The 57,671-nt window shown below is 31.2% G+C and carries 62 protein-coding genes (1 of these 62 running past the window's edge); 43 read left to right on the forward strand and 19 right to left on the reverse strand.

Going from position 1 to position 57,671, the window contains the following annotated elements:
• Positions 1–143: 143 nt before the first annotated feature.
• Complete coding sequence (locus IDG63_RS10150) at positions 144–650, reverse strand: GNAT family N-acetyltransferase (protein WP_000940129.1); 507 nt, start codon at positions 648–650, stop codon at positions 144–146.
• Between the two features lie 112 nt (positions 651–762).
• Here IDG63_RS10150 and graX point away from each other — a divergent pair, with 112 nt between their 5' ends.
• The 7 genes from graX to IDG63_RS10185 all read left to right on the forward strand — a co-directional run bounded on the left by graX (position 763) and on the right by IDG63_RS10185 (position 8,558).
• Positions 763–1,686, forward strand: a complete 924-nt coding sequence (gene graX, locus IDG63_RS10155; RefSeq protein WP_000802955.1) for an auxiliary protein GraX/ApsX — start codon at positions 763–765, stop codon at positions 1,684–1,686.
• Between the two features lie 15 nt (positions 1,687–1,701).
• Positions 1,702–2,376 (forward strand): response regulator transcription factor GraR/ApsR, encoded by a 675-nt coding sequence (gene graR, locus IDG63_RS10160; RefSeq protein ID WP_001166500.1) that lies wholly within the window; start codon positions 1,702–1,704, stop codon positions 2,374–2,376.
• On the forward strand, positions 2,369–3,409 hold the full coding sequence (gene graS / locus IDG63_RS10165) for a histidine kinase GraS/ApsS (protein ID WP_001061262.1): 1,041 nt from the start codon (positions 2,369–2,371) through the stop codon (positions 3,407–3,409). Before graR ends, graS begins: the two co-directional genes overlap by 8 nt.
• 143 nt (positions 3,410–3,552) lie before the next feature.
• A complete protein-coding gene (gene vraF / locus IDG63_RS10170) occupies positions 3,553–4,314 on the forward strand; it encodes an ABC transporter ATP-binding protein VraF (protein ID WP_000985996.1) in 762 nt (253 codons plus the stop codon).
• On the forward strand, positions 4,304–6,193 hold the full coding sequence (gene vraG / locus IDG63_RS10175; RefSeq protein ID WP_000143623.1) for an ABC transporter permease VraG: 1,890 nt from the start codon (positions 4,304–4,306) through the stop codon (positions 6,191–6,193). Before vraF ends, vraG begins: the two co-directional genes overlap by 11 nt.
• Positions 6,194–6,917: 724 nt before the next feature.
• On the forward strand, positions 6,918–7,535 hold the full coding sequence (locus IDG63_RS10180) for a DUF47 domain-containing protein (protein WP_000491755.1): 618 nt from the start codon (positions 6,918–6,920) through the stop codon (positions 7,533–7,535).
• A 15-nt stretch (positions 7,536–7,550) separates the two neighbouring features.
• Positions 7,551–8,558: an inorganic phosphate transporter gene (locus IDG63_RS10185; RefSeq protein WP_000120368.1), complete on the forward strand. Its 1,008-nt coding sequence runs from the start codon at positions 7,551–7,553 to the stop codon at positions 8,556–8,558.
• 587 nt (positions 8,559–9,145) lie between these two features.
• On the opposite strand, the gene IDG63_RS10190 is transcribed toward IDG63_RS10185, so the two are convergent.
• On the reverse strand, positions 9,146–9,943 hold the full coding sequence (locus IDG63_RS10190) for a LysM peptidoglycan-binding domain-containing protein (RefSeq protein WP_000731647.1): 798 nt from the start codon (positions 9,941–9,943) through the stop codon (positions 9,146–9,148).
• 360 nt (positions 9,944–10,303) lie between these two features.
• Here IDG63_RS10190 and IDG63_RS10195 point away from each other — a divergent pair, with 360 nt between their 5' ends.
• The 10 genes from IDG63_RS10195 (at position 10,304) to IDG63_RS10240 (ending at position 19,425) form a co-directional block, all read left to right on the forward strand.
• Positions 10,304–10,948, forward strand: a complete 645-nt coding sequence (locus IDG63_RS10195; RefSeq protein WP_000081602.1) for a Bax inhibitor-1/YccA family protein — start codon at positions 10,304–10,306, stop codon at positions 10,946–10,948.
• 696 nt (positions 10,949–11,644) lie between these two features.
• The gene (locus tag IDG63_RS10200) at positions 11,645–13,795 is read left to right on the forward strand and encodes a helix-turn-helix transcriptional regulator (RefSeq protein ID WP_001129749.1); all 2,151 of its coding nucleotides are present in this window, start codon (positions 11,645–11,647) and stop codon (positions 13,793–13,795) included.
• Between the two features lie 145 nt (positions 13,796–13,940).
• Positions 13,941–14,300, forward strand: a complete 360-nt coding sequence (sarX, locus tag IDG63_RS10205; protein ID WP_001090985.1) for an HTH-type transcriptional regulator SarX — start codon at positions 13,941–13,943, stop codon at positions 14,298–14,300.
• 189 nt (positions 14,301–14,489) lie between these two features.
• Entirely contained in the window at positions 14,490–15,206 is a 717-nt protein-coding gene (locus IDG63_RS10210) for a YebC/PmpR family DNA-binding transcriptional regulator (RefSeq protein ID WP_000532966.1), read from the forward strand.
• Positions 15,206–15,679 (forward strand): cupin domain-containing protein, encoded by a 474-nt coding sequence (locus tag IDG63_RS10215; protein WP_000833478.1) that lies wholly within the window; start codon positions 15,206–15,208, stop codon positions 15,677–15,679. Before IDG63_RS10210 ends, IDG63_RS10215 begins: the two co-directional genes overlap by 1 nt.
• Before the next feature lie 91 nt (positions 15,680–15,770).
• Positions 15,771–15,887 carry a hypothetical protein gene (locus IDG63_RS10220; protein ID WP_001789973.1) on the forward strand — a complete coding sequence of 39 codons (117 nt, stop codon included), beginning with the start codon at positions 15,771–15,773 and terminating at the stop codon, positions 15,885–15,887.
• A 144-nt stretch (positions 15,888–16,031) separates the two neighbouring features.
• Entirely contained in the window at positions 16,032–16,676 is a 645-nt protein-coding gene (locus IDG63_RS10225; protein WP_000865624.1) for a ribonuclease FAU-1 family protein, read from the forward strand.
• Positions 16,677–16,792: 116 nt separating this feature from the next.
• Positions 16,793–17,659, forward strand: coding sequence for a LysR family transcriptional regulator (locus IDG63_RS10230; protein WP_000687412.1), 867 nt, complete (start codon positions 16,793–16,795; stop codon positions 17,657–17,659).
• 60 nt (positions 17,660–17,719) lie between these two features.
• Entirely contained in the window at positions 17,720–18,940 is a 1,221-nt protein-coding gene (locus IDG63_RS10235) for a sugar efflux transporter (RefSeq protein WP_000367125.1), read from the forward strand.
• Positions 18,937–19,425 (forward strand): DUF456 domain-containing protein, encoded by a 489-nt coding sequence (locus IDG63_RS10240; RefSeq protein WP_000152582.1) that lies wholly within the window; start codon positions 18,937–18,939, stop codon positions 19,423–19,425. The genes IDG63_RS10235 and IDG63_RS10240 overlap by 4 nt, the downstream gene beginning before the upstream one ends.
• Positions 19,426–19,523: 98 nt before the next feature.
• On the opposite strand, the gene IDG63_RS10245 is transcribed toward IDG63_RS10240, so the two are convergent.
• Positions 19,524–20,213: a DUF1129 domain-containing protein gene (locus tag IDG63_RS10245; protein WP_000842860.1), complete on the reverse strand. Its 690-nt coding sequence runs from the start codon at positions 20,211–20,213 to the stop codon at positions 19,524–19,526.
• A gap of 126 nt (positions 20,214–20,339) precedes the next feature.
• Here IDG63_RS10245 and IDG63_RS10250 point away from each other — a divergent pair, with 126 nt between their 5' ends.
• The 4 genes from IDG63_RS10250 (at position 20,340) to IDG63_RS10265 (ending at position 22,298) form a co-directional block, all read left to right on the forward strand.
• Positions 20,340–20,783: a GNAT family N-acetyltransferase gene (locus IDG63_RS10250; protein WP_001259679.1), complete on the forward strand. Its 444-nt coding sequence runs from the start codon at positions 20,340–20,342 to the stop codon at positions 20,781–20,783.
• A 66-nt stretch (positions 20,784–20,849) separates the two neighbouring features.
• Complete coding sequence (locus IDG63_RS10255) at positions 20,850–21,239, forward strand: SA0632 family lipoprotein (RefSeq protein ID WP_000733435.1); 390 nt, start codon at positions 20,850–20,852, stop codon at positions 21,237–21,239.
• A gap of 137 nt (positions 21,240–21,376) precedes the next feature.
• A complete protein-coding gene (locus tag IDG63_RS10260) occupies positions 21,377–21,676 on the forward strand; it encodes a hypothetical protein (protein WP_000545116.1) in 300 nt (99 codons plus the stop codon).
• A gap of 79 nt (positions 21,677–21,755) precedes the next feature.
• Positions 21,756–22,298 carry a GNAT family N-acetyltransferase gene (locus tag IDG63_RS10265; protein ID WP_206176430.1) on the forward strand — a complete coding sequence of 181 codons (543 nt, stop codon included), beginning with the start codon at positions 21,756–21,758 and terminating at the stop codon, positions 22,296–22,298.
• 95 nt (positions 22,299–22,393) lie between these two features.
• Here IDG63_RS10265 and IDG63_RS10270 read toward each other — a convergent pair whose 3' ends face one another.
• From IDG63_RS10270 to IDG63_RS10285, 4 genes are all read right to left on the reverse strand, one after another.
• Positions 22,394–22,960 (reverse strand): LOG family protein, encoded by a 567-nt coding sequence (locus tag IDG63_RS10270; RefSeq protein WP_000820892.1) that lies wholly within the window; start codon positions 22,958–22,960, stop codon positions 22,394–22,396.
• Position 22,961: 1 nt separating this feature from the next.
• The gene (locus IDG63_RS10275; protein WP_000148828.1) at positions 22,962–23,420 is read right to left on the reverse strand and encodes a YaiI/YqxD family protein; all 459 of its coding nucleotides are present in this window, start codon (positions 23,418–23,420) and stop codon (positions 22,962–22,964) included.
• Positions 23,421–23,422: 2 nt separating this feature from the next.
• On the reverse strand, positions 23,423–24,106 hold the full coding sequence (locus IDG63_RS10280) for a hypothetical protein (RefSeq protein WP_000358495.1): 684 nt from the start codon (positions 24,104–24,106) through the stop codon (positions 23,423–23,425).
• Between the two features lie 171 nt (positions 24,107–24,277).
• On the reverse strand, positions 24,278–25,153 hold the full coding sequence (locus tag IDG63_RS10285; RefSeq protein ID WP_000469890.1) for an undecaprenyl-diphosphate phosphatase: 876 nt from the start codon (positions 25,151–25,153) through the stop codon (positions 24,278–24,280).
• 218 nt (positions 25,154–25,371) lie between these two features.
• Here IDG63_RS10285 and IDG63_RS10290 point away from each other — a divergent pair, with 218 nt between their 5' ends.
• Both IDG63_RS10290 and IDG63_RS10295 read left to right on the forward strand, forming a co-directional pair.
• On the forward strand, positions 25,372–27,003 hold the full coding sequence (locus IDG63_RS10290; protein ID WP_000737187.1) for an ABC transporter ATP-binding protein/permease: 1,632 nt from the start codon (positions 25,372–25,374) through the stop codon (positions 27,001–27,003).
• Positions 27,000–28,673, forward strand: coding sequence for an amino acid ABC transporter ATP-binding/permease protein (locus IDG63_RS10295; protein WP_000857622.1), 1,674 nt, complete (start codon positions 27,000–27,002; stop codon positions 28,671–28,673). Before IDG63_RS10290 ends, IDG63_RS10295 begins: the two co-directional genes overlap by 4 nt.
• Before the next feature lie 126 nt (positions 28,674–28,799).
• Here the strand turns inward: IDG63_RS10295 and mgrA are convergent, their stop codons facing one another.
• Positions 28,800–29,243 (reverse strand): global transcriptional regulator MgrA, encoded by a 444-nt coding sequence (mgrA, locus tag IDG63_RS10300; protein ID WP_001283444.1) that lies wholly within the window; start codon positions 29,241–29,243, stop codon positions 28,800–28,802.
• A 226-nt stretch (positions 29,244–29,469) separates the two neighbouring features.
• Here mgrA and IDG63_RS10305 point away from each other — a divergent pair, with 226 nt between their 5' ends.
• From IDG63_RS10305 to IDG63_RS10325, 5 genes are all read left to right on the forward strand, one after another.
• Positions 29,470–30,396, forward strand: a complete 927-nt coding sequence (locus IDG63_RS10305; RefSeq protein WP_000794408.1) for a CobW family GTP-binding protein — start codon at positions 29,470–29,472, stop codon at positions 30,394–30,396.
• Positions 30,397–30,498: 102 nt separating this feature from the next.
• Positions 30,499–31,407 carry an aldo/keto reductase gene (locus IDG63_RS10310; RefSeq protein ID WP_000435109.1) on the forward strand — a complete coding sequence of 303 codons (909 nt, stop codon included), beginning with the start codon at positions 30,499–30,501 and terminating at the stop codon, positions 31,405–31,407.
• Between the two features lie 34 nt (positions 31,408–31,441).
• Positions 31,442–31,729, forward strand: coding sequence for a hypothetical protein (locus IDG63_RS10315; RefSeq protein WP_000180416.1), 288 nt, complete (start codon positions 31,442–31,444; stop codon positions 31,727–31,729).
• A gap of 282 nt (positions 31,730–32,011) precedes the next feature.
• Positions 32,012–33,565 carry an SLC13 family permease gene (locus IDG63_RS10320; protein ID WP_001288054.1) on the forward strand — a complete coding sequence of 518 codons (1,554 nt, stop codon included), beginning with the start codon at positions 32,012–32,014 and terminating at the stop codon, positions 33,563–33,565.
• 85 nt (positions 33,566–33,650) lie between these two features.
• Entirely contained in the window at positions 33,651–35,024 is a 1,374-nt protein-coding gene (locus IDG63_RS10325; RefSeq protein WP_000952035.1) for a cryptochrome/photolyase family protein, read from the forward strand.
• A gap of 154 nt (positions 35,025–35,178) precedes the next feature.
• On the opposite strand, the gene IDG63_RS10330 is transcribed toward IDG63_RS10325, so the two are convergent.
• The 3 genes from IDG63_RS10330 to IDG63_RS10340 form a co-directional block, all read right to left on the reverse strand.
• Positions 35,179–35,463 (reverse strand): hypothetical protein, encoded by a 285-nt coding sequence (locus IDG63_RS10330; RefSeq protein WP_000154460.1) that lies wholly within the window; start codon positions 35,461–35,463, stop codon positions 35,179–35,181.
• The gene (locus IDG63_RS10335) at positions 35,460–36,077 is read right to left on the reverse strand and encodes a DUF1361 domain-containing protein (protein ID WP_001191874.1); all 618 of its coding nucleotides are present in this window, start codon (positions 36,075–36,077) and stop codon (positions 35,460–35,462) included. Before IDG63_RS10335 ends, IDG63_RS10330 begins: the two co-directional genes overlap by 4 nt.
• Before the next feature lie 185 nt (positions 36,078–36,262).
• Entirely contained in the window at positions 36,263–36,685 is a 423-nt protein-coding gene (locus tag IDG63_RS10340; RefSeq protein WP_000776014.1) for a PPC domain-containing DNA-binding protein, read from the reverse strand.
• Positions 36,686–36,893: 208 nt separating this feature from the next.
• On the opposite strand from IDG63_RS10340, the gene norA reads away from it, so the two are divergent.
• The 10 genes from norA to csbB all read left to right on the forward strand — a co-directional run bounded on the left by norA (position 36,894) and on the right by csbB (position 48,591).
• Complete coding sequence (gene norA, locus IDG63_RS10345; RefSeq protein WP_001041274.1) at positions 36,894–38,060, forward strand: multidrug efflux MFS transporter NorA; 1,167 nt, start codon at positions 36,894–36,896, stop codon at positions 38,058–38,060.
• 292 nt (positions 38,061–38,352) lie between these two features.
• Positions 38,353–38,805: a hypothetical protein gene (locus tag IDG63_RS10350; RefSeq protein ID WP_000216727.1), complete on the forward strand. Its 453-nt coding sequence runs from the start codon at positions 38,353–38,355 to the stop codon at positions 38,803–38,805.
• A gap of 173 nt (positions 38,806–38,978) precedes the next feature.
• Positions 38,979–39,461, forward strand: a complete 483-nt coding sequence (gene ybaK, locus IDG63_RS10355; RefSeq protein ID WP_001107235.1) for a Cys-tRNA(Pro) deacylase — start codon at positions 38,979–38,981, stop codon at positions 39,459–39,461.
• Positions 39,462–39,710: 249 nt separating this feature from the next.
• The gene (locus tag IDG63_RS10360; protein ID WP_000972699.1) at positions 39,711–40,475 is read left to right on the forward strand and encodes a DeoR/GlpR family DNA-binding transcription regulator; all 765 of its coding nucleotides are present in this window, start codon (positions 39,711–39,713) and stop codon (positions 40,473–40,475) included.
• A complete protein-coding gene (pfkB, locus tag IDG63_RS10365) occupies positions 40,472–41,392 on the forward strand; it encodes a 1-phosphofructokinase (protein ID WP_206176432.1) in 921 nt (306 codons plus the stop codon). Before IDG63_RS10360 ends, pfkB begins: the two co-directional genes overlap by 4 nt.
• Positions 41,393–41,397: 5 nt before the next feature.
• Positions 41,398–43,356: a PTS fructose transporter subunit IIABC gene (locus IDG63_RS10370; protein WP_001266552.1), complete on the forward strand. Its 1,959-nt coding sequence runs from the start codon at positions 41,398–41,400 to the stop codon at positions 43,354–43,356.
• A 307-nt stretch (positions 43,357–43,663) separates the two neighbouring features.
• Positions 43,664–44,845 (forward strand): N-acetylglucosamine-6-phosphate deacetylase, encoded by a 1,182-nt coding sequence (nagA, locus tag IDG63_RS10375; protein ID WP_001292242.1) that lies wholly within the window; start codon positions 43,664–43,666, stop codon positions 44,843–44,845.
• 220 nt (positions 44,846–45,065) lie between these two features.
• Positions 45,066–46,415: a hemolysin family protein gene (locus IDG63_RS10380; protein ID WP_000450257.1), complete on the forward strand. Its 1,350-nt coding sequence runs from the start codon at positions 45,066–45,068 to the stop codon at positions 46,413–46,415.
• 221 nt (positions 46,416–46,636) lie between these two features.
• On the forward strand, positions 46,637–47,476 hold the full coding sequence (locus tag IDG63_RS10385) for an aldo/keto reductase (RefSeq protein ID WP_000931243.1): 840 nt from the start codon (positions 46,637–46,639) through the stop codon (positions 47,474–47,476).
• A 131-nt stretch (positions 47,477–47,607) separates the two neighbouring features.
• Positions 47,608–48,591, forward strand: a complete 984-nt coding sequence (gene csbB / locus IDG63_RS10390) for a lipoteichoic acid-specific glycosylation protein CsbB (protein WP_000702781.1) — start codon at positions 47,608–47,610, stop codon at positions 48,589–48,591.
• A 71-nt stretch (positions 48,592–48,662) separates the two neighbouring features.
• Here csbB and saeS read toward each other — a convergent pair whose 3' ends face one another.
• The 8 genes from saeS to queC all read right to left on the reverse strand — a co-directional run bounded on the left by saeS (position 48,663) and on the right by queC (position 54,388).
• Positions 48,663–49,718, reverse strand: a complete 1,056-nt coding sequence (gene saeS, locus IDG63_RS10395; RefSeq protein ID WP_000244415.1) for a two-component system sensor histidine kinase SaeS — start codon at positions 49,716–49,718, stop codon at positions 48,663–48,665.
• Positions 49,718–50,389 (reverse strand): response regulator transcription factor SaeR, encoded by a 672-nt coding sequence (gene saeR / locus IDG63_RS10400; RefSeq protein ID WP_000149341.1) that lies wholly within the window; start codon positions 50,387–50,389, stop codon positions 49,718–49,720. Before saeR ends, saeS begins: the two co-directional genes overlap by 1 nt.
• Entirely contained in the window at positions 50,364–50,837 is a 474-nt protein-coding gene (locus IDG63_RS10405) for a DoxX family membrane protein (protein WP_001037807.1), read from the reverse strand. The genes saeR and IDG63_RS10405 overlap by 26 nt, the downstream gene beginning before the upstream one ends.
• A gap of 341 nt (positions 50,838–51,178) precedes the next feature.
• Entirely contained in the window at positions 51,179–51,619 is a 441-nt protein-coding gene (locus IDG63_RS10410) for a DM13 domain-containing protein (protein ID WP_001093561.1), read from the reverse strand.
• Between the two features lie 279 nt (positions 51,620–51,898).
• Positions 51,899–52,483 carry a hypothetical protein gene (locus tag IDG63_RS10415; protein WP_000637687.1) on the reverse strand — a complete coding sequence of 195 codons (585 nt, stop codon included), beginning with the start codon at positions 52,481–52,483 and terminating at the stop codon, positions 51,899–51,901.
• Positions 52,484–52,581: 98 nt separating this feature from the next.
• The gene (queE, locus tag IDG63_RS10420) at positions 52,582–53,295 is read right to left on the reverse strand and encodes a 7-carboxy-7-deazaguanine synthase QueE (protein WP_001062972.1); all 714 of its coding nucleotides are present in this window, start codon (positions 53,293–53,295) and stop codon (positions 52,582–52,584) included.
• Between the two features lie 3 nt (positions 53,296–53,298).
• Positions 53,299–53,718, reverse strand: coding sequence for a 6-carboxytetrahydropterin synthase QueD (queD, locus tag IDG63_RS10425; protein ID WP_000941336.1), 420 nt, complete (start codon positions 53,716–53,718; stop codon positions 53,299–53,301).
• A 1-nt stretch (position 53,719) separates the two neighbouring features.
• Positions 53,720–54,388 carry a 7-cyano-7-deazaguanine synthase QueC gene (gene queC, locus IDG63_RS10430; RefSeq protein ID WP_000446724.1) on the reverse strand — a complete coding sequence of 223 codons (669 nt, stop codon included), beginning with the start codon at positions 54,386–54,388 and terminating at the stop codon, positions 53,720–53,722.
• A 350-nt stretch (positions 54,389–54,738) separates the two neighbouring features.
• Between queC and IDG63_RS10435 the strand changes: the two genes are divergently transcribed.
• The 5 genes from IDG63_RS10435 to IDG63_RS10455 all read left to right on the forward strand — a co-directional run.
• Positions 54,739–55,332, forward strand: coding sequence for an anthranilate synthase component II (locus IDG63_RS10435; RefSeq protein WP_000604515.1), 594 nt, complete (start codon positions 54,739–54,741; stop codon positions 55,330–55,332).
• Entirely contained in the window at positions 55,316–56,467 is a 1,152-nt protein-coding gene (locus IDG63_RS10440; protein ID WP_001217794.1) for a chorismate-binding protein, read from the forward strand. Before IDG63_RS10435 ends, IDG63_RS10440 begins: the two co-directional genes overlap by 17 nt.
• Positions 56,467–57,075 (forward strand): aminotransferase class IV, encoded by a 609-nt coding sequence (locus IDG63_RS10445; RefSeq protein WP_001175778.1) that lies wholly within the window; start codon positions 56,467–56,469, stop codon positions 57,073–57,075. The genes IDG63_RS10440 and IDG63_RS10445 overlap by 1 nt, the downstream gene beginning before the upstream one ends.
• Positions 57,076–57,140: 65 nt before the next feature.
• Positions 57,141–57,347, forward strand: coding sequence for a hypothetical protein (locus IDG63_RS10450; protein WP_001790169.1), 207 nt, complete (start codon positions 57,141–57,143; stop codon positions 57,345–57,347).
• 87 nt (positions 57,348–57,434) lie between these two features.
• Positions 57,435–57,671: the 5' end (the start) of a 5-oxoprolinase subunit B family protein gene (locus IDG63_RS10455; protein ID WP_031881627.1), read on the forward strand. Its footprint extends 474 nt past the window's final position; only the first 237 of its 711 coding nucleotides appear in the window; its start codon is at positions 57,435–57,437; its stop codon lies beyond the right edge, outside the window.

A 57,671-nucleotide genomic window follows, 5' to 3' on the forward strand; every position in this document is an offset into this window, starting at 1 on the left:
ATTTTGAATTTAAATTTGATAAATGAATAAGAGTATACGCATTCATTTAAGATTAGATGACATTGATAAGTATGAGTAATGTATTAGGTAACCATTAAATTCGTTGTTATGCGATTCTGATACAAGATTATGATAAAATAGCTTTAATTAAGAATTTTAGCCATCATATAGTCATCGTAATATTTACCATCGATAAATAACTTATCTTTTAAAACGCCTTCGATTTGAAAATCGGCACTTTTAAAAAGCTCGAGGGCAGGTTGGTTATTGAGTGGTACATTTGCTTCAATTCGGTGTATTTGATTGTTTAAACACCAAGCCATAATGGCATCAAGAAGTGCTTGGCCAATTCCACGATGTTGATATAATTTCTTTACACCTAAATCAATTTTAGCAACATGTTTAATGCGTTGAAATGGTGTCGTATTAACAAAGGCAAAGCCAACGAGTTGTTCATCACTTTCAGCAACAAAGATGACTTTATGTGGAGAAGTGATATATTCTTCTAATTGTTTACTAGCCGATGTGACGCTAGGATCATATTCTCCTGGTGTGTAGAACATATACGGAGATTCGTCGTATATTTTCGCTAACATTGAAATGAAATTTTCTACATCTTTGATACTAACTCTACGTATAATATGGGCCATAAAAAGCCTCCAGTATTTTGAAATTTTAAAACATTTGCTACTATTATAATATATATGTAACTAAAAGGTGGAGTAATATGTTTTTTGGTTACAGTTTAAAGGAGTATTTTAGATGAAACCTAAAGTTTTATTAGCAGGTGGAACAGGATATATTGGTAAGTATTTAAGTGAAGTGATTGAAAATGATGCTGAACTTTTTACTATATCAAAATATCCAGACAATAAAAAAACAGATGATGTTGAAATGACTTGGATTCAGTGTGATATATTTCATTACGAACAGGTTGTTGCAGCAATGAATCAAATAGATATTGCTGTATTCTTTATCGACCCAACAAAGAATTCTGCCAAAATAACACAATCATCAGCAAGAGATTTAACATTAATCGCAGCAGATAATTTTGGTCGAGCAGCGGCTATCAATCAAGTAAAAAAAGTAATCTACATACCTGGGAGTCGTTATGATAATGAAACAATTGAACGCCTAGGTGCATATGGTACACCTGTAGAAACAACAAATTTAGTTTTTAAACGTTCTTTAGTTAATGTAGAATTACAAGTTTCAAAGTATGATGATGTTAGATCAACGATGAAGGTAGTTTTACCAAAGGGATGGACATTAAAGAACGTTGTAAACCATTTTATTGCATGGATGGGTTACACTAAAGGAACTTTTGTGAAAACAGAAAAATCACATGATCAATTTAAGATATATATTAAGAATAAGGTGCGACCGCTCGCAGTATTTAAAATAGAGGAAACAGCTGACGGAATAATAACTTTAATTTTATTGAGTGGAAGTTTAGTGAAAAAATATACAGTTAATCAAGGGAAGTTAGAATTTAGATTAATCAAAGAGTCGGCAGTCGTTTATATACATCTATACGATTATATCCCTCGATTATTTTGGCCGATTTATTACTTTATACAAGCACCAATGCAAAAAATGATGATTCATGGCTTTGAAGTTGACTGCCGGATTAAAGATTTTCAAAGTCGATTAAAATCAGGAGAAAATATGAAATATACTAAATGATATTGGGTGATATGGATGCAAATACTACTAGTAGAAGATGACAATACTTTGTTTCAAGAATTGAAAAAAGAATTAGAACAATGGGATTTTAATGTTGCTGGTATTGAAGATTTCGGCAAAGTAATGGATACATTTGAAAGTTTTAATCCTGAAATTGTTATATTGGATGTTCAATTACCTAAATATGATGGGTTTTATTGGTGCAGAAAAATGAGAGAAGTTTCCAACGTACCAATATTATTTTTATCATCTCGTGATAATCCAATGGATCAAGTGATGAGTATGGAACTTGGCGCAGATGATTATATGCAAAAACCGTTCTATACCAATGTATTAATTGCTAAATTACAAGCGATTTATCGTCGTGTCTATGAGTTTACAGCTGAAGAAAAACGTACATTGACTTGGCAAGATGCTGTCGTTGATCTATCAAAAGATAGTATACAAAAAGGTGACGATACGATTTTTCTGTCCAAAACAGAAATGATTATATTAGAAATTCTTATTACCAAAAAAAATCAAATCGTTTCGAGAGATACAATTATCACTGCATTATGGGATGATGAAGCATTTGTTAGTGATAATACGTTAACAGTAAATGTGAATCGTTTACGAAAAAAATTATCTGAAATTAGTATGGATAGTGCAATCGAAACAAAAGTAGGAAAAGGATATATGGCTCATGAATAATTTGAAATGGGTAGCTTATTTTTTGAAATCTCGCATGAACTGGATATTTTGGATATTGTTTTTAAACTTGCTTATGTTAGGCATTAGTCTAATCGATTATGATTTTCCAATAGACAGTTTATTTTATATTGTTTCTTTGAATTTAAGTTTAACAATGATTTTTCTTATATTGACATATTTTAAAGAAGTAAAATTATATAAGCATTTTGACAAAGATAAAGAAATAGAAGAAATTAAACATAAAGATTTAGCGGAAACGCCATTTCAACGTCATACAGTTGATTATTTATATCGTCAAATCTCAGCGCACAAAGAAAAGGTTGTTGAGCAACAGTTACAATTGAACATGCATGAACAAACCATTACAGAATTTGTGCACGACATAAAAACACCTGTGACAGCCATGAAATTATTAATTGATCAAGAAAAAAATCAAGAAAGAAAACAGGCATTACTATATGAATGGTCTCGTATAAACTCGATGCTGGATACACAGCTGTATATTACTAGATTAGAATCTCAACGCAAAGATATGTATTTTGATTACGTGTCACTTAAACGCATGGTCATTGACGAAATACAATTAACAAGACATATTAGTCAGGTTAAAGGTATTGGTTTTGATGTTGACTTTAAAGTGGATGATTATGTTTATACAGATATAAAATGGTGCCGTATGATTATTAGACAGATTTTGTCAAACGCATTGAAATATAGTGAGAATTTTAATATTGAAATTGGGACAGAATTAAATGATCAACATGTTTCGTTATATATTAAAGACTATGGCAGAGGTATTAGTAAAAAAGATATGCCGCGAATATTTGAACGAGGATTTACGTCAACGGCTAACAGAAATGAAACGACGTCTTCAGGTATGGGTCTATATTTAGTAAATAGTGTAAAGGATCAATTAGGTATTCACCTGCAAGTCACGTCGACTGTTGGTAAGGGGACAACTGTCAGATTGATTTTCCCATTACAAAATGAAATTGTTGAACGCATGTCGGAAGTGACAAATTTGTCATTTTAAACATGCGTTTTGTTACTTAGAATTGATACATCAATGCAGCTTCAACGTTATAATAAGATAGATGTTAGTCATATGTTAAATTGAAGATACAAGTGCCAAAGCCTAAAGGAAATGAAGTTAAGATAAATTATAGGAGTGTTAAAGTGGCAATTTTAGAAGTAAAACAATTAACAAAAATATATGGAACTAAAAAAATGGCACAAGAAGTGTTGCGAGATATCAATATGTCTATTGAAGAAGGCGAGTTTATTGCTATTATGGGTCCCTCTGGATCTGGGAAAACGACATTATTAAATGTTTTAAGTTCAATTGATTATATTTCACAAGGTTCTATTACATTAAAAGGAAAAAAATTAGAAAAGCTTTCAAACAAGGAATTATCTGATATACGCAAGCATGATATTGGGTTTATTTTTCAAGAGTATAATTTACTGCATACATTGACTGTTAAAGAAAACATAATGTTACCACTAACGGTTCAGAAGTTAGATAAAGAACATATGTTAAATCGTTATGAAAAAGTAGCAGAAGCATTAAATATATTGGATATTAGTGATAAATACCCTTCTGAATTGTCTGGTGGACAAAGACAACGAACATCTGCTGCAAGAGCGTTTATTACATTACCTTCTATTATATTTGCTGACGAACCAACAGGTGCACTGGATTCTAAAAGTACTCAAGATTTATTAAAACGATTAACAAGAATGAATGAAGCATTTAAGTCTACAATTATTATGGTAACGCATGATCCTGTTGCAGCAAGTTATGCCAATCGAGTAGTGATGCTAAAAGATGGTCAAATTTTCACTGAATTATACCAAGGGGATGACGATAAACATACCTTTTTCAAAGAAATAATACGTGTACAAAGTGTTTTAGGTGGCGTTAATTATGACCTTTAACGAGATAATATTTAAAAATTTTCGTCAAAATTTATCACATTATGCCATCTATCTTTTTTCATTAATTACGAGTGTAGTATTGTATTTTAGCTTTGTAGCATTAAAATACGCGCATAAACTAAACATGACAGAGTCATATCCAATTATTAAGGAAGGCTCACAAGTCGGAAGCTACTTTCTATTTTTCATCATAATTGCATTTTTGTTATATGCCAATGTGTTATTTATTAAACGACGAAGTTATGAGCTTGCATTATATCAAACATTAGGTTTATCTAAATTCAACATTATTTATATACTAATGCTCGAACAATTACTAATATTTATAATTACGGCAATATTAGGTATTATTATTGGTATTTTTGGTTCGAAACTGTTATTAATGATTGTCTTTACATTATTAGGAATTAAAGAAAAGGTTCCAATTATTTTTAGTTTGAGGGCGGTATTTGAAACATTAATGTTAATCGGTGTCGCTTATTTTTTAACATCTGCTCAAAATTTTATATTAGTGTTCAAACAATCTATTTCACAGATGTCAAAGAATAACCAGGTTAAAGAAACAAATCATAATAAAATTACATTTGAAGAGGTTGTTTTAGGCATCTTAGGTATAGTATTGATTACCACAGGATACTATCTATCTTTGAACATTGTTCAATATTATGATTCTATCGGTACACTTATGTTTATTTTATTGTCAACTGTGATTGGGGCATACTTATTTTTTAAAAGCTCTGTTTCTCTAGTTTTTAAAATGGTGAAGAAGTTTAGAAAAGGTGTTATAAGTGTAAATGATGTCATGTTCTCATCATCTATTATGTATCGTATTAAGAAAAATGCTTTTTCACTTACGGTCATGGCAATCATTTCAGCGATTACTGTTTCAGTTCTTTGCTTTGCTGCTATAAGTAGAGCGTCCTTATCAAGTGAAATAAAATATACTGCACCACACGACGTTACAATTAAAGACCAACAAAAAGCTAATCAGTTAGCAAGTGAATTAAACAATCAAAAAATTCCTCATTTTTATAATTATAAAGAAGTAATTCATACGAAATTGTATAAAGATAATTTATTTGATGTAAAAGCGAAAGAACCATACAATGTAACAATTACTAGTGATAAATACATCCCTAATACTGATTTGAAACGTGGGCAAGCTGATTTATTTGTAGCGGAAGGTTCTATCAAAGATTTAGTGAAACATAAGAAGCATGGTAAAGCAATTATAGGAACGAAAAAACATCATGTTAATATTAAGTTACGTAAAGATATTAATAAAATCTATTTTATGACAGATGTTGATTTAGGTGGACCAACGTTTGTCTTAAATGACAAAGACTATCAAGAAATAAGAAAGTATACAAAGGCAAAGCATATCGTCTCTCAATTTGGATTCGATTTGAAACATAAAAAAGATGCTTTAGCATTAGAAAAAGCGAAAAATAAAGTTGATAAATCTATTGAAACAAGAAGTGAAGCGATAAGCTCAATATCAAGTTTAACCGGAATATTATTATTTGTAACATCATTTTTAGGTATTACATTCTTGATTGCTGTATGTTGCATTATATACATAAAGCAAATAGATGAAACCGAAGATGAGTTAGAGAATTATAGTATTTTGAGAAAGCTTGGATTTACACAAAAAGATATGGCAAGGGGACTAAAGTTTAAAATTATGTTTAATTTTGGGTTACCTTTAGTTATTGCACTATCACATGCATATTTTACATCATTAGCATATATGAAATTAATGGGTACAACGAATCAAATACCGGTTTTCATAGTAATGGGATTATACATTTGTATGTATGCTGTTTTTGCAGTGACGGCTTATAATCATTCCAAGCGAACAATTAGACATTCCATATAAAATATACAGATGGCTTTCAGTAGATTAGTGGATTCGAATTCACGAACTATACTGGAAGCTTTTTATTATAAATGAAGAGAAGTTATATTTTTAGCATGTATAGTTGAATACTGGGTTAAAATACCATATTAATAATGAAGTAAAGGTATGAGTGATTATGAAAGTGTTTTGAATGAAATATATTTAATTGGTGATGCTTTTAATTGAAAAGATTAACAGGATTCAACTTTGTAAATTGTATTAAATGTGAGAAAATAAAAGTATATTCATTGAGAGATATATGAGTCAATGATCGTTTTAAACAAGATAAGTGTATTTTAATATGTAAAAGTTATGTAATAAATATTGTATCGTTGCAAATTTCCCAACTATATTCATTTACAATTTTTAGAGTTGTATAGATAAAAAATTGCCTATACAATAACTTTTTCAAAACAAATGCCTACTACTATTTAAATTTTATGTAAAAGTTAAGTTTCGGAATTGTTAAAAATTTGTAAATTGAATTGTGGGATTGTAAATTTTGTGCTATTTTCATATAAGGGCAAATACAGTAAATTGTTTACTGTGAGGCATTTTTGAAATTAATATCAGTACACTAAAATTATACTGACGATTGATAATAACAAATTTGTATCATTAGTTTGTAAATTCACTTGTCTTAATTTGAAACAAATTATAACTGAATGTGATTGGTGACAATCGCTTAAATGGAGGATTTTAAATGTTTAGTAAGAAAAAAGATAAGTTTATGGTTCAATTAGAAGAGATGGTTTTCAATCTGGATCGTGCTGCTATTGAATTCGGTAAAATGGATTTCAATACTCATTTAGATTTAAAAGCATACTCAGACAACATTAAAACTTATGAGTCACATGGTGACGAATTAGTACATCAAGTAATTACTGATTTAAATCAAACATTTATCACACCAATTGAACGTGAAGATATTTTATCATTATGTGATGCAATTGATGATGTTTTAGATGCAATTGAAGAAACGGCAGCTATGTTTGAAATGTATTCAATCGAATACACAGATGAATATATGGCTGAGTTTGTTGATAACATTCAAAAAGCAGTTGCAGAAATGAAACTTGCTGTCGGCTTATTAGTCGATAAAAAATTATCACATATGCGTATTCATTCAATTAATATTAAAGAATTTGAAACAAACTGTGATGGTATTTTAAGACAGTCAATTAAACATATTTTCAATAGCGAAACAGATCCAATCACATTAATTAAAATAAAAGATATTTATGAAAGCATGGAAGAAATTGCTGATAAATGTCAAATCGTAGCAAATAATTTTGAAACTATTATTATGAAAAATAGCTAAGGGGAGTATATATTTATGTCATATATAATCATCGTCACTATAGCTGTAGTTATTTTCTCGCTGATATTTGACTTTATCAATGGATTCCATGATACAGCCAATGCAGTAGCTACTGCTGTATCTACTAGAGCGTTAACGCCTAAAACGGCAATTTTAATGGCAGCAGTGATGAACTTTATAGGTGCTTTAACATTTACGGGCGTTGCAGGCACCATTACTAAAGACATTGTCGATCCATTTAAATTGGAAAATGGATTAGTTGTTGTGTTAGCTGCAATACTTGCGGCTATTATTTGGAATTTAGCTACTTGGTTTTACGGAATTCCAAGTTCGTCTTCACATGCACTTATAGGTTCAATTGCGGGTGCAGCAATCGCATCTGAAGGCTCATTTGGAGTGTTACATTACCAAGGTTTCACAAAAATTATTATTGTATTAATCGTTTCACCGATTATCGCATTTTGTGTTGGTTTCTTGATGTATTCAATTTTTAAAGTTATCTTTAAAAATGCAAATTTAACAAGAGCGAATCGTAACTTTAGATTTTTCCAAATTTTCACAGCAGCGTTACAATCATTCTCTCACGGTACGAATGATGCGCAAAAGTCAATGGGTATTATTACGTTGGCATTAATTGTTGCTAATGTACAGAATGATGGCAGCGTTGAACCACAGTTATGGGTAAAATTTGCCTGTGCGACAGCAATGGGGCTTGGTACTGCAATTGGTGGCTGGAAAATTATCAAAACTGTAGGTGGTAATATTATGAAAATACGTCCAGCAAATGGTGCTGCGGCCGATTTATCATCTGCATTAACAATTTTTGTTGCATCATCGCTACATTTCCCATTATCAACAACTCACGTTGTGTCATCATCAATCTTAGGTGTTGGTGCTTCTAACCGAGCTAAAGGTGTAAAATGGAGCACTGCGCAACGAATGATCATTACATGGGTGATTACATTACCTATTTCAGCATTGTTAGCAGGTTTACTATTCTATATACTTAACTTATTTTTCTAATTGAAAATAAAACTAAACTGAACTTCAGTATCACAAACATATGGTGGTATTGAAGTTCAGTTTTTTATGTAAGTAGATAACATATTTTATAGAATTTACGTAGAATGACCAAGACAAAGCATTTTAATTAGGAGGCTAAGTTATAAATTTATTCCATGGAACATAAACAGTTAGGTCATTAAAATATAAGTAAGCGTAAAATAATGATTTAATAGTTTATATTCTTCAATGAAGGAATAATTAAATAGTTATCAACTTGTTTAATTAACCTAAATTGTATTGGACTTTATTTAATATAAATTTGTATATGTAGAAGAAAAAGCGTAAAATACTGGTATAACAAATTAAATCATTATATAGTCAACTTAGTTGCATTATTTTGATTTTTAATATATTATGCATTTAATTTAATCAAATAGGTAGGTTGTTAATTTTTACCTAACTACCATTCATACAAAATATAAATATGTATGATAGGGAAGGGTGAGATAATTTTTTGTACCAAAATGAAAATTTTTTTCAAAAATAAAAAACTAGCAATCTCACATGATGTGAATTGCTAGTATATATCAGTACAATTTATTTAATTAATGGATGAATGCATAGCTAGAAACTTCTGAAGCTGGAATTGTACGGTAGTTCATATTGTATGGACCATATGTGTAATTCATTTCAGAAATCAAGATACTACCATCACCATTGACACGTTCAACATAAGCAACATGACCATATGGACCAGGTGTGCTTTGCATAATTGAACCAACTGATGGTGTGTTGTTTACTTGGTAACCATCATTAGCTGCGTTACCAGCCCAATACTTAGCGTCTGACCAATATGTGCTAATTGGACTACCAGCTTGAGCACGACGGTCAAATACGTACCATGTACATTGACCAGCAGTGTATAAATTTTGGTGATTAAAAGATGATGCATTGCCATTGCTACCTGTTGTAGCTGTTGGTGTTGTACCACCTGATCCACCATTAGGAATTTGTAATGTTTGGTTAGGCATAATTAAATAACCACGTAAGTTATTGGCTGCCATTAATTGATTAACTGAAACACCATATCTGCTAGCAATGATATTTAATGATTCACCAGCTTGTACAGTATGAGATGATGCTGAACCAGCTTGTGGAGAAGTGTTTGACGTATTTTGTGCATCACTTCCACCTACTGAGATAACTTGACCAGGGAATACCAAGTTGTTATCTAATTGGTTATTTTGTTTAATACTCTCTACTGAAGTGTTGTATTTTTGAGCAATACTCCATAATGATTCACCAGATTGTACTGTATGTTGTGTAGAAGCTTGTGCATCATGATGCGTTAAAAATGCAGCTGCACCAGATGTTGCTGTTATTGCAAATGCTAATTTTTTCAAAGGGACTCCTCCTTAAAATTAAGTTTTACTACTTTTAAAAATTATTAAGACAATTTATATAGTAAATTAAGTTTTCGTTTTATATTACGATTTCCATATTATCAAAAATAAGTAGCTTTGTGTGGTTTGTTATTATCTTGTAATATTATTAACATTTTAGGATATCGGTTCATATTTTTATAAATGCTGATTTGATAGTGTATAAAAGCGTTTTAGTGATTTTAACTAATTATAAAAAATTATATTTTGTAACATTGTAAAATGTAAAATTACTATACTTGTTAAAGGTTATTTCTTTTGATGAAGCAAAATTTACTGTAAAATTTGACGCATAAAACGACGGTAGAAGGAGGAATTATTTTGTCGCAAAATACAAATCATTCATATTATCATCAAAACCAGCATGCTCAATCAATAAGTAAAGTGTGGCTTTATTTTATGTATTATTGGATTATATTTGGCATAGGATGCTATCTAGGTCAGTTTTTACCATTAAGTTGGCGACAACCCTTGTCATTTGGATTACTGATTATTATTTTAGCAACACTTGTTTTTGAAAGAGCGAGACGGTTCGGTTTAATTATTTCACATATTTACGCTGTAGTGATTGGCTTATTGTCATACGCAACGTTTACCACGTATTTACAAAATTTAGGACCAGATATTTTCTATAAAAATATCGCATTAGCAATTTTTGCATTTATAGCATTTGGTATTATTGGTTATTTCTTCGTTGGAGATGCATCGAGTATAGGCAAATATTTATTCGTTACATTAATAACATTAATTATTGCGAGTCTAATTGGTATTTTTCTTCAAAATCCTATTTTTTACACTATTATTACCGTCGTTAGTTTGTTGTTATTTCTACTTTATACTTTGTATGATTTTAATCGTTTAAAAAGAGGTGACTATTCACCAAGAGAAATGGGATTTAATCTATTTATTAATTTGTTGAATATTATTAAGGATATACTTTATCTTGCTAATATGTTCAGAAGATAAACAGTTAAATTAATAAAGAAATTTGTATAAAGTTTTGGAATAATCAATAATGAATATCAACCTTAAACTGGAGCGATTGTCATAAGTTAGAAACTTAGACTGAGATTTTACTGATAAAGCAATAAAAATATATTACCTTAATTGTAAAGATATTATTAATCATTGAAATGATTAACTGCTATAGTTCTAAAGTAAACAAATCTTAGAAGATAAACTTTAAACAGGTGTACTTGCCTTTCTAATTACACTTTTATTAGAAAAGTAAAGTATAGCTACGTATTAATTTTAAAATCGAAACATTAATAGGAAGAAGTATAGATAATATAAACAATTTAATGTTAGTTTGAGCTCATCTCAAAAGTAGAATGTGATTTAAATAAGTGTTTATTTTTAAATTGAAAATGAATATATAACTAACAAAAGATAATAGTAATACGTTGTAGATGTGGTCATTTAAAATTATTTTGAAAATACTAAAAAGTAGTGTGTTTTCAATTGGATAGTTTAATTAAACTGACTACATCTATTTTTGTAATATTTAAATGATTGATATATAAGTTTAAAAATTAACCATTATATAGTTTTATTTATTTTTGATTTGGTATTCGTATTGTGTTAAATTTACGTTTAATTAAATAAGTTAAATATTATAGGGAATGATAAAAGTGGTACTTAAATATAGAAAGAGGTAAAGTTATGGCAAAATCATGCTTGCATATACTTACTAATAATGAATATGCGACAACGCGTTGCCAAGATGGCATAGTCTTATTTTGGCCAATTGACGGGGAAATCGAACTACAAAAATTTCGTAAAAGTAAAATAATTGAAGATGATATATATATTATTAATCATCTGGATGTATTTAGTATTAAGAATAATAAAAAAACGATCATGTTGTATTTGAGTAGCGATTGGTTTGCGGAATTAGGCTTTACTTTCTTTAATTACCACTATACAGCAAAGTTGATTAAATCATCCTATAATTTGAAATGTCTACTATTAAAATTGACATATCGATACCTTGATAATCAGCCTCTTAATGACGCTGATATTAGAAAATTACAGGATATTATTAAAATCATTGCAAAAGAAGCAAGTATGGATAAAAAGATTGCACAAAATCAATATCGATATGCTTATTATGGTGATTTGCGTGATGAGCTCGAATATATTTATCAAAATGTAAATCAACGATTGACATTAAAAAGTGTCGCTGATAAATTATTTGTCTCAAAGTCAAATTTGTCATCACAATTCCACTTACTTATGGGCATGGGTTTTAAAAAATATATTGATACTTTGAAAATTGGTAAATCGATTGAAATTCTACTTACTACTGATAGTACTATTAGCAACATAAGTGAACATTTAGGTTTTAGTAGTAGCTCCACTTACTCTAAAATGTTTAAAAGTTATATGGATATAACACCGAATGAATATCGTAATTTATCAAAATATAATAAATGTTTAATGCTAAAGCCAGAACCACTAGTAGGCAAAATGGTGCAAGAAGTAAAAGAAATCATATTGAATTATATTGAACATTATAAAAACCACCTAACTGATGTTATACATATTGATGAAGACAAATTTGAAACACCTAAATTGTTTCAAACAGTTATTCAAATAAATACTTATACAGAAATGAAATTAGTTTTCTTAGAAGGAATCTTTAAAACCTTATTGAATAAGAACAGTCAAGTTGTCTTTTTCATCATGCCATCGATTCTAAAAAGTAAAAATACCATGTCCGAAGAAGAAAAATTCACAATCATTAAAACAATAATTGAAAGTGATCTAAAGATAGCATTTAATATAAATGATATTGAAACAACTTATTTTGTTGAAGAAGCTTTTATGAGTGTTTTCAGACAAATATCTCCAAACGAATTAAGTAATCATAATAATTACGAAGTGCATTTTGTTTTTGATTTATCATTGATGGAAATTAGAACAATTTATCGAATGATATTAAAATTACATAACATCATGTTGAATGTGAAATTAGGATTGAACATTACCTGTTTATTTGAAAAACCTTCAGTTTTTAAATCATTAGTATCACAAATAAAGCGACTTAAATTCGATTCGTTAATAATAGATAATGCAAATTTAAGTAGCCCTTATTTGATGGGGGAAAGTGATGAGTTACTATTGAAAAATATTTTGCATTTTAAAAATTTAAAACAAGTAATTAATGAATTGGATATTGAACAAGAAAAGCTTATTTTTCTAAATGTTGAAAATCATAAACTGCTTAATAATAAAGAACGAGATTTAAGTAATAGTGCTCCATTAATTTATAAGACATTAAGTGCGCTGTATCACAACTTTGATGGCTTTGGATTAAACATTTTTGACAATCATCATACATTTAATGCGATGCATCTATATGATAAAAATGGATTTAAAACAACACTAGGTCTTATATTAGAAAAGTTTATCGAATATGTCTCGAAACCAAAATACGAAAACAGTTATTATTCTATTTTTGATATAGAGAATTATTATTGTCTTGTTATTTATGATTGGCGAGTGATTGAGAGCGAGACAATTATGAGCAATTTTGAGGATAGTCAAGTTTATATAAATTTCAAAAATAATGTTTTAAACGATAAATATCTAATTGTAATAGAAACATTGGACGAAAATAGTGGCAACATTAATCATTTGATTTCTAAAGAATTAAGAGATAAATATGAATGGAACCCTAGTTTACTATCTAAAATTGACAACTACCTTAAACCAGCAATCGAGATTAAAGAGCATAATTTTAGTGATAATTCCTTGAATATTAACGTTACTTTTAATGCGTTATACATAATTAAAATAGGAAAAAAATAACACCTTGATATGTATTGCAAAATTTAATTTGCATTTGTTGGTAATTTTGACAACGTATTAAAAACAAATGAGAAAGACAATGGCAAAAAAATTTAAGATAATAATGACAGAAGCATTGTCTTTATATATTTGGGGGTGCAACATTTTGAATACTGAGAAATTAGAAACATTGCTTGGCTTCTATAAACAATATAAAGCATTATCTGAATATATTGATAAAAAATATAAGTTGTCGCTAAATGATTTAGCAGTCTTAGATTTAACGATGAAGCATTGCAAAGATGAAAAAGTACTTATGCAATCATTTTTAAAAACTGCAATGGATGAGCTAGATTTAAGTAGGACAAAATTATTAGTTTCTATAAGAAGACTAATTGAAAAAGAAAGACTTAGTAAAGTTAGATCATCTAAAGATGAGCGTAAAATTTATATTTATTTAAATAATGATGATATATCTAAATTTAATGCTTTATTTGAAGATGTAGAACAATTTTTAAATATTTAATTGAAATTGAGTGTCGAAAGCATAGAATTTGCTTATCGGCACATTTTTAATTTATACATATTTTAAAACTAAGTAACAGTTTGAAGAAATCGTAGTTCAATAATGTTAATTGTGAAAATGTATATAAACATAAAAAAATCATGTATAATATATGTTGTTAATTAAACAGTTCGAAAGCGAGATGACATTATGGGACGTAAATGGAATAACATTAAAGAAAAAAAGGCCCAAAAAGATAAAAACACAAGTAGAATATATGCGAAATTTGGTAAGGAGATTTATGTTGCAGCAAAATCTGGTGAACCCAATCCAGAATCTAACCAAGCTTTAAGGTTGGTGCTTGAACGCGCTAAGACATATTCAGTGCCGAATCATATTATTGAAAAAGCAATAGATAAAGCTAAGGGTGCTGGAGACGAAAACTTTGATCACCTAAGATATGAAGGATTTGGCCCAAGCGGATCAATGCTAATTGTTGATGCGTTAACAAATAATGTAAATCGTACTGCCTCTGATGTGCGAGCTGCTTTTGGTAAAAACGGCGGTAATATGGGTGTATCTGGATCAGTTGCTTATATGTTTGATCATGTGGCAACATTTGGTATTGAAGGAAAGTCTGTTGACGAAATACTTGAAACATTAATGGAACAAGATGTAGATGTAAATGATGTGATTGACGATAATGGATTGACAATAGTCTATGCTGAACCAGATCAATTTGCAGTCGTTCAAGATGCGCTTCGTGCAGCAGGTGTTGAAGAATTTAAAGTTGCTGAATTTGAAATGTTACCTCAAACAGATATTGAACTTTCTGAAGCGGACCAAGTAACATTTGAAAAATTAATCGATGCATTAGAAGATTTAGAAGATGTACAAAACGTATTCCATAATGTGGATTTGAAATAATGAAATCAGCAGAACAATGGATTGATGAATTGCAACTTGAATCACATCCTGAAGGTGGTTTCTATAGAGAGACAATTCGAGAAGTATTGAAAGATGAACGCAGAGCGCCGTTTAGTAGTATTTATTTTTTACTTACAGATGACAATATTTCGCATTTTCATCGAATTGATGCTGATGAAGTATGGTACTATCATGCTGGCGATTCTCTAACAATTCATATGATAAATCCGGATGGGGAATATACGACTGCAACATTGGGTACTGATATCCAAAATGGAGATGTATTGCAATATGTAGTGCCTAAAGGAACAATTTTTGCTTCTTCAATCGAAATTTCAAATACTTTTAGTTTAGTAGGTTGTATGTGTCAACCGGCATTTGAGTTTAAGCAATTTGAATTGTTTAAGCAATCTGAATTAATTACGCAATATCCGCATCTTAAATCAGTAATTGAAAAATATGCTTTAAAATAAAAATGATCAATGAAGTGGTTTGAAGGTTGTTAATAAACCTTTGGGTCACTTCATTTTTATATGTATTCTTGATTGAATCAGAATAGATTTGATGCTTCAGCTGTTTTTAATGAAAATAGCATTAAATGATTTTGAAAACGATAAGAGTGTGTTATTTATATTTTTGAAAAATCACTTTTATGAAGAAATGTGTGTACTATCTAATTAATATTGTCTATTTTAAGTAAATTGAAGCGAGTTGTAGTAAAATAATAATAAATATTTTCATATGATTAACAAAAGCTATAAAACTGTATCATGACATGACATCATTTATGTAGTTTTATATAATAATGACAAGGAGTTGGTGACTGTGAAAGTAAAGTATATAGATAAACGTCACTGGCGTCGCCTAATTGATAGGGAATACACAGAGGTAAAAGTTAATAATAATAGGTTTAAGGGTATTATAGGCTTAGTCACGATGAAAAAGGTTCGTGATCCTTTAGAGGTGACGGTAGTTGGACAAAATATCATTGTCGCAGATGACAATTATAAATGGTTGCAAATACTACCTGAAAAAAAACGTTATAGTATTACTGTAATGTTTGATAATAAAGGCAATCCATTAGAATATTATTTTGATATAAATATCAAAAATATAACGCAAAAAGGTAATGCGCGTACAGTAGATTTATGTTTAGATGTTTTAGCATTACCAAGTGGTGAATATGAGTTGGTAGATGAAGATGATTTAATGTTTGCATTAGAAAGTGAGCAAATTACAAAAAAGCAATTTCATGAAGCATATATGATTGCACATCAAATTATGGCAGAGTTAGAAAATGATTTTAAAGGATTCCAAAAGAAAATCATGTACTGCTTTAATAAAATTAATGCAAAGGCTCAAAAAAATCATCAAAAGCCACAAAATAAAACTAATATTGAAAAAAGCAAACAAATAAAGCCTAAGCAATATAATCAAACTAAAAATCACCAACAACAAAAGAAAAACTAAGTAATTCAAGCTGCAGCCATGCCAATAAAATTGGTGAAATTATTCGTTAGTAATGAACTCATGAATGCTTGTAGCCATGAAAGTTCAATAATTGAATAATTTATGGGGGGGAAATTATGAAGATTGAAGACTATCGTTTACTAATAACATTAGACGAAACGAAAACGTTACGTAAAGCGGCTGAAATTTTATATATATCTCAACCTGCTGTTACACAAAGACTAAAAGCTATTGAAAATGCTTTTGGAGTAGATATTTTTATCAGAACAAAAAAACAATTGATTACAACAACTGAAGGAACAATGATTATTGAGCATGCCCGTGACATGTTGAAAAGAGAGCGATTATTTTTTGACAAAATGCAGGCACATATTGGTGAAGTGAATGGAACAATATCAATCGGGTGTTCTTCTTTGATTGGACAAACCTTACTTCCTGAAGTTTTGAGCCTATATAATGCCCAATTTCCTAATGTTGAAATACAAGTGCAAGTTGGTTCAACTGAACAAATTAAAGCAAATCATAGAGATTATCATGTTATGATAACTCGTGGAAATAAGGTAATGAATTTAGCTAACACACATTTATTTAATGATGATCATTATTTTATTTTTCCAAAAAATAGACGAGATGATGTTACAAAGTTACCATTTATAGAGTTTCAAGCTGATCCGATTTATATAAATCAAATAAAACAATGGTATAACGATAATTTAGAACAAGATTACCATGCAACTATTACAGTGGATCAAGTAGCAACTTGCAAAGAAATGTTGATTAGTGGTGTAGGTGTTACAATCTTGCCAGAAATTATGATGAAAAATATCAGCAAAGAACAATTTGAGTTTGAAAAAGTAGAAATTGATAATGAACCGCTGATTCGTTCGACATTTATGAGTTATGATCCGAGCATGTTGCAATTGCCACAAGTTGATTCTTTTGTAAATCTCATGGCGAGCTTTGTTGAACAACCAAAGGCGTAGTTTTAGACTAATTTAGAGCCCCTAATTAATAAATTAAAAGGGGCTCTAAGAAGCGGGGTTATGGATATGTTTGTAGCGTTATTACAAATAAAGAATTATAAACTCTTTGTTGCTAATATGTTTCTACTAGGTATGGGTATTGCGGTTACGGTCCCATATCTTGTTCTTTTTGCAACTAAAGATTTAGGTATGACAACAAATCAGTATGGATTACTTCTAGCATCTGCAGCGATTAGCCAGTTTACAGTAAATTCAATTATTGCTAGATTTTCGGATACGCATCACTTTAATAGAAAAATTATTATTATTCTCGCATTATTAATGGGTGCGCTTGGTTTTTCAATATACTTTTTTGTAGATACAATCTGGTTATTCATATTACTATATGCGATTTTCCAAGGATTATTTGCACCAGCAATGCCCCAACTTTACGCATCTGCTAGAGAATCTATCAATGTTTCAAGCTCTAAAGATAGAGCTCAATTTGCCAACACAGTATTACGTTCAATGTTCTCATTGGGCTTTTTATTTGGTCCATTTATTGGTGCCCAATTAATCGGTTTAAAAGGCTATGCTGGATTGTTTGGTGGAACAATAAGTATCATTTTATTTACTTTAGTACTTCAAGTGTTTTTCTATAAGGATTTAAACATTAAACACCCTATTAGTACGCAACAACATGTTGAAAAAATTGCTCCTAATATGTTTAAAGACAAAACGCTTTTATTACCATTTATTGCATTTATTTTATTACACATTGGACAATGGATGTATACGATGAATATGCCTTTATTTGTTACTGATTATTTAAAAGAAAATGAGCAACATGTCGGTTATTTAGCTAGTTTATGTGCTGGTTTAGAAGTGCCATTTATGATCATTCTTGGCGTTTTATCATCTAGATTACATACTCGAACATTGTTGATTTATGGAGCGATTTTTGGTGGTTTATTCTACTTCAGCATTGGGGTATTTAAAAACTTCTATATGATGTTAGCAGGACAGGTATTTTTAGCTATTTTCTTAGCGGTTCTTTTAGGAATTGGTATTAGTTATTTCCAAGATATCTTACCAGATTTTCCAGGATACGCCTCAACACTATTTTCTAATGCAATGGTTATTGGACAGTTAGGCGGTAACCTATTAGGTGGTGCTATGAGTCACTGGGTAGGTTTGGAAAATGTATTTTTTGTATCAGCAGCATCAATCATGTTAGGTATGATACTTATATTCTTTACTAAAAATCAAAAAATTACAAAAGAGGATGTGATATCAACATGACAATTATTTTATGGCTACTTATCATCGCTGCCTTCATGTTAGCATTTGTTGGGTTGATTAAGCCGATTATTCCTTCTGTTTTAGTATTATGGGTTGGCTTTCTAATCTATCAATTTGGCTTTCATAATCAGCATTTATCATGGGTGTTTTATGTATCTATGGCATTGCTAACAATACTAATTTTATGTGCGGACTTTTTAGCTAATAAATATTTTGTGAATCGCTTCGGTGGTTCTAAGTTTGGAGAGTATGCAGCTTTAATTGGTGTGGTTATTGGATGTTTTGTTTTACCGCCATTTGGAATTATTATTATACCTTTTATTTTGGTATTCATAGTTGAATTAATACAAGGCTATTCATTTGAAAGAGCAGTTAAAGTAAGTATAGGTTCAATCGTAGCATTTTTAACAAGTAGTATAGCTCAAGCAATCATTATGTTTATAATGATTGTATGGTTCTTTATAGATGCTTTATTGATTAATTAATAAAAAGCTTATTGCAAAATATGTTTTTCGGTAACTGTAATTTAGTGATTTTATCATTAACAGTACCAAATTCGCATATGATGTAATAAGCTTTTTGTTTATAAAAATGTATGAGAATGTTTTTTCGAAATATTTCTTTCAATGCGTAATCCAATAGGCATAACTATAAATGAAAATATAATAAATACCCAATTGCTTACCTGAATATATGGTCCAAAGGCAAGTAATGATTGTGGAATAAAGAATACATAGAAAAATCCTACAATTAGTAGAATGATTGCTAAATAGGTGAATATCCATATCCAATTTGAATTGTTAAAACACTGCAGTTGTATTGTTTTAAAACTAAACCATATAAATAAAAAGACAATAAAGAATCCGACGACTACTGAAAACGGGAACGAAACAAAATATAAATTACTTCCATTTTTTTCCATGAAAAATCCTAAAAATCCTTTGAGAAAACTAACAATCCCAATTAATAGAACGATGTGTTGATAGATATATTTAAAAATATTTTTAAATGTTTCATTAGGCATCGCTTTTAGTTCTTTTATTGCATGTGCTTTTGGGTCGTGATTGAAAAAATCTAAGGCTAATAAACCATGTTGTTCTGCGCTTAATAATTGTTTAAGTATACGGTTAATAATTAACTCTGTATCATGAGGATTGACGCGAAAGTCAGAGCGCATATAAGTCATATAATTCTCGAAGATTTCTCTATCAGTATTGCTTAATCTTAATGATTTAACATTATTTTCTTTTGTTAATTGCGCAGTACTTTTCATTGTTACTTAAGCGCTCCTTTAAAAATGTTTAATTCCAAATTAAAATGGAAATGATTTTATAGTATTAATAAGGTCAATCATATCATATTAAACGCATAAATATAACGATTAATATTGGAGAGGAAAATGAGGACACTTAATAAAGATGAACATAATTATATCAAGCAAATAGCTAATATACATGAGACATTATTGTCGCAAGTAGAATCCAACTATAAATGTACTAAACTGAGTATTGCTCTTAGGTACGAGATGATATGTTCAAGATTAGAACATACAAATGATAAAATTTATATATATGAAAATGAAGGTCAATTAATAGCGTTTATTTGGGGACATTTTAGTAATGAAAAAAGTATGGTTAACATTGAACTGCTATATGTTGAACCACAATTTCGCAAACTGGGAATAGCTACGCAACTGAAGATTGCGCTTGAAAAATGGGCAAAAACTATGAATGCAAAGCGAATAAGCAGTACAATTCATAAAAATAATTTGCCAATGATATCTTTGAATAAAGATTTAGGTTATCAAGTGAGTCATGTGAAAATGTATAAAGATATTGATTAGAATTAGGATTATGTTGCTAATTCATGTTAAAATTAAAAAAGATTTAATGACGTTAAGGAGTTTTATATGAAGAAATTAATCATCAGTATTATGGCGGTCATGCTATTTTTAACAGGTTGTGGTAAAAGTCAAGAGAAAGCCACTCTGGAAAAGGATATCGATAATTTACAAAAAGAAAATAAAGAATTAAAAGACAAAAAAGAAAAGCTTCAACAAGAAAAAGAAAAATTAGCAGATAAGCAAAAAGACCTTGAAAAAGAAGTGAAAGATTTAAAACCTTCAAAAGAAGATAACAAGGATGATAAAAAAGACGAAGACAAAAATAAAGACAAAGATAAAGAGGCATCACAAGATAAGCAATCAAAAGATCAAACTAAGTCATCGGATAAAGATAATCACAAAAAGCCTACATCAACAGATAAAGATCAAAAAGCTAATGACAAACACCAATCATAATTGAATTGCTTACTTGTTATAGATGAAAGGTACAGCGTTTTAAACCTTATTTTAAGGGTATGTATTAATTAAAATGTGGTCATGATTGAAACAGAACGTAAAAATAGACAACGTAATTAATAAAGGAGAGAAACGGCATGCATGAACAAGATTTTAGAATTTTAGAGGGTCAAGATATTACTTTGCCAGAATTGGGTAGAGAATTAGAAAATATTACAGGGCGCACGATTGCTGATTCTACTGGCGAAATTAAGCGTGTAATTGCACATTTACCAAACTTTGAGTCCGATACTGATACTTTTGTTGCTACATATCGTTTAAACCATCAACAAGATTTTATAGATGCAACTTTTACTGCGCTGAAATCAGATAGAGCACGTTTAAAAGAAGTGCCAGTTCATGTTGAACTTATAAGTTATATTTCTAAATCAAAATAAACTGCTATCTAAAACGCAAAGTTGATCAAAATATCGATTTTGTGTTTTTTATTGAGAAATTATATAGGAGTGTCAATCGATGATTTATTGTGAAACAGAGCGTTTAATATTAAGAGACTGGCATGAAGATGATCTGTTACCTTTTCAAAAAATGAATGCGAATTATGACGTACGTAAATATTTTCCAAGTTTATTGAGTTATCGTCGTTCAGAATTAGATATGAGAACTATGGATGCGGTTATTAAAGATTATGGCATTGGATTATTTGCTGTAGAAGATAAAGAGACACATCAATGGATAGGCTTTATAGGTTTGAATTATATTCCAGAAACAAGCGATTATCCATTTAAAGAATTACCGCTTTATGAAATAGGTTGGCGCTTGTTGCCAGAATTTTGGGGAAAAGGATTAGCAACTGAAGGCGCAAAGGCAACGTTGAAGTTAGCAGACCAACATCAAATATACGATGTCTATAATTTTACAGCAGAAGCAAATAAAGCTTCACAACGTGTAATGGAAAAAATTGGCATGACAGTGTATGATCATTTCGAATTACCCAATCTAAGTAAGTATCATTTATTAAAAAGGCAAGTGCGCTATTACATTAATCTTCGAAAGTGAAAAATTTATACATAAGCGTAACAAACACCCCTAACATTGTTTAGCTGATGATAACAATATTAGGGGTGTTTGTTTATTCTTTAACCTTAGAATGATTAATCGTATGAACGAGTACCCAGAGGTTTGAAATTTAATATTGATTCTATTAATGATTCCTTAGTGTCGCATAACGGTGCAAGAGCACGATACTTAGGATCAATAAAACCTTCCTCAATCATATGGTCAATCATTGTTTGTAGTGGATTGAAAAAGCCATTAATATTATAAATGGCAATAGGCTTTTCATGGATACCTATTTGAGCCCAACTATACATTTCGAAAAATTCTTCTAGTGAACCTGCGCCACCAGGAGCCATGACAAATGCATCTGCAAGTTCTGCCATTTTATTTTTACGTTCATGCATAGAATCAACTAAAATTAATTCAGTTAAACGTTGGCTTGTGATTTCATGTTCATCTAACATTTTAGGCATGACGCCAATAGCTTTGCCGCCATGATCTAATACACCATCTTGAATGGCACCCATAATGCCAATTGACCCTGCACCAAATACTAATTCATAACCTTGTTCAGCAAAATATTTACCTAAATCGTATGCTTTTTGTACATATGAAGGGTCATGACCTTTGCTTGCACCACAATAAACTGCGATTCGTTTCATGTTAATCCAGCTCCTTAATTCGATGAATGACTTTTAATAGTGATTGTTCAAACACTTTTTGATCTTGCTTTGTAAAAGGTGGGGGACCTTTGTGGCGACCACCTTGTTTTCTAATTTGTGCATTCATATATCGTTTATCTAATAGTTGTTGAATATTTTTGGAATTGTATATCTTCCCATTATGATGCATGACAATTAAGACTTTGTCGACTAATAAACTTGCGAGTCCATAATCTTGAGTGACTACGATATCATCCTTCGTTGATAATTGAACAATTTTGTAATCAACTGCATCTGGTCCATCATCAACATATAATGTTGATACATGTGGGGGATATAATTGGTTCGAAAAATGGCTGAAGCTCCGAATAATTGTCACAAAAATGCCTGTCTCAGTTGTTAAATCTATAATAGAATCAACAACAGGACAAGCATCTCCATCAATAATAATATGTGTCACAATTATGCCTCTGTATTGTTTTCATTATTTTGTTGAGAGGCGCTTTTGGCAACGTAATCTTTATATTTTTTAAATGACTTGATGCGTGCTTTATCAGCTTCTTGTTGGCGTTTTTGTTCTTCTTTGTGTCGTTTTTCAATATTTTTTTGTAACTTTTTATTCATTTTAGCGATTTCTTTGCAATTTTTTTCAGCTAGTTTATCGCCTTTTTTCTCAGTTTTCTCATCTAATTTATTAGGTGTTAAGCCTGCTTTTTCTTCGTATTTTTGTGATTTTTTCATATCTTTAATACGTTGTATTTCATTCTTTTCGCGGGCTTTTTGCTCTTCTTTATGACGCTTTTCGATATTTTTTTGAAGTATTTTATTCATTTTATCAGCGTCTTTACGATTTTGTTTAGCTAATTTTTCGCCTTTTTTCTCAATATAGGCAGGATCATGTTCTCTAGCAAACTTTTTAAGTTCACGTTTATTTTCAAAATCTTGTTTTTTATCGCCGACATATTCTTTAACATCACTCGCTGTGTTACTGATTGCTGCAGATGTTTTTGAAGCAACTTTACTTGTAGCATCTGTAACTTTTTGTACGTCCGGATGTTGTTTGATACGTTTACGTTCAACAATTAACGGTACCAATACAATTGGTAATACATTAATCATAAATTTGATGACTTTTTTCTTATCCATAGATCTTGCCTCCATAATTACTTTATTAATTTTACATACCCTATGATACATCAATATAAACGATGATAGTAGTGAATCACTATTAAGTATTTCAGATGTTTTTTAAAAGAAGACAATAAAAACTGCCAATCAAGTGGTTCCTTAATTGACAGTCTATATTTTAAAAGGAAATTAAATACCTTTACCAATGCCAAATCCGAAGTAAAGTATAGCAATAAAGATTACTAATACAATTCTGTAAATGGCAAATGGAATTAATTTGATTTTGTTAATTAGATGCAAGAATGTTTTGATTGCAATTAGTCCAACAGTAAATGCAGCTAAAAAGCCTAAAATATAAAAAGGTATATCAGCAATCTGAATATCTTGATAATGTTTTAATAAAGATAAACCACTAGCTGCTAACATAATTGGAACAGCCATAATAAATGTGAAGTCCGATGCTGCTTTATGATTTAATTTCATTAATACCCCAGTTGAAATTGTTGAGCCTGAACGGCTGAAACCAGGCCACATAGCTACTGCTTGAGAAATACCAATTACAAATGCTTGGAAATAACTGATTTGATCTACTGTTTGTGGGTTTTTAACTTTAGCTGAGTATTTATCAGCAATAATCATATAGATAGCACCTACGAATAAGCCAATCATAACAGTTGGCACACTAAATAAATGTTCTTCGATGAAATCATCAAATAGTAAGCCTAAAATACCTGCTGGCACCATACCCACTAATACATGTAATAAATTTAAACGTCTTGGCTTTGAACGTCTTTGTTGATCGTTATCTCCTTCAACATGTTTGTGTTTACCAATATGTAAAATCTCTAAGAAGCGTTCGCGGAACACCCATGCTGCTGCAAAGACGGATCCTAATTGGATGACGATTTTAAATGTAAATGCTGACTGAGAACCTAAAAATTCAGATGATTTTAACCACATATCATCAACTAGGATCATATGTCCAGTAGAGGAAACAGGTGCAAATTCTGTTAATCCTTCGACGACCCCTAAGATAATACCTTTTATTAATTCAATGATAAACATAATGTACCCACTTTCATTACTCAATTTAATTTATTTAAATATCAAAATTACCATATCATGATAGCATATTCATTTAAAGACATGCTAGTTATAGTTATAATACTAGACTAAAGATGTATATATTCATTTTCTTTTACATGTAAAACTACAATATTTTATTGAGCTATTTAATTTGATTTTAAGGAAAACCTTTTATAATAGGTTTAGGTGATATAATTGTGAAAAAATTAACAACATTACTGTTTCAATATAAAATTTTTCCGGTACTCATGTTCTTGGTCAGTACTGGTCTCGGCATACTCGTTATAACGCAAAATATTTTAATAGCAGATTTTTTAGATAAAATTATAAGACATCAATTTCAAGGTTTATGGATTGTATTATTTATTTTATTAGGTGTTTTACTTTTAAGAGCAACTGTGCAATTTCTAAATCAATGGTTAGGTGATACATTAGCATTTAAAGTTAAGCATATGCTTAGACAGCGGGTTATTTATAAAAATAATGGTCATCCAATCGGTGAACAAATGACTATACTCACAGAAAACATTGATGGTTTAGCACCTTTTTATAAGAGTTATTTGCCTCAAGTGTTCAAATCAATGATGGTTCCGCTCATCATAATCATTGCAATGTTTTTCATCCATTTCAATACCGCATTAATTATGTTAATAACTGCACCATTTATTCCTTTGTTTTATATTATTTTCGGTTTGAAAACGCGAGATGAGTCAAAAGATCAAATGACTTATTTGAATCAATTTAGTCAACGGTTTTTAAATATTGCTAAAGGTTTAGTGACGTTAAAGCTATTTAATCGTACAGAGCAAACAGAGAAGCATATTTACGACGATAGTACTCAGTTTAGAACTTTAACAATGCGCATTTTACGCAGTGCTTTTTTATCGGGATTAATGCTCGAATTTATAAGTATGTTAGGTATTGGATTGGTTGCATTGGAAGCAACGCTAAGCTTAGTAGTATTTCATAATATTGATTTTAAAACTGCGGCAATTGCGATTATTTTAGCGCCTGAATTTTATAATGCAATTAAGGACTTAGGGCAAGCGTTCCATACTGGAAAACAAAGTGAAGGTGCCAGTGACGTTGTGTTTGAGTTTTTAGAACAACCGAACTATAATAATGAATTTCTATTAAAGTATGAGGAAAACCAAAAGCCATTTATTCAGTTAACAGACATATCATTTCGATATGATGATTCTGATAGATTGGTATTAAATGATTTAAATTTGGAAATATTTAAAGGTGATCAAATTGCACTTGTAGGTCCAAGCGGGGCAGGTAAATCCACTTTGACACATCTTATTGCAGGTGTTTATCAGCCAACAATAGGTACTATAAGTACAAACCAGCGTGATTTAAATATAGGAATACTTAGTCAACAGCCATATATTTTCAGTGCTTCTATAAAAGAGAATATTACGATGTTTAAAGATATAGAAAATAATACTATTGAAGAAGTGCTAGACGAAGTAGGTTTATTAGACAAAGTGCAATCTTTCACAAAAGGCATTAACACAATAATAGGTGAAGGAGGCGAAATGTTATCTGGTGGACAGATGAGACGCATAGAACTTTGCCGTCTTTTAGTTATGAAGCCAGATCTCGTTATATTTGATGAGCCTGCAACTGGTTTAGATATTCAAACAGAACACATGATTCAGAACGTTCTGTTTCAACATTTTAAAGATACAACGATGATTGTCATTGCACATAGAGATAATACAATTCGCCATTTACAACGACGCTTGTATATAGAAAATGGAAGACTGATTGCTGATGATCGCAATATTTCAGTAAATATAACAGAAAATGGTGATGACTTATGAAAACACGACTAAAATTTCAAGTAGATAAGGATTTATTGTTAGCTATAGTTGTTGGTGTTTGTGGAAGTTTAGTTGCGCTCGCCATGTTTTTCTTAAGTGGTTATATGGTGACACAAAGTGCACTTGGTGCGCCACTATACGCTCTGATGATTTTAGTCGTTACAGTAAAATTGTTTGGGTTTTTAAGAGCTATTACTCGATACGTAGAGCGCCTTATTTCTCATAAAGCTACATTTACAATGCTACGTGATATTCGGGTACAGTTTTTCGGTAAATTAGTAAATGTCATTCCTAATGTTTACCGTAAACTGAGTTCTAGTGATTTAATTTCACGTATGATTAGTCGTGTTGAGGCATTACAAAATATATATTTACGTGTTTATTATCCACCAGTCGTTATCGGTTTGACAGCGCTAGTTACAGTAATAGTTTTGGCGTTCATTTCAATCAGCCATGCGCTATTGATTATGGTTAGCATGTTGTTTACTTTACTCGTTGTTCCTTGGTTAAGCTCAAAAAAAGCACGTACTTTAAAGAAACATGCAGCTAATGAACAGGCCCGATTTTTAAATCATTTTTATGATTATAAAGCTGGTATGGATGAACTACGTCGATTTAATCAAATTAATCATTATCGAGATAATTTGATGGCTAAATTAAATCATTTTGATAAATTACAACTTAAAGAGCAACGCTTTTTAACGATTTATGATTTTATATTAAATATTATTGCTATGCTTTCGATTTTTGGTAGTTTAGTTCTAGGATTAATTCAAATTAATGCAGGCCAACTAAATATTATTTATATGACGAGTATAGTTTTAATGGTCTTAACTTTATTTGAACAAGCTGTACCAATGACAAATGTCGCGTATTATAAAGCGGATACTGACCAAGCATTGCATGATATTAATGAAGTGATATCTGTACCTTCTACTAATGGAAAAAACCGTCTTAATGATAAGTATGATGCAACGAACATTTATGAAGTTAAGGACGCTAGTTTTAAGTATTGGAACCAGCAAACGTATGTGTTGTCGGATATTAATTTTAATGTTAATAGAGGCGAAAAGATTGCGATTGTGGGGCCTTCTGGTTCAGGAAAAAGTACATTACTACAAATTATGGCTGGGTTATATCAATTAGATAGTGGCTCTATTCGTTTCGAAAATATGGATATGTTTGAAATAGATGACAAAGATAAGTTTGAATCGTTAAATGTCTTGCTACAATCTCAACAATTATTTGATGGTACAATACGTCAAAATTTATTTACCGATGAAAGAGATGAAGCAGTGCAAGCAATATTTAAGCAATTAGATTTAGAACATTTGGCACTAGAACGTCAAATTGACTTAGATGGTCATACATTATCTGGCGGAGAAATTCAGCGTTTAGCGATTGCGAGGATGTTATTAAAAGATACTGCATCAACATGGATTTTAGATGAACCAACAACTGCATTAGATAAACAAAATAGTTTAAAAGTTATGGATTTAATTGAAGCACATGCAGAAACATTAATTGTTGCTACACACGATTTAACTTTATTGTCACGTTTTGAGACCATCATTGTGATGATAAATGGTAAAATAGTTGAAAAGGGAAACTATCAACAATTACTCGCTAATCAAGGTGCTTTATGGAATATGATTCAATATAATGCATAAAAAAACTGCTTGATAGGCTAAGAAACCTTTCAAGCAGTTTTTTAACTAACAAGCTTACGCGTGCTAATTGTTTTTCTATTCTTAATAAATTCTAAACATTACTTTAATTGTCATGACAAAAGTTAATTATTTTTCCTTTGTTTCATCAAATGCATGAATGACTTTACCTAATAAGCGATTAAGTTCTTTAACTTCATCTTGAGATAAAGAAGAAGCTGAAGCGACTTTGTCAGATGCATTACTTAATTCTGGTCTAATAGTTTCACTTTTGTCAGTCAAGTGAATAAATACTTCACGTTGATCGACTTCGGAACGTTCACGCTTAATTAAGTCTACTTGTTCCATTCGTTTTAATAATGGTGATACTGTACCAGTATCGAGTGCTAATTCAGTTACGACTTTCTTGACGTTTACAGGAGATTCATCCCATAAAATTGTTAAGACAAGAAATTGTGGGTATGTTAGATTGTACTTCTTAAAAACTTTGTTAGAGTAGTAGCGATTAACTTGTCTTTGAGCATTGTACAAACTAAAGCATAGCTGTTCTTTTAAATTATGTTGATCAGACATTAAAGTTCTCCTCCAGACATACTATCCGTTTTTTTCTCTTTTCGGATTGGTAATCATTAAAAAGTTGATTGTTTATTAATTCACAACTTTCTTTGATTCAATGCCATGCTAAAATTAAAGTATGTTTAAAGTTTAGAAGATATTTTTGATTAAATCAAGCAAAAAGATAATTTAATATATATGTTATCATTTTTAAAAATAACTGTAATAGAAAAGAGAATATAAAATGAAAAATAATAAAGATGAAAAAATAAGAATATCCATAATTAACGGATTTTTGGGTAGTGGTAAAACCACGTTACTGACACATTATATTAGTGAATTATTAAAAAATGATGAGAAAATTAAAATCATCATGAATGAATTCGGTACTTTTGATATTGATAGCAATAGTATTTCAAATGAAATTGAAGTCCATTCATTGATTAATGGTTGTGTTTGTTGCGATCTTAAACAAGAACTTGTCTATGAACTAAAAGCCATTGCTTTAAAAGGGGACGTTAATCATGTCATCATAGAAGCGACAGGCATTGCGCATCCTTTGGAATTACTAGTTGCATGTCAAGATCCGCAAATCGTTAATTTCTTTGAAAAGCCGATTATTTATGGTGTATTAGATGCGACTCGATTTTTAGAACGTCATCAATATACCGAAAATACAGTTTCGCTGATGGAAGATCAGTTGAAACTAAGTGACATGATTATTATTAATAAAATTGATCTTATAACTGATGACAGTCTTGAGAAAATTGATAAGCAATTAGGTATGATTTGTGCAAGTATTCCAACTTATAAAACAACCTATGGAAAAGTTTCGTTGGAAGAATTGGACTTAACTGTTAAAGACAGAGAGATATCGTCTCATCATCACCATCATCATGGGATTAAAAGTATGACTTACACGTTTACAGGTCCGATTGATCGTCAATTGTTTTATCAATTTATAATGAAATTACCGGAATCTGTTCTACGTTTGAAAGGTTATGTGTCATTTAGAGATCAACCAAATGCAATTTATGAATTTCAATATGCATATGGTTTACCAGACTATGGAATAATTGGCATGCAATTACCATTAACGATTGTTATTATTGGTGAAACTTTAGATACAAATCACATACGTAATCAATTGGATATGCTACAATTTACGTAAATCAGAAAATGTGTTGTTTCAATTTAACGGAAATAGCACATTAATTTCTTAATACTTTTATTGTGAATATTTTGTGACATTGAGGGATGGAGTGGATGAGATATGGAACAAATAATGATTAATCACTATGTTCATTTTTCTAGGCTTGTACAAGGTTTTTGGCGTGCAAATGAATGGAAGATGACTGCGAAAGAGTTAAATTATTTTATAAATGAATTAGTTGAACGTGGAATTACAACGATGGATCATGCTGATATTTATGGGGATTATCAATGTGAATCACTGTTTGGTAATGCTTTGGATTTATCACCCGAATTAAGAAATAAAATTCAAATTGTTACGAAATGTGGTATCATTTTGCCTTCTAAGCAATTTGATTTTACAAATGGACATCGTTATGATTTGAGTAGTAAGCACATCGTGAAATCTGTTGAACAGTCATTAATCAATTTGAATGTAGATTATTTAGATAGTCTACTCATTCATCGTCCTTCACCATTGATGGATCCAGAACAAGTTGCTGATGCATTAACTAAACTTGTTAAACAAGGTAAGTTGAAGTCATTCGGGGTGTCGAATTTTAATCATTCACAATACCAATTGTTAAATCAATATATTATGAAAGAAAGACTACATATTAGCATCAATCAATTAGAATTATCGCCATATCACGTTGATAGTTTACAAGATGGAACAATGGATTCAATGTATCAAAACCATGTTCAAATTATGGCTTGGAGTCCTTTTGCAGGCGGTAAAATTTTCGACAAGGAAGATATTAAAGCGCAACGTATTATGAAAGTTGTTCAATCAATAGCTGACAAATATGGTGTGAGTGACACAGCTGTGATGATAGCATGGTTAGTAAAAATACCGCATAGTATCATGCCGATACTTGGAACAAGTCAGTTAAAGCGTATTGATCAAGCAATCGAAGGGCTACAACTTAATTTAGATGATCAGTCGTGGTTTGACATTTACACCGCTATTATCGGACAAGATATTCCGTAAACTTATTTACTTTTAAATCATAAAGGAGCATATCATGACAAACGAAGATAAACGTTTCGAACAATTAAGATTTGAACGCAAATTTATAGTTATTCCGTATTTAATTTATGCAGTCATTGTATTACTATTAAATATTTTCTATTCGGATTTGAAAATAACAATGACATTATTCGGACTTTTCTTTGCGTATAATGTAGTCATTTTGTTCATAGCATTTATTAAACATTATAAACGCACATTGTTACTAAGTCTTATATTAACAGTGCTTAGTGGCGCGGCATTCTTTGGAATTATTTATGTTTATGGCATTAATCATTTTTAAATATTAAAAAGAGACTATCTACAATAATCTCATTTGCATTTTATCTAACTAAGTTTAACTTTTGCTTAGAAAAATGGTGCTATGAGGATATTCAGTAGATAGTTTTTTTATGATCTAATATTTAAACTTAGATATCGTTTTGTAATTAACCGAGATAACTCATCACCTAGCAATATTATTTACAAAATATTTCGATAAAATTGTGTATTTTGCATAAATTAAAAATGTATGTTTTAAAAAATTGTTATAATTAAATTAAGATTAAACAAAGGGGTGACTGTTATGTCAGAAGAAAAACATGTAGTTGAACATGAACAACAAAAGAAAGAAAAGACAAAAAAGCAATACAAGCCATTTTGGATTGTCATGAGTTTTATAATACTTATAGTTGTACTATTACTCCCGGCACCTTCAAGTCTGCCGATAATGGCTAAGGCAGTACTAGCTATTTTAGCTTTTGCAGTTATTATGTGGGTAACGGAAGCTGTATCATATCCGGTGTCAGCAACTTTAATTATCGGCTTAATGATATTACTTTTAGGATTTAGCCCGGTTCAAAATTTAGGGGAGAAGCTAGGTAATCCGAAAAGTGGCAGTGCTGTTTTAGCTGGAAGTGACCTTCTAGGAACTAATCATGCATTATCATTAGCGTTTAGTGGATTTGCAACTTCAGCTGTAGCTCTCGTTGCAGCCGCATTATTTTTGGCTGCTGCTATGCAAGAAACGAATTTGCATAAAAGACTAGCTCTTTTAGTGTTATCAATTGTTGGTAATAAAACTAGAAATATAGTTATTGGAGCAATTATCGTTTCAATTGTACTTGCATTTTTCGTTCCTTCTGCAACAGCTAGAGCAGGGGCAGTTGTACCAATCTTGCTGGGTATGATTGCGGCATTTAAAGTTTCCAAAGATAGCAAGTTAGCGTCTTTATTAATAATTACTTCAGTACAAGCTGTGTCAATTTGGAATATTGGTATCAAAACGGCGGCAGCACAAAATATCGTAGCGATTAATTTTATAAACCATCAATTAGGATTTGATGTTTCATGGGGCGAGTGGTTCTTATATGCAGCGCCTTGGTCCATAGTTATGTCCATAGCTTTATATTTCATCATGATTAAAGTGATGCCTCCAGAAATTAATACAATAGAAGGTGGTAAAGATTTAATAAAAGAAGAATTGCATAAACTTGGCCCCGTTAGCGCACGTGAATGGCGCTTAATTGTTATATCGATGTTATTATTACTGTTTTGGTCAACTGAAAAAGTATTACATCCGATTGACTCTGCATCCATTACTATTATTGCTTTAGGTGTTATGTTAATGCCGAAAATTGGTGTCATGACATGGAAACATGTTGAAAATAAAATACCATGGGGAACAATTATCGTGTTTGGTGTAGGTATTTCACTAGGTAACGTTCTTTTGAAAACAGGTGCAGCTCAATGGTTAAGTGATCAAACTTTTGGTGTTTTAGGTTTAAAACATTTACCTATTATCGCGACAATTGCACTTATCACGCTTTTTAATATATTGATTCATTTGGGCTTTGCGAGTGCAACAAGTTTATCATCAGCGTTAATACCTGTTTTTATTTCGCTAACCTCTACGTTACACTTAGGAGACCAGTCTATAGGATTTGTTTTAATTCAACAATTTGTTATTAGTTTTGGTTTCTTATTACCTGTTAGTGCACCTCAAAATATGTTGGCTTATGGCACTGGTACTTTTACGGTTAAAGATTTCTTGAAGGCAGGTATACCATTGACAATTGTAGGGTATATTCTAGTGATAGTTTTTAGTATGACTTATTGGAAATGGTTAGGTTTACTTTAATTAAAAATATAAATAAGAATCTAGGTTATTTTAAAGTGACAAAAAGCTTAATAAAATAAAAAGATAATTGAAGGGTGTTTTGTTTATGGCAATTGCTGTGTTATTAAATCGAATGTTTCGAATGGAACACAATCCATTATTTGAATATATTTATCAACAAAAAGAAGACATTGATGCATGTTATTTTATCATTCCGGAAGAGGACATGTCTTCAGCTTCTGATTTGAAAGCACAGTTTTATCGCGGTACTTTGCAGCGCTTTTACCAATCGTTGCACGCAGAAAAGCTCACACCTTATGTCATGTCTTATGACGATATCATTTCATTTTGTAAAGAAAACAATATATCTGAAGTAGTGATTGCGGGTGATATTATGAGTTATCATCTTGAAGAATATGATATTTTACATCAACGTTCTTTATTCAATGAAGCACGTATTGCCGTTACTTTAATACGTGGGAATCATTACTTTAAAGCGAGTAAAACAATGAATCAACAAGGGGAGCCATACAAAGTTTTTACTAGTTTCTATAAAAAATGGCGACCTTACTTGAGGCATAGAGACGTATATCACTATGATTTAAAATCATTCGAAGACTTTGTCATTGCATCACCTGATGATTTAGTGTTTGATGACATAGCGTTTGGATCCTCACAAATAATTGAACAGAATAAATGGCAACATTTTTTAGATCAAGATATACAGAATTACGAAAGCGGAAGAGACTATTTACCTGAAGTGTTAACAAGTCAGCTAAGTGTTGCTTTAGCATATGGATTATTAGATATTATTGAAATTTTTAATGATTTATTGGCGCGTTATGATCAAGATGAGGCAAACTATGAAGCATTTATACGTGAACTCATTTTTAGAGAATTTTATTATGTGTTAATGACACAGTATCCAGAAACCTCATACCAAGCTTTCAAACCTAAATATCGACAGATAAAATGGTCGCAAAATGAAACGGATTTTAATGTATGGTGCGAAGGGCAAACAGGATTTCCAATCATTGATGCAGCAATAATGGAATTGACACAAACTGGTTTTATGCATAATCGAATGAGAATGGTTGTGTCGCAATTTTTAACCAAAGATTTATTTATAGATTGGACATGGGGAGAAAAATTCTTTAGAAAGCACCTTATTGACTATGATGCAGCATCAAATATTCATGGATGGCAATGGTCTGCTTCTACAGGTACGGATGCAGTACCGTATTTTAGAATGTTTAATCCAATAAGACAGAGTGAACGCTTTGATGCTAAAGCTTTGTATATCAAAACATATCTTCCGATTTTTAATCAAATTGATGCAAAATATTTGCATGATACACAACGCAATGAGTCCAACCTTTTTGAACAGGGGATTGAATTAGGTCGTCATTATCCAAGACAAATGGTAGATCATCAAGAAAAACGTACACAAGTTTTAGCTACATTTAAAGCGCTAGACTAATTCGGCTCAATTGATAGATCAGGCATGAGTAAAATCTGGAGCAGAATATAAAGTTCTTAAGCAATATAAACAAGCCAATTTCTATTATTGATGTGATAGAAATTGGCTTTCCTCAAATATATAAGTTGTATTTAGTTTTCTTATTAATTTGATGTTATCTTAGTATGTCCGTAAATAAAGTGAGGTATAGTACGACATACTCTAAAAACGTAGCGAGATAAATATATTTCAATCTAACTTTTATGTTTTGAGGCACTTGCCATTTAGGATATTGTCGTTCGTAATACGACACTTGTTGTATAAATACACCTAGTCCAAATGGCAGCATCATGAGTAAGATACTTCTTAAATAACTTAAACCAATATCATGCCATATGTGTCCAATAATCAATTGAAAGCCAATGATAGATATTATTAAAACGATTATATTTATTGTCACTTGTTCAAACGCACTCCTTTTCCAAATAATAGAATTGCTGCTTGCATCACAACCATAAAACATACAAACATAGCAGTTTTAAGCGTTAGACTTTCTAGAATGTGATTTAAAACATGTAAGGGCTCATTAAAGAAATAAACGGAATGTAAGCGTAAGAAACGACCAATATAAATTCCGAATCCATTTAAAAACATTAGCACGACAACAATTAATCTATTAAGCCAACGGTGAGAAGTCAATGTTAGTATTTCAAAATAGATTAAAATCATCACATAAACCGCTAAGAAGACACCAAGCAGTAAATAGGTAAAGTATTTCCACTCACTTAAATTTAGTCCTGCGTAAAAGTTGAATTGAAATTGGTTCAAATGGATTAAATCAGTTACCATATAAAATGTATTTGGTAAAAGTAACACAAATATAAAACTATATATGATAAAGAGTGGCCATTCATACTTTTTATTCGGTTTGAATAATCGTAATAATAGACTAAGCTCAAAAGGTATATATGCTAAAAACAAATTTAAAGTCATAAATTGAAAAATTTTAGTCTCAAAAAGGGAGACGATAAATAAAATTAAAAAGTAAATTCTAGCGATATATCGAGATTGCATCAATAATAAACACTACTTTCTAATGAAAAAGTTATTCATTCAAATGTGATAGTTATAAACGCATTCAATTCCTAATTAAAAATTTAATTTAACTCGTTGAAGTATATTAATAAACGAGAATGCATTTATGATTAAGCACTTATGATAACTTGTAATAAAATTTGATTCAACTAAAAAGTAAAGTGCTATTGAGGATCAAGTAAATTTAAACCGACTGCATCTTTGAATGAACGTTGAATGTCCAAATCAGTTACAGTAAGAATGATTTCAGCAGTTGCAGAAACAATTGCTTTAGCGAGATGTCCGCTAAAAGTTTCATATGATTGAGTACCGAAAGTAGCATGCAAATGTGCAAAATGACCATTGTCTAGACGAGAAATATTACCTAATAAGCTCGTCAATTCCAGTAGCTCAGTAATATGTTTTTCTTCGTATTGTTTCGTTGTTAAATTGAAAAATTTTAATACAACGTCATCACATGCACCAATGCCGCTGACAGATGTAAATGTTAAGTCTTGGTCATCTGCAAAGGTTGTTATACATTCAACGATATCTTCTCCTTTTTCCAACACTAGTAGTATAGTATGATTACTTTTTTGCAATTTCATATGATCAATCCCCTTTATTTTAATATGTCATTAATTATACAATTAAATGGAAAATAGTGATAATTACAAAGAAAAAATATTGTCAAATGTAGCAATGTTGTAATACAATATAGAAACTTTTTACGAATATTTAGCATGAATTGCAATCTGTCGTGGAAAAGAAGAATAACAGCTTTAAGCATGACATGGAGAAAAAAGAGGTGAGCATATGAATAAACAGATTTTTGTCTTATATTTTAATATTTTCTTGATTTTTTTAGGTATCGGTTTAGTAATACCAGTCTTGCCTGTTTATTTAAAAGATTTGGGATTAACTGGTAGTGATTTAGGATTACTAGTTGCTGCTTTTGCGTTATCTCAAATGATTATATCGCCGTTTGGTGGTACGCTAGCTGACAAATTAGGGAAGAAATTAATTATATGTATAGGATTAATTTTGTTTTCAGTGTCAGAATTTATGTTTGCAGTTGGCCACAATTTTTCGGTATTGATGTTATCGAGAGTGATTGGTGGTATGAGTGCTGGTATGGTAATGCCTGGTGTGACAGGTTTAATAGCTGACATTTCACCAAGCCATCAAAAAGCAAAAAACTTTGGCTACATGTCAGCGATTATCAATTCTGGATTCATTTTAGGACCAGGGATTGGTGGATTTATGGCAGAAGTTTCACATCGTATGCCATTTTACTTTGCAGGAGCATTAGGTATTCTAGCATTTATAATGTCAATTGTATTGATTCACGATCCGAAAAAGTCTACGACAAGTGGTTTCCAAAAGTTAGAGCCACAATTGCTAACGAAAATTAACTGGAAAGTGTTTATTACACCAGTTATTTTAACACTTGTATTATCGTTTGGTTTATCTGCATTTGAAACATTGTATTCACTATACACAGCTGACAAGGTAAATTATTCACCTAAAGATATTTCGATTGCTATTACGGGTGGCGGTATATTTGGGGCACTTTTCCAAATCTATTTCTTCGATAAATTTATGAAGTATTTCTCAGAGTTAACATTTATAGCTTGGTCATTATTATATTCAGTTGTTGTCTTAATATTATTAGTTTTTGCTAATGGCTATTGGTCAATAATGTTAATCAGTTTTGTTGTCTTCATAGGTTTCGATATGATACGACCAGCCATTACAAATTATTTTTCTAATATTGCTGGAGAAAGGCAAGGCTTTGCAGGCGGATTGAACTCGACATTCACTAGTATGGGTAATTTCATAGGTCCTTTAATCGCAGGTGCGTTATTTGATGTACACATTGAAGCACCAATTTATATGGCTATAGGTGTTTCATTAGCAGGTGTTGTTATTGTTTTAATTGAAAAGCAACATAGAGCAAAATTGAAAGAACAAAATATGTAGCATAAGTATTTTGGTGTATATTGATATAAAGTAAAGCGTAATATTATGAATGATTAGCATCGTTTTTCTTATGAATTTTATTAAGAAAATTCGATGCTTTACATTTAAAAAGATTCGATTGACTAAATGTTTTACTCTTTATATTTAAATGTTATATGTAACAAAAAATGATTTTGAGTAATAAACATGTTACAAATATTACATTCTTTTTAAATTGCAATCCACATACCTAATTCATTAACGTTAATGTGTTAAGATGATAAAAAATGAGTAAGGAAATGTGGGTAAGGGGATGACAGTAAAAAATTTATTTTTAGGCTTTGTTGCTGTAATATTAACCGTTTGTTTAATTGGTTTATTAATATTAGCAACAAATGAAGATGCGCTTGCTAAGGTACATAAAACAATTAATACGCTTAACGCGATAAATGTATCAACTGAAGATACTTATAAAAAGAAAATGGATATTCTCAATATTCATACTGCTAAAGCATCTGAAGTGAATGAAAATGTGAAAAAGCAAAATCATTTTAAACATCGTGTGAATGCAAATAAATCAAATTCTTTTAACGAACAAGAGTGCCAAGTTATTGCTGATCGTTATGCAGATAAGCATATCAATGATAATTATGGTTTAGAAAGAATTTCTAAGACAAATCATGGATATAATTATGTGTATTCCAATGATAATTCAACTAGTAAGCAACATGTAAGTATTTCAAATCAAGGCATAATAACGAAATAATAGATGGAACAGTGTATTCTAATTGGATATACTGTTTTTATTTTGCAATAATTTAATTTAAAAAGGTGAATTCAACTTATAAAATGATGTAAATGTTATGTCAAAATCAACCAATCCGTAATGTATTTTAAAATGTTAATATAGTTCTGAAGAAGTATAAATGAGGTGTTGAAATGGCTAAAAATAAGAAAACGAACGCGATGCGTATGCTTGATCGTGCAAAAATTAAATACGAAGTTCATAGCTTTGAGGTACCAGAAGAACATTTATCGGGTGCAGAAGTCGCAGAACTCATACAAGCAAATGTTAAAACAGTATTTAAAACGCTTGTTCTAGAAAATACAAAACATGAACATTTTGTATTTGTTATCCCAGTAAGTGAAACTTTAGATATGAAAAAGGCAGCTGCTTTGGTTGGAGAGAAGAAATTGCAGCTTATGCCTTTAGATAATTTGAAAAATGTAACGGGATACATTCGTGGTGGGTGTTCGCCTGTTGGTATGAAAACATTGTTTCCAACAGTCGTTGACAAATCCTGTGAAAATTATAGTCATATCAGTGTGAGTGGTGGGCTTCGAACAATGCAAATCACAATAGCTGTTGAGGATTTGATTACAATAACTAAAGGCAAAATTGGAGCAGTTATCCATGAATGATTAATAACAACAAAAAGTATGGGGCAAGATTCGGAGTGTGACAGAGATGAAATTTTTATAAAATTCATTTCTGCCACACTCCTTTTTGATTGAATTAGCATTTTACGATCATAAACAGTCATTACAAATGAGTATTTGAACATAAAAATGTAATTTTATCGTCACAATTTGAGTGTTTGTGATTGTTTTTGGTAATTTATGATTGAAAAGTGAAAGCGTACTCATTATAATACAAAGTGAGATGGGGTGATGATGATAATTACTGAAAAAAGACACGAGTTAATATTAGAAGAACTTTCGCACAAAGATTTTTTGACTTTACAAGAATTAATAGATCGAACTGGTTGCAGTGCTTCAACAATACGAAGAGATTTATCTAAACTACAACAATTAGGGAAATTGCAACGTGTGCATGGTGGTGCAATGTTAAAAGAAAATCGTATGGTTGAGGCGAATTTAACTGAAAAATTAGCAACGAATCTTGATGAAAAGAAAATGATTGCTAAAATAGCAGCTAATCAAATCAACGATAATGAATGCTTATTTATCGATGCTGGTTCATCTACATTGGAGCTAATTAAATATATTCAAGCGAAAGATATCATTGTGGTAACCAATGGTTTAACACATGTAGAAGCTTTACTTAAAAAAGGTATTAAAACAATTATGCTAGGTGGTCAAGTTAAAGAAAATACACTTGCTACGATTGGTTCTAGTGCTATGGAGATATTAAGACGATATTGTTTCGATAAAGCTTTTATCGGGATGAATGGATTAGATATTGAACTTGGATTAACTACTCCCGATGAGCAAGAGGCATTAGTTAAACAAACAGCAATGTCATTAGCCAATCAATCATTTGTACTTATAGATCATTCTAAGTTTAATAAAGTATATTTTGCTCGTGTACCTTTGCTAGAAAGTACGACAATCATCACATCTGAAAAAGCATTAAATCAAGAATCGTTAAAAGAATACCAACAAAAGTATCACTTTATAGGAGGGACTTTATGATTTATACAGTGACTTTCAATCCTTCAATTGACTATGTCATTTTTACGAATGATTTTAAAATTGATGGTTTGAACAGAGCAACAGCAACATATAAATTCGCTGGGGGGAAAGGTATTAATGTCTCGCGCGTCTTAAAGACATTGGATGTTGAGTCAACTGCCTTGGGATTTGCAGGTGGATTTCCTGGGAAATTCATTATAGATACATTAAATAACAGTGCAATTCAATCGAATTTTATTGAAGTTGATGAAGATACACGTATTAATGTGAAATTAAAAACAGGACAAGAAACAGAAATCAATGCACCGGGTCCTCATATAACGTCAAGACAATTTGAACAACTGTTACAACAAATTAAAAATACAACAAGCGAAGATATAGTTATTGTTGCTGGAAGTGTACCAAGTAGTATTCCAAGCGATGCGTATGCGCAAATTGCACAAATTACAGCACAGACAGGTGCTAAATTAGTAGTCGACGCTGAAAAAGAATTGGCTGAAAGCGTTTTACCATATCATCCACTATTTATTAAACCTAATAAAGATGAATTAGAAGTGATGTTTAATACAACAGTGAACTCAGACACAGATGTTATTAAATATGGTCGTTTGTTAGTTGATAAAGGTGCGCAATCTGTTATTGTCTCGCTTGGCGGTGATGGTGCTATTTATATTGATAAAGAAATCAGTATTAAAGCAGTTAATCCACAAGGGAAAGTGGTTAATACAGTTGGCTCTGGTGATAGTACAGTTGCAGGCATGGTGGCTGGAATTGCTTCAGGTTTAACGATTGAAAAAGCATTCCAACAAGCAGTCGCATGCGGTACTGCCACGGCATTTGATGAGGACTTAGCAACACGGGACGCTATAGAAAAAATAAAATCACAAGTTACGATTAGCGTACTTGATGGGGAGTGAAAATAATGAGAGTAACAGAGTTATTAACAAAAGATACGATAGCAATGGATTTAATGGCAAATGACAAAAATGGTGTTATTGATGAGTTAGTAAATCAATTAGACAAAGCAGGTAAATTAAGTGATGTCGCGTCATTTAAGGAAGCGATTCACAATCGAGAATCACAAAGTACAACTGGTATCGGCGAAGGTATTGCTATTCCACATGCGAAAGTAGCCGCAGTTAAGTCTCCAGCTATCGCATTCGGTAAATCTAAAGAAGGTGTAGATTACCAAAGTTTAGATATGCAACCAGCTCATTTATTCTTTATGATTGCAGCGCCAGAAGGTGGCGCCCAAACACATCTAGATGCTTTAGCTAAGTTGTCTGGTATTTTAATGGATGAAAATGTACGCGAGAAATTATTACATGCTTCATCACCTGAAGAAGTACTAGCGATTATAGATGAGGCTGATGATGAAGTGACAAAAGAAGAAGAGGCAGAAGCTGAAGCACAACAAGTTGCAACTGCAGAACAATCATCTAAACAATCTAACGAGCCATATGTGTTAGCAGTAACTGCTTGTCCAACAGGTATTGCACATACGTACATGGCACGTGACGCATTGAAAAAACAAGCGGATAAGATGGGTATTAAAATTAAAGTAGAAACGAATGGTTCAAGCGGCATTAAAAACCATTTAACTGAACAAGATATTGAAAATGCAACAGGTATCATTGTTGCTGCTGATGTTCATGTTGAGACGGATCGCTTCGATGGTAAAAATGTCGTAGAAGTACCAGTAGCAGATGGTATTAAACGCCCAGAAGAATTAATTAATAAAGCATTAGATACAAGTCGTAAACCTTTTGTTGCCCGTGATGGTCAAAGAAAAGGTAACTCAAATGACAGTCAAGAAAAATTAAGCCCAGGTAAAGCATTCTATAAACACTTAATGAACGGTGTTTCTAACATGTTGCCACTTGTAATATCTGGTGGTATTTTAATGGCAATTGTATTTTTATTTGGAGCAAATTCATTTAATCCAAAAAGCTCAGAGTACAATGCGTTTGCAGAGCAGCTTTGGAACATAGGTAGTAAAAGTGCATTCGCGTTAATCATTCCAATTTTATCTGGATTCATTGCACGTAGTATTGCGGATAAACCTGGTTTCGCTTCAGGTCTTGTAGGTGGTATGTTAGCAATTTCAGGTGGTTCAGGATTTATTGGTGGTATTATTGCAGGTTTCTTAGCAGGTTACTTAACACAAGGTGTTAAAGCGATGACACGTAAGTTACCACAAGCATTAGAGGGATTAAAACCAACGTTAATTTACCCACTATTGACAGTAACAGCTACAGGCTTATTGATGATTTATGCCTTTAATCCACCAGCATCTTGGTTAAATCATTTGTTATTAGATGGATTAAACAATTTATCAGGTTCTAATATTGTATTATTAGGTTTAGTTATTGGCGCTATGATGGCGATTGATATGGGCGGTCCATTCAACAAAGCGGCATATGTTTTTGCAACAGGTGCGTTGATTGAAGGTAATGCAGCACCAATTACAGCTGCAATGATTGGTGGTATGATTCCACCGTTAGCAATTGCGACAGCGATGTTAATTTTCAGACGTAAATTTACAAAAGAACAACGTGGTTCAATTATCCCTAACTATGTGATGGGTATGTCCTTTATTACAGAAGGTGCGATTCCATTTGCAGCTGCCGATCCATTACGTGTTATTCCTTCAATGATGATTGGTTCAGGTATAGGTGGCGCAATTGCTTTAGGCTTAGGTTCTCGAATTACTGCGCCACATGGTGGTATTATTGTAATTGTTGGTACTGATGGTGCACACTTACTTCAAACTCTTATTGCACTTCTAGTTGGTACATTAGTTTCAGCATTAATTTACGGTTTAATCAAACCCAAGTTAACTGAAACAGAAATCGAAGCTTCAAAATCAATGGACGAGTAGTTTTAATGATGTAAAATGATTGTTAGCAAAGAGCTTCATATTAAGTTGTAAGTTCAATGAATATATGTTAGTTTTATACATCGTGTTAACGGTAGCTTATACAAAGCTGTAAAAACACTTTCTATTAATTCAGTTTTTATGAATTGATATGAAGGTGTTTTTATTTTTAGATAAATGAATGAAGAAATAGACACCACAAATGTATAGACTTTTTTAATATTTTGCAAAAAGTTATGCCAAACGAAGCAGATATAGTAAAATATGAGTGTCTTAAAGTGAAAATTTATAAATAAAGAAGGGTTTATACGTGTCAGAATTAATTATATATAACGGCAAAGTTTATACTGAAGATGGCAAAATCGATAATGGTTACATTCATGTGAAAGATGGACAGATTGTTGCAATTGGAGAAGGGGATGATAAAGCAGCAATTGATAATGATACGACAAATAAAATTCAAGTGATTGATGCTAAAGGTCATCATGTATTACCAGGTTTTATTGATATACATATTCATGGTGGTTATGGTCAAGATGCAATGGATGGGTCATACGATGGCTTAAAATATCTATCCGAAAATTTGTTATCTGAAGGGACGACATCATACTTGGCCACTACAATGACGCAATCTACTGATAAAATAGATAAAGCACTTACAAATATTGCTAAATATGAAGCGGAGCAAGATGTTCACAATGCAGCGGAAATTGTAGGTATACATTTAGAAGGACCATTTATATCTGAAAATAAAGTTGGTGCTCAACATCCGCAATACGTTGTACGCCCATTTATCGATAAAATTAAACATTTTCAAGAGACTGCTAACAGATTAATAAAGATTATGACGTTTGCACCTGAAGTTGAAGGTGCAAAAGAAGCGCTTGAAACGTATAAAGATGACATTATTTTTTCAATTGGTCATACAGTGGCAACATACGAAGAAGCAGTCGAAGCTGTTGAGCGAGGAGCTAAACATGTCACGCATTTATATAATGCAGCGACGCCATTCCAGCATAGAGAACCAGGTGTTTTTGGAGCAGCATGGTTGAATGATGCTCTACATACCGAAATGATTGTTGATGGCACACATTCTCATCCGGCATCGGTTGCTATTGCTTACCGTATGAAAGGTAATGAACGTTTTTATTTAATTACCGATGCAATGCGTGCAAAAGGTATGCCTGAAGGAGAATATGATTTGGGTGGACAAAAAGTAACTGTTCAATCGCAACAAGCACGTCTTGCAAATGGTGCGCTTGCTGGTAGTATTTTAAAAATGAATCATGGGTTACGTAACTTAATATCATTTACAGGTGATACATTAGATCATTTATGGCGAGTAACAAGTTTAAATCAAGCCATTGCATTAGGTATCGATGATAGAAAAGGTAGTATTAAAGTAAATAAGGATGCAGATCTTGTTATTCTAGATGATGATATGAATGTAAAATCTACAATAAAACAAGGTAAGGTTCACACATTTAGCTAATAAATAATCATAATTAAATGTATGCAATAGATTTAATCTGTTAACATAAGCACTTTATATTATGATAAAATAGAAGCAATAACATTTTTTTCTGGGGGTGTCTAAATGGGAAGGCGATAACATGTAGTTGTAATTTAAGTCATAGTGATAAATTTGAATGCGTGTTACCCATGAGTGACACATATAACATGGAGGTGAATCCCTAGAAATAGGGAATTAATTGGAAACTTCGACCATAATTAGTTTGATTATATTTATTCTATTAATTGCATTAACCACTGTATTTGTTGGTTCAGAATTTGCATTAGTAAAAATTAGAGCAACAAGAATTGAACAGCTAGCAGATGAAGGAAATAAACCTGCTAAAATAGTAAAAAAGATGATTGCTAATCTAGATTATTATCTTTCTGCTTGTCAGTTAGGTATAACAGTAACATCTTTAGGGTTAGGTTGGCTTGGTGAACCAACGTTTGAAAAGCTATTACACCCAATATTTGAAGCAATCAATTTACCAACTGCATTAACGACGACGATTTCGTTTGCAGTGTCATTTATAATCGTTACGTATTTGCATGTAGTACTTGGTGAATTAGCGCCTAAATCTATAGCGATTCAACATACTGAAAAGCTTGCTTTAGTATATGCAAGACCATTGTTCTATTTCGGTAACATTATGAAACCATTGATTTGGCTGATGAATGGTTCTGCACGTGTTATTATTAGAATGTTTGGTGTAAATCCTGATGCCCAAACTGATGCAATGTCAGAAGAAGAAATCAAAATTATTATTAACAATAGTTATAATGGTGGAGAAATCAACCAAACTGAATTGGCATATATGCAAAATATCTTTTCATTCGATGAAAGACATGCAAAAGATATAATGGTACCTAGAACTCAAATGATTACACTAAATGAACCTTTTAATGTAGACGAATTACTAGAAACAATAAAAGAACATCAATTTACGCGTTATCCAATTACTGATGATGGTGATAAAGACCACATTAAAGGATTTATTAACGTCAAAGAATTTTTAACTGAATACGCTTCTGGAAAAACGATTAAAATAGCAAACTATATACATGAGTTGCCAATGATTTCAGAGACAACACGTATCAGTGATGCATTAATTAGAATGCAACGTGAACATGTACATATGAGTCTTATTATAGATGAATATGGTGGAACGGCAGGTATTTTAACGATGGAAGATATTTTAGAAGAAATCGTTGGAGAAATTCGTGATGAATTTGATGATGATGAAGTGAATGATATCGTTAAAATTGATAATAAGACATTCCAAGTAAATGGCAGAGTACTATTGGATGATTTAACTGAAGAGTTCGGTATAGAATTTGATGACTCTGAGGATATTGATACGATAGGTGGATGGTTACAATCTCGTAATACCAATTTACAAAAAGATGATTACGTGGATACAACTTATGATCGCTGGGTTGTTTCAGAAATCGATAACCACCAAATTATTTGGGTGATATTAAACTATGAATTTAATGAAGCGAGACCTACTATCGGACAGTCTGATGAAGATGAAAAATCAGAATAGATATTAATATATAAACCAACTAAGAATGATTTAATTCATTTTTGGTTGGTTATTTTTTTGACTAAAATTAATGAAAAGTGAAAATAGTATTGGAACTCAATATCTTTAATGATTTAATGAATATTTTTTATTGAAAGCGATAATTCGTATTAATTGAGTTTGTTGAAAAATTTAGGGTAATGTAAAGATATAAAAGATACAAAGATTGGAGAGGTATAAAGATGTTGAATGAGATACAAATATTAAATAATGGATACCCGATGCCTTCAGTTGGGTTAGGTGTTTATAAAATCTCTGACGAAGATATGACTAAAGTTGTAAATGCTGCAATTGACGCAGGGTATAGAGCGTTTGATACAGCATACTTTTATGATAATGAGGCTTCACTAGGACGAGCATTAAAGGATAATGGCGTCGATAGAGAAGATTTGTTTATAACAACGAAGTTATGGAATGACTATCAAGGTTATGAAAAAACATTCGAATATTTCAACAAATCGATTAAAAATTTACAAACTGATTATCTTGATTTATTTCTAATACATTGGCCTTGTGAAGCAGATGGTCTATTTTTAGAAACATATAAAGCTATGGAAGAACTTTACGAGCAAGGTAAGGTAAAAGCAATAGGTGTATGTAATTTTAATGTTCATCATCTAGAAAAATTAATGGCTCAATCAAGTATCAAACCAATGGTGAATCAAATTGAGGTACATCCATATTTTAACCAACAAGAATTACAAGAATTTTGTGATCGTCACGATATTAAAGTGACTGCATGGATGCCTTTGATGAGAAATAGAGGACTACTAGACAACCCTGTCATTGTTAAAATTGCTGAAAAATATCATAAAACACCAGCACAAGTTGTATTACGTTGGCATTTAGCACACAATAGAATTATTATTCCAAAATCTCAGACACCTAAACGCATTCAAGAAAATATAGATATTTTAGATTTTAATTTAGAATTAACAGAAGTAGCTGAAATTGATGCTTTAAATAGAAATGCAAGACAAGGTAAAAATCCAGATGATGTGAAAATTGGGGATTTAAAATAACTGGATGTTAAATTTTACGTTTATGAATGCCTTTTAATGTGTACATTAAAATAAATGAGTTGGTTTTTACTATTTGATAAAACAATACTCAGGTACATTCAAAATCTTTTAAATAAAAAGGATGGACATAGATGAAAATTAGAGTCGTCATTCCTTGTTTTAATGAAGGGGAAGTCATTACACAAACACATCAACAATTAACTGAAATACTTTCACAAGATAGTAGTGTGAAAGGCTATGATTATAATATGCTTTTCATAGATGATGGTAGTACGGATACCACTATAGATGAAATGCAACATCTTGCCACAATAGATAGGCATGTCAGCTTTATTTCTTTTAGTAGAAATTTTGGAAAAGAAGCAGCTATGATTGCAGGTTACCAGCATAGTACTGAATTTGATGCAGTCATCATGATAGATTGTGATTTGCAACATCCACCTGAATATATTCCGAAAATGGTTGAAGGTTTTATGGAAGGCTATGATCAAGTGATTGCAAAGCGTGATAGAAGTGGTGAAAATTTTAGTCGCAAAACATTAAGCCATTTGTATTATAAGTTAGTTAATTGCTTTGTAGAAGAAGTACAATTTGATGATGGTGTTGGCGATTTTAGACTTTTAAGCCAAAGAGCTGTTAAATCCATTGCATCACTTGAAGAATATAATCGATTTTCAAAAGGGTTATTTGAATGGATAGGCTATAATACTAAAGTGTTTACGTATCAAAATGTTGAGAGACAAAAAGGAGAATCTAAGTGGTCCTTTAAAAAGTTATTTAATTATGGTATTGATGGATTGATTTCCTTTAATAGTAAACCTTTGAGAATGATGATTTATCTTGGCTTGTTTATCTTTTCAATAAGCGTGCTATATATTATCTATTTATTCATCAATATTATGATATCTGGTGTTAATATTCCGGGATATTTTTCAACGATTGCAGCTATTTTATTATTAGGCGGCATACAGTTAATTTCAATTGGTGTTGTAGGTGAATATATTGGCAGGATATATTATGAAGTTAAGGCACGTCCTAAATATATTATTCAAGCTACAAATCTTTCAAGTATTGAAAATGATGAGAAGGATACCCATAAAGTTTATTCTAAATAAACAAAAAAAGAAGCCCTCATTAATGGGAGCTTCTTTTTAGTCTTTGCATTTTATTTTATAAATAAATCGGATTATGACGTAATGTCTAATTTGTGTAATGTTACAGTCATCGTAGTTCCTACATCTATATCACTGCTTACACTGATTTTTGCGTTATTTTGTTGCGCGAGTTCATTAGCTATATATAAGCCTAATCCAGAACCACCCGTTTTTGTATTACGAGAGTTTTCTACTCTGAATGTACGTTCGAATATACGTTCTTGTAGTTCTGGTATAATGCCAATACCTTCATCGCTAATAGCAATGTCGATAGTATCTTGATCTTTGTTTTCACTAATATTAATATCAATGCGACTACCAACATTTGAAAATTTTAGCGCATTATCAAGTAAGTTTGTTAAAATACGCTCAAGTGGCGTTCGATATTGATAAAATGCATCAATTTCGCTACAGAAATTCACTTCTAATGTGCGGTTTTCATGTTTGATACGTTGCTCATATGGTTGCAATATTGATACAAGTAATTGGTCTAGTTGTATTAATTCTGGGGGATATGTTTTACCTGTATTTAAAGTGATAATATGAGTCATATCATCAAATAATGTTGATAATCTGTTTGCTTGTTTAATTAATATGTCGTATGACTCTTTAATCTCATGATCCTTAGTGATTATACCATCACGTAGTCCTTCAGAATATGAAATAATGCTTGCTAAAGGTGTTTTTAAATCATGGGCTAAGTTTTGAATCAGTTCTGTTTTTTCTTGTTGTTCGGATTTAATTTGATTCATTTGTTGCGTAATTTCAGAAGCCATTTTATTAAAAGATTGATTTAATTCATAAATTTCTTTTGGTGAATTAAACGTTTTATCATTGCTTGCGTAATTTCCGTTAGCAAATTGCTTAGTTTTTATATTAAACTGCTTAATTTTTTGTATAAGTGGATTAATAAAAATACTACATATTAATAAGGTTAAACAGCTTGTAATTATTGTCGTTAAGGTCAAAGTTAGTGTCATATGGCCGTTAAACCACATTAAAATATATGCAATTGCTAAAATAGTTGAAGTTAATAGTATACTCGATACGACGCCAATAATGATTTGACTTCTAATTGATAACACCATTATCGGCTCCTTTCAAATTTATATCCTAATCCCCATACAGTTGTGATGGTATATGTTGTAAAGCTCTCTTTTTCTAATTTTTCTCTAATACGGTGTATATGGACATTCACGGTATTAGCATCTTCGTAATAGTCATATCCCCAAACTTTTTCAAGTAATTCTGATTTAGAAATAACTTCATTTTCTCTAGAAGCTAAATACCACAATAACTCAAATTCCTTAATACGCATAGGGACTTCGTGACCATTTACAGTCACAACTTTACTTAAGTTAATAAGTGTTAATTCATCAAACGACAGTTGTTCAACTGGTTGATGATGGTATTTCTTCATTCTTGTAAGTAAATTATTAATACGTAAAACGAGTTCCCTTGGACTAAATGGTTTTTTGACATAGTCATCTGCACCTAAAGTTAAGGCGTAAATGGTATCATGTTCTTGTGTTTTGGCAGTTAAATAGATAAAGGGGATATCTAATTTTTGCCTTTTCATTTCTTTGACAATGTCGTAACCATTAACTTCTGGCATCATGATATCAATATCATTTGATAGTAAAGAAATTGCTTCTTTACCGCTAGTTGTCGTTGTTACTTTGTAACCTTCATATTCAAAATAGGTTTGACAAATGTCTACAATGTCTTGTTCATCATCCACGATCAGTAAGTGGGTCATCTATTTTTTCACCTCTGTTCTTACGACCTCTAAAGTAATTAATGATTTCTTTAAGTGAAATCTGTTTTAACAATGAGTGACTCATTAGTAAAAGGATAAAGAAAGTTAATTGAAGAGGATACGTAAATATCATATCTGCTAAGATATAATTTATCATAACAAAGGCTCCAAAGAAACTAGCAGCATATGCAAAAACTCCAAAAATTAAACCTAATCCAATTGCAATCTCTCCGAGTGGGACAACAATATCAAATAATGACGTCGTATGTGCAACTATATTTGCGAAAAACCACTTATACCACTCTGGTGAATCAGTATTGTTAGCGATGACTGGTACTAAACCTTTCAGCGTAAATCCGCCCGTTAATTTTTCGTAGCCTTGCATTAACATAACAATACCTGAACCCACACGAATGATAAATGTAACGAGTAGCAATAATTTATTCATGATGTTCACATTCTTTCTATTTATTGTGTGTAATTTATATAAACATAAGATTAAGCAACATAATGCGATTTGTAGTGTTATGTGAACAGGAAGTGTTTGAGCTCATGGGTTGCTTAAGCTAAACAAACCTCAAGCTCTAAAAAAATTTACTTATGTGCTCTGCAATCTTATGGGATTTAATAGTTGTATATATATTGAAAAAAGGAAAGTATGATTTCTACAAGCTAGGGGGGCTGTGAAATCATACGCTTTCCATTGAGTAATGAGTGTAATGTATATTTTTAAAATTTGTAATGTATAGTAATAGTATGTTGTAAATAAAAGTTTAACTCAGAAATTGATTATTTTAATTTAGCGTCGCCGAAGATGACGTGAGCTTTTTTACAATAGATTGTTACTTCATCATATTTGCTTAAATCTACATTTTTAAGATCAAATGTTTGTTTTTCTTTATCGTAGTCAACCATTGCGATTTCTTTACCGTTTTTAATGTCGCCATTTTTTGTTAGGTAGACGTATAAATCTGGACCTTTTGATGATTTGTAGTTAGTAAGCATTAATTTACCATTTTTAATCTCAGCTTTACCTTCAACAGTTTCACCGTTTTTAGAACTGAATGTACCTGTTAGGTGTTTTGTTTTATCAGTTTTAACATTGCTATCTTCTGACTTTGTTTTTTGTTCAGTTTTGTTACCTTGATCTTGTGAATTAGAATTACCACAAGCGCCTAAAGTTAATACAGAGGCAACAGCACCAACTGCTAAAAAATATTTTGTATTCATGCTAACTCCTCATTTCTTCAATTTGATAAGTTAAGTTTAAAATGAAGGCAAATAATATGCCATTAACTAATTCTTAACTTCGTTTAAATATCGCTTAACTAATATTGAAGAAAGAATAATTTGAAAATGAAAATAATTGTCTGATTTAAATAAATAGGAGTCGAAATAAGAGGAGGGCATTTTTTTAGGTGAGAAAATATTTATCTGAACTAGATAACACTATAAAACACTTCTGATATTTTGAACTAAGAATATCAGAAGTGTTTTATAGTTTTGGTATTAAAATTTATAAACCTTTTGCCACAATAAAAACAACAAGAAAATAAGATAGACGATTAAATACAAGTACCAATATGGTGTTAAAACCATCATAACGATAAATGAAATGTTAATAATGATAAGTCCTTTAATCATTAGTTTCTTTATTTTGTTATTATTTTCAGCAGTTTCATCTAAGCTATTAAATGTTGAAATAAACAACATAATACCACCAATGATGAAAATGGCAGGGGCTAAAAATGGAATAGACATATATATTGATTGTGTACTTGAAAAGTCGGTAACACGTTGCGTTAAACTGACAACAATCGTTAATATGATAGCAATAAATTTTTGGTCTGTAATGTATACAGGTTTTAATTTTTTATCAATGTAAAACTGTAGTATCGTCCAAATGATAAACATCGTTATAGTACACAGAGTAATAAAGTTATATTTATCAATTATGAATGTATTTATAAAGGCGTTTATCGTAATAGATAACAACATTGCACTTAATGATAAATGTTGCATTTGATGCCTATATAAATTGAATCCAGTTATAAGTACGACGATAGCAATATTAATTAATATATATACAATCATGATGGACTCCTGTTCGTTATACTTCAATCAACTATTATATCAATTAATATATTGTTATTCATTAGATATGACTTGTAAAAAGTAAAATAAGTTATCCTTTATACACCTTTTTTATTACTCCAAAGTAATGTATGAAGTTGTGGTAACACATAAACGTGATTCATATCATTACTTTGCATAACTAAATCCACCAACTGCTCGTAGCGTTCTAACAACTTTTCGGTATGATTATCTACGCTGTCTGATAAATATGGGTTACCAACTTGTAAATAGAAGGGAATATCTGGATAACGGTGGTGTATCATTTTGGCAAAATCATAATCTTTATCGTCGAATACAACTACTTTTAAGTTTAATGAGGAAGGTACGCATTGTGTAATCACTTCATCTAACTTTTTTAAATCAGGTGTCATAGTTGAACTTGGTGGTTTTGGACTAATCGTTAAATCATCAATTTGTGTCATCCAAGGTTGGAATTTACTGCCTTGTGTCTCCAGTGCGCTGAAAATACCTTTATCTTGAAATAAGTCAACTAACTCTTGGATACCTTTAATTAATGCTGGGTTACCACCAGAAATTGTAACGTGATTAAATAAATCGCCACCAATTCGTTTTAATTCATCATAAATTTCTTCAGCGGTCATGAGTTTTATATCGCCTTTAGCACTACCATCCCAAGTAAATGCAGAATCACACCAGCTACAGCGATAATCACATCCAGCTGTTCTCACAAACATCGTTTTTCTACCGATTACTCGACCTTCACCCTGAATGGTTGGACCGAATATTTCGAGTACAGGAATTTTAGCCATTAGTTACACCTGTTCCTTTGGTCTAAATACAACATAACTTGTTGGTGTTTCTCTTACAAATACTTGAATACATTTTGGTTGGTGTTCGAGCGATGCCAAATTTTCTTTAACAATTTGATAAATTGTTTCCGCTACGATTTCAGTTGAAGGGATTTTGTTTTTAAAAGCAGGTAAGTTATTTAACAGTTGATGGTCAAATTTACCGTGTATCATCTTTTTCAAATGGCTAAAGTTCACTAAGAAGCCAGTGTCATCTAGTTTATCACCGACAATTGTTAAATTAACAAAGTAAGTATGACCATGGACATTTTGACAAATACCTGCTTCTTCACAAGGAATGTGATGTGCAGCCGAAAAATTAAAATCTTTATTTAATTCGAATTGATATGGATGCGTTGTACTAGGATAGATTTGTTGTAACATTTTAAAGCGCTCCTTTACTTTCAAGATATTGATTTAGTCCACGTTGACGTAAATGACAAGCTGGACATTCACCACAGCCATCCCCAATGATACCGTTATAGCATGTTAATGTTTTTGTACGAATATAATCTAAAACTTCGAGTTCATCACTTAATTTCCACGTTTCTGCTTTGTTTAACCACATTAAAGGAGTATGAATGACAAAATCTTTGTCCATAGCTAGGCTTAATGTTACGTTCATTGATTTTATAAAACTATCGCGACAGTCTGGGTAGCCTGAAAAGTCTGTTTCACATACGCCTGTAATAATATGCTTAGCCCCAATTTGATAAGCTAGAGCGCCTGCAAACGACAAGAAAAGTAAATTTCTAGCTGGAACAAATGTATTAGGTATACCATCTTCATTATTAGTAATTTCCATATCATGTTGTGTTAATGCGTTTGGAGTAAGTTGTGATAATAATGACATATCTAAAACGTGATGTTTCATTCCTTGATCTTGTGCAATTTGTTTTGCGACTTCAATTTCGGTATCATGTCTTTGGCCATAATTAAACGTTACGAGTTCAACTTCTTTGAAATGTTTTTTTGCATAAAAGAGACATGTTGTACTGTCTTGACCACCACTAAAGACAACGATGGCTTTTTCATTATTTAATACACTTTCCATTTTGTAATTGCTCCTATCATTAATAATATTAATAAAGAGGTTAATGGCATTGATAAGCCCGTTTTTAATTTATAAAATAAAAAAAGCCTATCTCCATAAAAGATAGACGAAAGAAATGGGTTGCTCCTATAATATATATTAAAGGTTTACCAACGAATGTTTGAAATTTCAATGTCTAGTTTTTTATAGAGGGTTTCAGCTAGGAACCTCTGATATTCATTTATGTACGATGAATAGAATATACCATATATTAGTTAAAATCAAGGTCAGGATAATGACAATGCTTTTAAAGTTTTAGCTACATCCAATACATATTATAAAAATAAAACACATTTAGAACGGAGTATACAATGATTCTAGTCATAGATAATAATGATTCATTTACATATAATTTAATAGACTATATTAAGACTCAAACGAAACTAACAGTTCAAGTTGTTGGTATTGATAATCTGCTGATAGAAGACGTCATTAATATGAAGCCAAAAGCAATTGTTATTTCGCCTGGGCCGGGTAATCCGGATGATTATCCTATCTTGAATGAAGTGTTAGAACAATTTTATCAGCGTGTACCTATACTAGGTGTATGTTTAGGATTTCAATGTATCGTGTCTTATTTTGGTGGAAATATCATTCACGGCTATCATCCTGTACACGGACATACTACACAGTTACGCCATACCAATGAAGGTATTTTTCAAGGACTGCCTCAAAATTTCAATGTAATGCGTTATCATTCATTAATTGCTGACGGAGCGACTTTTCCAAATTGCTTAAAGATTACAGCCAAAAACGATGAAGCGATTATTATGGCATTTGAGCATATTACATTTCCAGTTTTTGGTGTGCAATATCATCCTGAATCTATTTTGAGTGAATACGGTTATCGACAAGTTGAATTATTTTTATCGAAGGTAGGTGATTACTGTGAGAATAGAATATAATTATCGCTACTATTTAACTGAAAATGAATATAAGCAATACCATATTCAATTAAAGGGGTTTATAAAGAAGTATGTTGCTACTAAGTTGGCTGATGTGGGAGAAGTGATACACTTTGCACAAGCGCAGCAACGACAAGGTAGATATGTCTCGTTATATTTAAGTTACGAAGCGGCAAAGTATTTTAATCATGTTATGTGTACACATTCATTAGCTAAAGATGATATTTATGCAGTAGCTTATAGTTTTGAAAAAGCGGAAAGCATAAATTCAACATATGAACATCAAACTTCTTATGTATCAAAGCATCATTTTTCATTTGTTGAATCTTCTGAGGTTATGATGACTAATATTAAACGTGTCCAACAAGCAATTGTTGAAGGCGAAACGTATCAAGTGAACTATACGGCGCGCTTAACGGATAACATTTATTATCCTATTAGTACTTTATATGAACGATTAACTCAATTTAGTAATGGTAATTATACTGCGTTATTACAAACTGATGAAATCCAAGTAGCGTCTATCTCACCAGAATTATTTTTTCAAAAAGGACAATTTAACAATGTCGATAACGTTATCATAAGCAAACCGATGAAAGGGACAATGCCTAGAGGTAAAACGGAAGCTGAAGATCAACAGTATTATAAAACATTGCAAACTTCTTCGAAAGATCGTGCAGAAAATGTCATGATTGTTGATTTACTAAGAAACGATATAGGGAGAATATCACAGAGTGGCTCAATTAAGGTGTATAAACTATTTTTTATTGAGGCATATAAAACTGTATTTCAAATGACTTCGATGGTAAGTGGAACTTTAAAAATTAATACAGACTTAACTCAAATTTTAACATCGTTATTTCCTTGTGGTTCGATTACAGGTGCACCGAAACTGAATACAATGAAATATATTAAACAATTAGAAAGTTCACCTCGTGGTATATACTGCGGAGCAATTGGACTATTACTTCCAACTGAAGATGATAAAATGATTTTTAATATTCCGATTCGTACTATTGAGTATAAATATGGACAAGCGATTTATGGAGTCGGAGCAGGTATTACAATTGATTCTAAGCCAAAAGATGAAGTAAATGAATTTTACGCAAAAACCAAGATTTTGGAGATGTTATAATGCAATTATTTGAAACAATGAAAATTGATAATGGACATATCCCTAGACTTACTTATCATACTAATCGCATAAAATGTTCTTCTGAGCGATTAAACTTTAAATTTGATGAACATGCATGGCGAAATGAATTAAACGATGTAACAACAAAGTATCACAGTGGCCAATATAGACTTAAAATCGTATTAAATGCTGAAAGCGAATTTGAAACGATAGTGTCACCTTTACCTGAGAAAAGTAGTTTTACAGCAAAATTTCAAGTGTTGCCCAAAGTAGTTAATCCAACTTTTATAAATAATAAAACGACAGAACGAAAGCATTTAGCTCACAATCATGAAACAGATTTAATATTGCTAACTTCAGAGGACGGCAAGGTCCTTGAATTTGATATTGGCAACATTGTCATTGAAGAGGATGGAAAATGGTACACACCAAGTTATAAAGATGATTTCTTAAAAGGATGCATGCGTGATTATTTAATAGATAGTGACAAACTTGTTGAAAAAGACTTTAATAAAAACGAATTGATTTATAAATATCATAACAATGAGATACGTTTATTTTTGATAAATAGTTTACGAGAGGTTGCCGATGTCCACCTTTGCCTTTAAAATTAGTATGATAATAATGTAGAAAATGATGTGAAAACAAATTTAAAAATTAAATGGGGCCAAATATGATTATTGTTTATATTGTGCTGTTGTTAATTCTTGTATACGTAAATTATCGATTAGTGAATCGATTGCTATCTGAAAATAGAATATATGTTGTTCGTTTGATAGCAACAATTACTACTGTTATAAGCTTTATCCTTGTATACGCATTAATTCACGAACTCATGCCTTTTGTTGTGCGGGCAATGGATTTAATGTATCACCAGTAAATTTAGTGAGTAGGTAAAATGAACTATTCAATCGATTCTATAATTAAAAATGAAAGTAAAGTAACCAAATATTGAAGAGGTGTACAAATGAAAATATATAGTCAAGGTGACCAAGCCATTGTAGTCGCAATTGAAAAAGAAGTATCTAAAAGTTTAACCGAAGATTTATTAACACTTCGCTCATATTTAATTGAACAAAATTATCCATTTATTATAGAAATTGTGCCATCAGAATCAGACATGATGATTGTCTATGACGCAAGGGATATGATTAAACACCATAATATACAATCACCTTTTTTATACATGAAAGCACTAATAGAA

The sequence above is a fragment of the Staphylococcus sp. EG-SA-14 genome, assembly GCF_017151935.1.
Lineage (GTDB): Bacteria > Bacillota > Bacilli > Staphylococcales > Staphylococcaceae > Staphylococcus > Staphylococcus aureus.

Bases quoted from the DNA above. Each gene is read 5' to 3' on its own strand.
- graX (WP_000802955.1), top strand. From the start codon at position 763: ATGAAACCTAAAGTTTTATTAGCAGGTGGAACAGGATATATTGGTAAG.
- IDG63_RS10240 (WP_000152582.1), top strand. From the start codon at position 18,937: ATGACAATTATTTTATGGCTACTTATCATCGCTGCCTTCATGTTAGCA.
- IDG63_RS10180 (WP_000491755.1), top strand. From the start codon at position 6,918: ATGTTTAGTAAGAAAAAAGATAAGTTTATGGTTCAATTAGAAGAGATG.
- csbB (WP_000702781.1), top strand. From the start codon at position 47,608: ATGAAAATTAGAGTCGTCATTCCTTGTTTTAATGAAGGGGAAGTCATT.
- IDG63_RS10310 (WP_000435109.1), top strand. From the start codon at position 30,499: ATGGAACAAATAATGATTAATCACTATGTTCATTTTTCTAGGCTTGTA.
- queC (WP_000446724.1), bottom strand. From the start codon at position 54,388: ATGGAAAGTGTATTAAATAATGAAAAAGCCATCGTTGTCTTTAGTGGT.
- saeR (WP_000149341.1), bottom strand. From the start codon at position 50,389: ATGACCCACTTACTGATCGTGGATGATGAACAAGACATTGTAGACATT.
- IDG63_RS10230 (WP_000687412.1), top strand. From the start codon at position 16,793: ATGAAGATTGAAGACTATCGTTTACTAATAACATTAGACGAAACGAAA.
- IDG63_RS10415 (WP_000637687.1), bottom strand. From the start codon at position 52,483: ATGATTGTATATATATTAATTAATATTGCTATCGTCGTACTTATAACT.
- graR (WP_001166500.1), top strand. From the start codon at position 1,702: ATGCAAATACTACTAGTAGAAGATGACAATACTTTGTTTCAAGAATTG.
- IDG63_RS10315 (WP_000180416.1), top strand. From the start codon at position 31,442: ATGACAAACGAAGATAAACGTTTCGAACAATTAAGATTTGAACGCAAA.
- IDG63_RS10265 (WP_206176430.1), top strand. From the start codon at position 21,756: ATGATTTATTGTGAAACAGAGCGTTTAATATTAAGAGACTGGCATGAA.
- IDG63_RS10320 (WP_001288054.1), top strand. From the start codon at position 32,012: ATGTCAGAAGAAAAACATGTAGTTGAACATGAACAACAAAAGAAAGAA.
- IDG63_RS10435 (WP_000604515.1), top strand. From the start codon at position 54,739: ATGATTCTAGTCATAGATAATAATGATTCATTTACATATAATTTAATA.
- IDG63_RS10445 (WP_001175778.1), top strand. From the start codon at position 56,467: ATGCAATTATTTGAAACAATGAAAATTGATAATGGACATATCCCTAGA.
- vraG (WP_000143623.1), top strand. From the start codon at position 4,304: ATGACCTTTAACGAGATAATATTTAAAAATTTTCGTCAAAATTTATCA.
- IDG63_RS10185 (WP_000120368.1), top strand. From the start codon at position 7,551: ATGTCATATATAATCATCGTCACTATAGCTGTAGTTATTTTCTCGCTG.
- pfkB (WP_206176432.1), top strand. From the start codon at position 40,472: ATGATTTATACAGTGACTTTCAATCCTTCAATTGACTATGTCATTTTT.
- IDG63_RS10325 (WP_000952035.1), top strand. From the start codon at position 33,651: ATGGCAATTGCTGTGTTATTAAATCGAATGTTTCGAATGGAACACAAT.
- IDG63_RS10220 (WP_001789973.1), top strand. From the start codon at position 15,771: ATGCTTCAGCTGTTTTTAATGAAAATAGCATTAAATGATTTTGAAAAC.
- IDG63_RS10285 (WP_000469890.1), bottom strand. From the start codon at position 25,153: ATGTTTATCATTGAATTAATAAAAGGTATTATCTTAGGGGTCGTCGAA.
- IDG63_RS10335 (WP_001191874.1), bottom strand. From the start codon at position 36,077: ATGCAATCTCGATATATCGCTAGAATTTACTTTTTAATTTTATTTATC.
- graS (WP_001061262.1), top strand. From the start codon at position 2,369: ATGAATAATTTGAAATGGGTAGCTTATTTTTTGAAATCTCGCATGAAC.
- queE (WP_001062972.1), bottom strand. From the start codon at position 53,295: ATGGCTAAAATTCCTGTACTCGAAATATTCGGTCCAACCATTCAGGGT.
- ybaK (WP_001107235.1), top strand. From the start codon at position 38,979: ATGGCTAAAAATAAGAAAACGAACGCGATGCGTATGCTTGATCGTGCA.
- IDG63_RS10245 (WP_000842860.1), bottom strand. From the start codon at position 20,213: ATGAAAAGTACTGCGCAATTAACAAAAGAAAATAATGTTAAATCATTA.
- IDG63_RS10210 (WP_000532966.1), top strand. From the start codon at position 14,490: ATGGGACGTAAATGGAATAACATTAAAGAAAAAAAGGCCCAAAAAGAT.
- IDG63_RS10305 (WP_000794408.1), top strand. From the start codon at position 29,470: ATGAAAAATAATAAAGATGAAAAAATAAGAATATCCATAATTAACGGA.
- IDG63_RS10295 (WP_000857622.1), top strand. From the start codon at position 27,000: ATGAAAACACGACTAAAATTTCAAGTAGATAAGGATTTATTGTTAGCT.
- IDG63_RS10235 (WP_000367125.1), top strand. From the start codon at position 17,720: ATGGATATGTTTGTAGCGTTATTACAAATAAAGAATTATAAACTCTTT.
- IDG63_RS10215 (WP_000833478.1), top strand. From the start codon at position 15,206: ATGAAATCAGCAGAACAATGGATTGATGAATTGCAACTTGAATCACAT.
- IDG63_RS10385 (WP_000931243.1), top strand. From the start codon at position 46,637: ATGTTGAATGAGATACAAATATTAAATAATGGATACCCGATGCCTTCA.
- IDG63_RS10255 (WP_000733435.1), top strand. From the start codon at position 20,850: ATGAAGAAATTAATCATCAGTATTATGGCGGTCATGCTATTTTTAACA.
- saeS (WP_000244415.1), bottom strand. From the start codon at position 49,718: ATGGTGTTATCAATTAGAAGTCAAATCATTATTGGCGTCGTATCGAGT.
- IDG63_RS10450 (WP_001790169.1), top strand. From the start codon at position 57,141: ATGATTATTGTTTATATTGTGCTGTTGTTAATTCTTGTATACGTAAAT.
- IDG63_RS10250 (WP_001259679.1), top strand. From the start codon at position 20,340: ATGAGGACACTTAATAAAGATGAACATAATTATATCAAGCAAATAGCT.
- IDG63_RS10370 (WP_001266552.1), top strand. From the start codon at position 41,398: ATGAGAGTAACAGAGTTATTAACAAAAGATACGATAGCAATGGATTTA.
- IDG63_RS10340 (WP_000776014.1), bottom strand. From the start codon at position 36,685: ATGAAATTGCAAAAAAGTAATCATACTATACTACTAGTGTTGGAAAAA.
- IDG63_RS10280 (WP_000358495.1), bottom strand. From the start codon at position 24,106: ATGGATAAGAAAAAAGTCATCAAATTTATGATTAATGTATTACCAATT.
- IDG63_RS10260 (WP_000545116.1), top strand. From the start codon at position 21,377: ATGCATGAACAAGATTTTAGAATTTTAGAGGGTCAAGATATTACTTTG.
- IDG63_RS10410 (WP_001093561.1), bottom strand. From the start codon at position 51,619: ATGAATACAAAATATTTTTTAGCAGTTGGTGCTGTTGCCTCTGTATTA.
- IDG63_RS10270 (WP_000820892.1), bottom strand. From the start codon at position 22,960: ATGAAACGAATCGCAGTTTATTGTGGTGCAAGCAAAGGTCATGACCCT.
- IDG63_RS10350 (WP_000216727.1), top strand. From the start codon at position 38,353: ATGACAGTAAAAAATTTATTTTTAGGCTTTGTTGCTGTAATATTAACC.
- IDG63_RS10405 (WP_001037807.1), bottom strand. From the start codon at position 50,837: ATGAATAAATTATTGCTACTCGTTACATTTATCATTCGTGTGGGTTCA.
- norA (WP_001041274.1), top strand. From the start codon at position 36,894: ATGAATAAACAGATTTTTGTCTTATATTTTAATATTTTCTTGATTTTT.
- mgrA (WP_001283444.1), bottom strand. From the start codon at position 29,243: ATGTCTGATCAACATAATTTAAAAGAACAGCTATGCTTTAGTTTGTAC.
- IDG63_RS10360 (WP_000972699.1), top strand. From the start codon at position 39,711: ATGATGATAATTACTGAAAAAAGACACGAGTTAATATTAGAAGAACTT.
- IDG63_RS10150 (WP_000940129.1), bottom strand. From the start codon at position 650: ATGGCCCATATTATACGTAGAGTTAGTATCAAAGATGTAGAAAATTTC.
- queD (WP_000941336.1), bottom strand. From the start codon at position 53,718: ATGTTACAACAAATCTATCCTAGTACAACGCATCCATATCAATTCGAA.
- IDG63_RS10200 (WP_001129749.1), top strand. From the start codon at position 11,645: ATGGCAAAATCATGCTTGCATATACTTACTAATAATGAATATGCGACA.